Origin of the sequence: Lactobacillus johnsonii ATCC 33200, assembly GCF_000159355.1 — a bacterium.
GTDB lineage: Bacteria > Bacillota > Bacilli > Lactobacillales > Lactobacillaceae > Lactobacillus > Lactobacillus johnsonii.
Window position 1 is genome coordinate 328,029 of sequence record NZ_GG670121.1, and the last position, 57,000, is coordinate 385,028.

The window sequence follows — 57,000 nt, forward strand, 5'->3', positions numbered from 1 at the left end:
TCTAAGGTTTCTTCAAAACTTAAGCTATTTTCAACATACTTAGCATCCCAGTATTGATGAGTCTTCATTTTGCCATCTTTATATTCGAACCAGTGACCTGCTGGGAAGCGGTAAACACCCTTAAAGAAAGTCTCCTTTAAGTCGTTATACTGGTTCATTAAGTATGGCTTAACTGCTTCAGCATTTAATTCCTTTTTAAAGCCTGGGTAAGCTAAGAAGCTCTTCAATTCACTACCAACAATTAACTTACCATTTTGGTCTGAGTAGTACATTGGCTTAATTCCGAAGAAGTCACGAGCACCATATAAAGTCTTGGTATTGTCATCCCAAATTACAAAGGCAAACATACCACGAACTTTCTTCAATAAGCCATCCATTCCCCATTCTTCATAGCCATGAAGTAAAACTTCAGTATCAGCCTTAGTAGTAAAGGTATGACCTGCATCAATTAATTCTTTTCTTAATGGTTTAAAATTATAAATTTCCCCATTAAAAATAATTGCTCTACTTTTATCTTCATTAAAAATTGGTTGACTTCCACCACGAAGGTCAATAATTGACAAACGTCTAAAACCTAAAGCCACCTTATCATTAGTATATTTTCCATCGGAAGATGGACCACGGTGTTTAATTGTATCCATCATTCCTTGAATAGCACAGTCTTTATCCTTTAATTCAGGATCAAAAAACGCACAAATTCCACACATAAGTAACTTTCACCTCAAAATAAACAGTAGTCTTATTATAAGCTATTTACATTTCAAAAACTAAATTCGATAGAATCGTCTCTTAGAAGCAGCTCCATATCCAAATACCTGTAATAAATGCCTTTGAACATCAACATTTACTATATATCCAGCTGCTTCATTAGCATGATCCATCTGTCTATTCCAGCGCTTATTGTATTGCGTAGTAAGCGCATGGTTTGGGCCCATGAGAGCCGAGCAATTAAAAAATATATATTGTATACCGTTAATGCGATATTGGTCTTCAGTATGACGGTGTCCACATAAATATGCAACTATTTTTGCATTTTTTATCTTTGTGAAATCAAAGCTATTAGCTAGGGTAAATTCAGGAGGAACATCCCTTGAATTAAGGTAGCCTTTTTCATGTTGATTAAAGGCCACCATTAATTCATGTAGAGAACGCCCATTAAATTTCAAGGCATTTGTTCCCTTGCGAGTAATAGGATTTGCATGACTCATGAAAATAATTGTTTTACCATTTGAATTTTCAAGAATTTCGATAATTTCTTGCATCTGATCTTCACGAATCGCTAAAGCAAGTTTAGTATCGTATTTTTTCTTACCTTGCTCGTCTAGCTCATAAGGTAAATCAGATGTATTGACCGTAATGATTCTGACGTCATCTTTATCAAAATATGCAACCCCATGCTTGCGCGTAATATAGTGAATACCATCTTGCGCATACATACTTGGCCACATTATATCTTCAAATTCATTTTCCGGAAAACTAGCTCTCAGATCATGGTGCTCATCAAATTTATCATTTTCATCGTGATTACCTTTAATGACAGCAAAGTTAGTTTTTTTAGATCTAAACGTTCTAGACAAAGATATCAACTCTGCTTCGCCAACTAATCCTGGGTCGGATCCATCCATCCAATCACCTAAATGAGCCTTTAAATCTAAAACATCTTTATCTTCAAGATAATTAAACTCTTTAACATGACGAAGTCCGTTATGCCCATAAAAATCAATACTATCAGCATCTTTATAGTGCGTATCGGTTAAAACACCGATATTAACTGAGTTATAGCCATCTCGGCTATGCTTTTTCACATAATCTACTAACTGATCTAATTGATCTTCAACGATATAACGACGTCCTGTCTGTTTATTAACAAATGCAGTATAACGGTTTAGCCTTTTATCAAACTTCCGAACATAAGCTGGTGCTAGATCAGACGCATTAATCGAACGTAAAGCTTGGTGCAAGACATTGTCAGTGTCCTTATAAACAATGAGCTTATATTCTTCACCATGAGGAGTTCCTTCAGGCGCTCCAACGTTATACTCACCAACAGTCACATACTTTTGCATTCCATCGAATGGAATATTATTTTTCTTTCGCATCATCTTCCGGGTTACACCGGAAAATTTATCAATCATACCTTTGGTTTTCTTGATAATTTTCATGATACTCTTCCCCACTCATTACACAAAAAAAGGCCCTTACTTGGCCTTGGGGTTAATTATTTGCCAAAGCATTTGCGGCAAGACCCAATGATAAAACCGCATCTTTAGACAAAACCTTTTTCAAATCATTAGGAGCAATCGCTCTTACAGCGCCGATGACTTTCAAACTATATAAAAGCACATGTAAATCAGTAGCACGATCATAGCTACCATCTTGCAATGGATCCTCATGATTATAGGTTAAATTAATCTCGTCTTGATCTACATATCCATCTACGTGGTTAGTTAAAATACGATCACTTAGCTCACGCAATGGTTTATCTAAATGCAGTAAAGTTAATTTACCATCAGATTCACTATTGTAGTATTCATCTTGAGTCATATCAAAGTATTCTTCAATTGGTTTATCAAGAATATCCAAACTATTAATTTCATTATAAATTCTCTTGGTATTCAGGTCTTGTTGGCCGTTGATAATCTTTTCTTGTGATAAAGCCATATCGTCAGCCAATGTCATGGTAGTTAAATTATCCATATTGTCCTCCTTGAAATACAACTTCCATTATAACAAAAAAGTTCTTTTTTTCCTGTACTTATCCATATTATAGGTAGATATTACAAAAAACTTTATAATTTATCAAAATAAAAACATGTAGTTTAGATAAACTACATGTTTTACTAATTAATTAGACTAATTTCTTTCGAATCCAACCAGAAATCCAGTCAATAATGACAACCATGACAATAATACCAACTAAGATAACACCTACACGGTTCCATTGACGATACTGCAAAGCAATAATTAATGGATAACCAATACCACCAGCACCAACTAAACCTAGAATAGATGCTGAACGGATTGAAACGTCAAAACGGTATAAAGTGTTAGAAATTAAAGCGGGCATTAAGTTGGGCATCGTTGCAAACATAATAATGTTAAATTTAGAACCACCGGCTGCTGTAACGGCTTCATTAGCTCCTTCTTCAAGGTTTTCAATTGCTTCAGAGAACAATTTAGCAAGCATCCCCACTGAGTGGAAACCCAAAGCTAAAACACCGGCTGCCGAACCAGGTCCAACAGCTTTAATAAACATCAAAGCTAAAACAATTTCTGGGAAAGAACGTATAATTGCTAAAACAATTTTTCCAGAACGAGAAGTATACCATTTTTTATGGCGCGTGTTAGCTGCCCAAAAAGCGAAAGGTAATGAGATAACTGCGGAAATAAAAGTACCTAAGAAAGCAATACAGATTGTTTCCCACAATTGAGAAATTAAATCTTCACCGCTCCCGTTATATACATAAGACCAATCTGGATGGAAAATACCAGCTAAAATAGCACCGGCAATTTGACCAGCAGTTGCTTTTATTCCACCAAAGTTCATTCCTACAAATGACCAAATAATTAAAGCTACAGTAACAATTGCAATTACCCAGTGCTTAATTTTTTTCTTGGTATCAACTGGTTTAGGAGGTAGTTTTTTCATTGTAGTATCCATTATTTCATCAACGCCTCCCGAGATTTAGTAGAAACATAGTCGATAATAACTACGACAACGATAATAATCAAAATAATCAGACCAGTCTTAGCATAGTCAAAGACTTGTAGCGTTTGTTGCAAGTAAAGACCAATACCACCAGCACCAATATATCCAAGAACTGTTGAGGCTCTGACGTTAATTTCAAATGCATATAAAACATAAGAAATAAAGTAAGTAATAATTTGTGGCATCACAGCAAAGTGGATAATTTGAAGCTTGTTTGCACCAACAGCAGTTAAAGCTTCAATTGGACCTGGATCAATGGTTTCAATTGATTCATAAAACAATTTAACAACTACACCAAAAGTAAATACTGACAAGGCTAAAACACCGGCAACTGGTCCAATACCAACAATTGCAACAAAAATTGCACCCAAAAGTAAATCTGGAATAGTTCTAACAATGTTCATGATCACTCTTAAAATGCCAGTAACCGCCTTATTTTTAACAATATTTCTTGCAATTAAAAGTGAATATACAAATGCAATAGCTGAACCAATCACAGTTCCTAAGATAGCCATTTTAATTGTTTCAATTAAAAGCGGAACTGCTGTAGCAGCATATCCCCAGTCTGGGTGACACATTTGCACAAAAATATCGGTAAATTGGCTAAAGTTATTAAACAAAACGCTAATGTGCGTATTGGTTACATTTACCGAAAGAAAGAGACCTAAAACCATAATTACGACCCAAACAAGGTTCATAATTTTGAACTTCTTTTTAGGTAACTCAGCTAAATGCTGTTCCTTAGATTTAGGCATCTTCTTCCCCTTTCTTGCCATTTCCACCATTGTAAATATCGTCAAAGACAGCTTGAGAAGTTTCACTCATCTTACCATCGTAAACAATTTGACCTGCACGAACACCGATTACCCGATCTCCAAATTCTTTAGCAAGCTCTACGCTGTGAAGGTTAGCAACTACGGTCATCCCATATTCTTCATTAAGCATCTTCAAATCATGCATAACTCGACGTGAAGTTTGAGGATCAAGTGAAGCTGTTGGTTCATCAGCTAAAATAATTTTAGGATTTTGAGTAAGCACACGGGCAATAGCAACACGTTGTTGTTGTCCCCCAGAAAGTTGATCCGCACGAGTATAAACTTTATCTGCTAAATCAACACGCTGGAGCGCTTCGTATGCTTTTTGCTTGTCTTCCTTAGTAAATAGGTTAAAAGTTGTTTTCCAAGTTTGATAGTAACCTACTCGACCAGTTAAAACATTGCGTAAAACACTTGAACGTTTAACCAAGTTAAAGCTTTGGAAAATCATTCCAATATCACGGCGAATTTCGCGTAAGTCTTTACCCTTAGCAGAAGTAATTGACTTGCCATCAATTATGATATCTCCCTTTGAGATATCTTGTAGACGGTTAATTGAACGAAGTAGAGTAGATTTACCTGCACCAGATAGACCTACTACTACAACAAATTCTCCCTTATCAATATTTAAGTTAATATCCTTTAAACCAACTGTTCCGTTATCATAAATTTTACTAACATTTTTTAGTTGAATCATTGGCTGATTAGTAGCTGCCATTTAATTTAAAAATCTCCTTAACATTATTTAAATTGACTACAGTGCATAAAAAGATAATTGTCTTTTAGGGACAATTATCTCTTACTAAATAAGCTTTATTTAATTGACTATTTCTTGTCCTTGGCAATAATCTTGTCATATTTACGAACAATATCGAAGTTGCTGTCCTTAGACTTAGTGTAGCCTTCGTGACTATAAATTGATTCGATAATCTTCTTACCTTCTTTAGATTCACCAACTTCAATAAATGCCTTTGCAAGTTTCTTTTGGAAGGACTTAGACATATCACTTCTAACAGAAATAGTATCGTTAGGAATTGGCTTAGTGAAGTAAATTGGGACAACTTGGTCCATAATCTTAGGATTGTCCTTTTTAACAGTGTTACGAGCATCTTCAAAAACAAATGCTGCGTCAGTATCGCCATTTAATACGTTAAGAACTGCTTGGTCGTGTCCAGTAACAGTAACTAACTTACAATCCTTTGGAACGTTTAACCCTTTTTCTTCAAGTTCAGCAACTGGGAAAACATATCCTGCTGAAGAAGTTGGGTTTTGAACTGAAATACTCTTACCTTTTAAATCTTTCCAAGACTTAATCTTAGAACCCTTCTTAACAAGAATTTCGGCTCTGTAAGAGTTAACTAAGTTCTTAGTAGCTTGACCACCTGGTTGTTTTACACCGTAGCGTTGTGCTTGAAGTAAAACATTAGCTGCTCCTTGCTTGTGAGCTAATACATAACCATCTGGTGGCAAGAAACCAACATCAACCTTTTTAGATTTCATTGCTTCAACAACAGTATTGTAGTCAGTTGACATTGAAACATGAACTGGAATGCCAAGTTTCTTTGAAAGCATCTTTTCTAAAGGCTTAGCACGAGCTTCAAGCTTATTAGCAGCTTGACTAGGTACAAACTGAATAGTTAATGACTTAGGTGTATAACCATCCTTTGAACTGTTTGACTTGTTAGAACAAGCAGTTGCAACAACAGCAAGTAAAATTGCAAAAAGGCCAACCAAGACTTTTTTGAACTTTTTCATCGTTTCCTCCTAATGAAACACATTAAATGACAAATACAAAAAAAGACTCAATATGATAAGCTGACAAAAACAGCTAATCACATTGAGCCAGAAAAGTCGCTAAAAAAAGCAACGAAAGCGCCAACACCAATGAAGACTGATTCACCGAAGGAATCAGCCCAAGAACGAGCCACTGAATTTTGGTTACGATTTATAATGTTGTAATCGAAATTCGCCATTATCGTTCTTCCTTTCCCTAGTACTAACGTTCATTCTTAAGTATCATATCAAAAATATTCGTACTTGGGTACTATTATTTTAATGTAAGCGCTTGTAAATATTAATTTATTGAATTGGATCGATCCACTTTATAAAAAAAGCACTCTATCACTAATGATAGAGTGCTTTTTCATAATGTTTGTTTTTTTAAAAGTACTTTTTCTTGGGCTTTGCAACCTTGTTATTATCAAGATCAGTCTTAACAATTAACACATCGGATAAAGCATGTTGGTTAACATAAGCAGTAACACTACCCATTAACATTCTTTCAACTGCGTTCATACCAGTTGCACCCATAATAATTAAATCGTTGTGGTGATCTTTAATAAAATCAACAGCAATAATTCTCTTAGGGGAGCCATAACGAATATGGTAAGAAACATCAGTAAAATTAAAGTGTTCCTTAGCCCATTCTTTTAGACTCTTTAAATACTCTTCGGAATCCTGTGTCATTTGATAAATGGTATCTCCAGAAATCAAAGTATCCTGCATTTCCCCCATAAATTGACGAGTATCAATAACATTCAATACATCCAGATGAGCATTGTTATCAAGAGCAATCTTTACTGCTTTATCAAATGCACGCTCTGCAGTTTCAGAACCATCAACAGGAACTAAAATGTTGTCATAATCTTCTACCATAAGTAATCATCTCCGCATGGAATTTGCATCTTTACATTGTAATTTTACCATTAATTATACCAATTAATAAATTTGTTTTCTTTTTATAGATCTGCGAAAAATAAAATATCTGAGAAAAAATATGTTAAAGTAATAATACTGTATTTAAATAACTATAGTGAGGAAAAATACTAATGAGCGAAAATTATGAGACGAAATTAATCGGCATCCAAAATGGTCGCAATTTCCGCGAACTTGGAGGCTATAAGACTGTATCCGGTCAAACAATTAAATATAATAAATTGCTTAGAACTGGTAATTTAGCTGATCTTTCTTCATCAGACTTAGAATTATTGCAAAAACATGGCGTTAAGTATGACGTTGACTTTAGAACAGAAAAAGAAAAAAATGATCATCCTGATCGTGTTCCAGAAGGCGCTAAATATGTTTTTGACCCAGTTTTTAGTGATGATCTAACTAATGCATCTAAGGGGATCTTTGCTTTAGAAGAGAATGCCGAAAAAGATCCTGAATTTGGCTTTAAGCATATGTTCTTTGCCTATGAAGATATGATCAATGGACAGACTGCTCAAAAAGCTTACCGTAAATTCTTTGACCTTTTGCTTACAAATGATAAAGACAAAAATGCTCTTCTTTTCCACTGTACTGCCGGAAAAGATCGGACAGGATTTGGAGCTTTATTGATCTTATCAGCATTAGGTGTACCTTTTACTACTATCAAATATGACTATACTCTAACCAATATCACAACAAAAAGTTTTGTTGACGCCATGCTTAAGCAAGCAGCCGCTGACGGTTCTAGCAAGCGTGTATTGCAGTCTATTAAAGATATTCAGTCAGTCTATCCAGAATACTTAGACCATGCTGTACACGTTCTAAACCAGCAATACGGCGGCATCAACGAATACCTTCGTTCTACCATGAAGCTCTCAAGCAGTGATATCATGGATCTTAGGAGAATCTATCTTGAGGATTGATATAGATTATGGATATTCCAAAATATTTACAAATTGAAAATGAGCTAAAGCAAGAAATTATCTCTGGCAAATTTAAATATGGAGATAAATTTTATAGTGAAGCTCAATTAAAAGATAAGTTTAATGTTTCTTCAATTACTGTTATCCGAGCTGTGAAAGATCTCGTCAAGGCAGGATATTTAGTTCGCCATCAAGGAAAAGGCACTTTTATTTCACGATCAAGAAAAGATAAATTAGTTCGTCTTAGTGATAATGAAGTCTTCTCAAATAAACAAGAGGAAGATTCAGTTAAAGTTTTGAAACTTCAAGAAGAAAAGCAGAGCGAAATATTAAAAAAACTCGGCTTACCCAAATATGATAGTTACTACTATATTGAACGTTTACGGTTAATTGGTGACACACCATTTATGGTGCACCGTTCATTTATACCAGCTAAGTTTATTAACCGAGATTTAGCTAAAGATCCAAATAATTATCATAGTATCTATGAAGCCTTGCAAAGCGATAAGCAATTGTACCTATTTGATGAGCCTTTTACTGAAACAGACACAATTGTAAAAGCTGATAGCGACATTAGTAAGCAACTAAAAATAGCTAAAGATTATCCCGTTGTACGACAAGTCAAAAAAACTATTTTATCTACTACAGGTGAAGTAGTTGAACTAGTTATTGGCTATAAACGGTGTGATTACTTTTCACTTTCATTTTCAAGTACTGATTATCCGGAAATTTAATAATTTAATCTGGAGACAAAAAGAAGCTGCAAGGCAGCTTCTTTTTATTTTTCAATTTCAAAATTATTCTCTAAAAAATCATAAATTTCTTCATTTGAATCTGAATTAAATAATTCATTTAAATCATCAACTGAAGTTCCAGCTAGAAAGTCCATAATTTTAGCCAAAATAGTTGAATGCATATCTGGATCATTATTTAAAATCAAAAATAAGAACTTAACTTCCAATGCTTCACTTGGATTAACCATATTATTAAAAGTTGCTGAATTTCTAAGAGCAATCGGTACAATTAATTGTGCGCTAACATAGTCCCCTTCAGTATGAGGAACTGCAACATCTGGAAGTTCTCTAGATAAAGGTCTCATCGAAATCCCAGTGGGGTACTTATCTTCACGTTCAATAATATCGCCTAAAAAATCTTCTTTAACATAGCCTAAGTCATATAATTTTTGAGAAACGGTCTTGAATATCTCGTTTCGATCAGTTAAGTCTGTTACAAAGACAGCTTCTGGATCGAAAAGACTTTTTTTAGTATTCGTAGTAGGTTCCGCCTTTCCTAAGCAAAAATTTCTAGTTTCATTATATAAAACCGATTTCAAAAACACAAAAGTGGGTGTTTCTTTTGGGCAAATTTTGTTAAAGTTAGTTAATGTAAAAAATATTCCACCGATAAGAAAGAAAGGTTTTTCCATGACAAAACAAAAAACAGTTTATTTTGGTGCTGGTTGGTTTACTGAGACGCAAAACAAGGCTTACAAAGATGCAATGAGCGCTCTCAATGCTAATCCTACTATTGATTTAGAAAACAGCTATGTTCCTCTTCAAAATCAATATAAAGATATTCGTGTTGACGAACATCCCGAATACTTACATGATAAAGAATGGGCACAAGCAACTTATAATGGTGACTTAGTTGGTATTAAAACTAGTGACGTTATGCTTGGCGTTTACGTTCCTAAAGAAGAAGACGTTGGTTTAGGGATGGAATTAGGTTACGCTATGTCTCAAGGAAAGTATGTTTTACTTGTAATTCCTGATGAATTATATGGTGAATCAATCAACTTGATGAGTTGGGGCGTTGCTGACAACGTAATTAAAATGAGTGAATTAGCTACATTTGATTTCAACCGTCCAAGATACAACTTCTATGATGGTGCTGTATATTAATAAATAAAAAATCTGGTAGATGGTTTCTACCAGATTTTTCTTTTTCTAATCATTATTAGCAATTTCTTCAAAGTTAGAAGTTAAGTCATGGTTTGCAGTTGCATGAACCACGGTGTATTCTCCATTAGTTGTTTGATCAACAAGAGCTACTGGTTCTCCATGGTAAAAGCAAAAAAGATAAGTAATGTGCTGTTCAGCACTTCTCCCATTATAGTTAAAGATTGCAACTACATTATATGTGTCACTATTACTGTCTTCATCAGTAACATCTGGATTCCACTTAAGGCTAATACTATCCATATCTTCAGGATTACCACTATCTTTCTCGCTTGAACTCAATTTGAATTTCCCTTCTGATAAAAAACTTGGATATTCTTGACCAGCCGCAGTCGTTATACTTCCACTACCAGTATAATGCGAATATGGTTGGTGCATTTTATCACCAAAATCATCCATATAACTAATTAACCTATCCGTTTGGTCATTCGACCATAATTTAGTTTCTTTAGTATCTTTCTTTTTTTCAGTTGTAAATTTTTTTGCACTTGAAGAGGCAGCACTATCTTTTCCCTTAACAATTGTTAAATTATTATTCCAATTATTTACATTCTCTTCGGTATTTTCAGATTTAATTACTGGATAAATTTGTTCTAAAACATTTCTATTACTATAATTCGATTTATTTCCGACATAAGTTATCTCTGTTTTATCTTTAGAAATCAAATATCCTACTCGGTCATTTACAGCATATAAGGTACTACCATTTGTAGCACTAATTTCATAGTCGCCAAATTTATGGCTACGATAGCTCTTAATTGTTAAATGACCACTTCTTAATTCATCCGCTGCTTCTCCCCATTTTTTACCATATTTTTTATCTGCGTAAAGAATTGCCCAAGCAGCCAGTTGTTTTGTTGGCATCTTTTTTATTTCAGCAGTAGTTAGTCTGCCATTACCACCAGTTATTTTGCTTTCTGCTGAAGAGCGGCCATGTTGATAAATTCCCCAACCTCCAGCAACGAGCACTACAATAGCAATAATTACTCCGATAATGATATTTCTTGTTTTAAAAATTCTCTTCGAATTACGAATTTCACTTCTTTTGACTTGTGGTCTTTGCTTAATAGAATTTATTTTTTCCAGTTCTTGTTTACTGTTACCATCAACAGGAGCACCACATGTTGAGCAAAATTGATCATCAGGTTTTAAGGGTGCTCCACATTTTGAACAAAATTTTTTCATTTTTTCCCTTCTTTAATCTTTACTAGTATTTATCCTACTTATACTTCATACGTATTAGCTTATCCTAAAACTTCCTAAAGATTAAGCATCAATAAAAAAGAAATGGCTCACGTAAGTTTTACCAACGTGAGCCATTCTTTATTTCTTTAATGTATTTATTTCTTCATGCTAGCAAGCATTTGATTAATATCTACAATACCTGCCTTACCCGCATTCACAGAATCTGCATCATTACCAATCATTTGACTATTTAGCCAATCAATTACCATAGCCAGATTCATCCCGGCAATTAGGTGAATATCTTGACCACTCATAATCAAGCGACTAACTGTGTTAGCTGGTGTGCCACCCATTAAATCAGCAAATACTGTTAAATCTTCTTCAGGAATACCGTTAATGGTATCTTGAAATTTCTTTTCAAAATCTTCTGGTCCTTCTTCTGGAAGTAAACATACTACATGAATATGTTCTTGAGGCCCCATAATCAATTCTGCACTTTTTTTAACTTCTTCAGCCATCTTACCATGACTGATTAGCACTAATTCTTTTGTCATAATACTTTTCCTTTAATTTACTGCTAAATCTTAGCAAGAACACCAACACCGCCAAGAATAACTGAAAGAACTAAAACAATTAAGATAGCCTTAGTTGAGGTCATCTTCTTCTTTCCAAGTAACCAGTAAACAAAGCCAACAATCAAAGCAGGCAATAGTTTAGGAATGATCATATCTAAGTTGTTTTGGATGTCCATGGTAACTTTACCGATTTGTGGTACCCAGGCAAACTTAACGTTAACCATCGTAGCTACTAAAGCACCAACCATAAATACACCAAGTACTGTAGCAGCATCAGTTAAAGCATTCAAACGGTCTCTCATATCAGTAACAAGAGTTACTCCTTTATCATAAGCAAACCGTAGTTGCTTCCATCTGAAGAAACAGATAGCAATTTGAGCAGCAATCCAGATAAATACACCAACTGGGTTTCCTTGAGAAGCCATAGAAGCAGCCAAGGCACCGAAGATTGTCGGAATCAATGCAGCAAAGATTGAGTCACCAATTGCGGCGAAAGGTCCCATTAATCCAACCTTCAAACCAGTAACAGTATCTTTACCTTCAACACCTTCATTTTCTTCAATAGCTAAGTCAATACCGGTAATAATGGTATTGAAGAAGTTAGAAGTGTTAAAGAACTGAACATGCGTCTTCATCATTTCTTGTAATTCTGGAGTATTATCACCATAAATCTTACGAAGTTGTGGCAAGATTAAGAATAAATACCCAGTATTCTGCATTCTTTCATAGTTCCAACCTAGTTGGAAACCGAATAGAGAACGTCTGTTAATTTGATTAAAGTCTTTATCTGTTAATTTATAAGTTGGTTTAGAGTTCATCATCGGTGATTTCCCCCTCTGAAGCTACATTAGTGGATTCTGTAGTAGTTGTGGCTTCTTTTGTTCCGCCTTTACCACTGCCACCTTTGCCACTAATTTCATCTTTGTAGTGTAAGATTGCAAATGCTAATCCAATCAAAGCCATTGCAAGCATTGGTAGGCCATTGAAAGTTGCAGTAAATGATTTATTTGCTGCTTGAAGACCTGTACCCAAAGTTTGAATGCTTGTAAACAAAACTGAGAATAAAGTAGTAAATGTGAATCCCATAATTAAGTAAGCAATGTGCTTCTTAACTGGTAAGTAACGAAGCAAAATAGCAAAACCAACTGCAGGAAGGACAGCACCAGCTACTGTTAAACCAGTACCTAACCACTTTAAGTTTCCGTTCAATGAGTTAGCAATTGTTTGAACTAAGCCGCGTCCAAATGCTAAAGCAATAAAGACAGGGATTGCACGAGATAAAGCCCATGGAATCGCACCGTAAAGGAAGTTTCTCTCGATTCCCTTATAATTGTTTTCTTCAATTAAGTGATCAATTCTGTGAGCAAAATAAGTGTTAGCAAATCTTGCCAAAACGTCCAATTGAACCATGATTGCAGCTACAGGAACCGCAATTGAAGAAATAGCTACTTGTGGGCTCATTCCTTTAATACTTACAGAAAATGCTGTTGCTAAAACTGTACCAGTAGTTGCATCAATCTTAGAAGCACCACCGAAAGTACCAACACCTAAAACTGTAAGTTGCATGGCACCACCAATAATTAAACCGGTTTTTAAGTCACCCATGATTAAACCAGCAATCAAGCCAGCTCCAACTGGTGTATTCAATGATGAATAAATTTGTAATTCATCAAGAATTTCATATCCAGCATAGAGGGTAAGTAGTAATATTTGCCACCAAGCCATAATTAAACCTCCTATTTAATCTTTTCATTCATTAATTTCATAAAGTCATGAGAATCATCGCTTGGAGTTAACTGAGCTGTGATTTTCACACCCTTATCTGCTATTTTCTTAAAGTCTTCAACGTCTTTCTCTTCAACATTGATTTGCTTAGTCACTTGCTTAGTAGTATCAGTTTGGGACATGGTACCTACATTCAAGGTATCAAGTTTAAGACCTAAGTTAATTAAATCTAAGAAGGCTGCTGGCTTTTTAGCGACAATAAATACTCGCTGGTTACCATAACGATCATGAATTAAGTGATCAGCTGCAACCTTTGCTGGCAAAACACTAAGACGAGTAGTAAGAGGTGTAGCCATTCTTAAACCACTTTTTTGAATATCGCTTTTTGCTGCTTCTTCATCAACAACAATAATACGATCAGCTTGAAGTTTTGGAGTCCAAAGATTAGCTACTTGACCATGGACAAGTCGTCCATCAATTCTAGCTCCCACAATATTCATAAAGATTCCTCCATCTTTTGTAAATACTTTGTAAACGCTTTCTACAATTTAAATCTTAGTATATTAAGTTTTGTTAGTCAACTGGTTGTAACCACTTTTTTTAAGATTTTCTAAAGTTACTTGCAAAAGTATAAACTTTTAAGCTTTGTAACGTGATTCACCGTTTAAATAAGTTTCACTTACAGTCATATCATGGTTTAATACAACAAAATCAGCTGGATGATCTGGCTTAATCACACCACACTTATCAAGTAAATTACAGCTCTTAGCCGGCACATAACTAGCCATCATAACTGCATCTTCAGGTGTTGCAACATTCCAATCAACTACATTCTTAACTGCATCCTTTAAGAGCAAAATACTACCTGCCAAATTATTAGTTTCTTTTAGACGTGCCATTCCATCCTTAACATAAACTGGCAATTCACCCAAAACATAGTCCCCATCTGGCATTAAACCTGCTTGCATGCAGTCTGTAATCAAGGCAATATGTTCTGGTCCCCGTGCGTTTACTAAAGCACGAACAGCCGGTTCTTCAACATGGTGACCATCGCAGATTAATTCATCGGTTGTTAAACGTGAAGAAAAAGCAGCACCAATAATATTAGGTGAGTGTTGTGACAAACTATTCATCCCATTAAATGTGTGGGTAAATACACTAGCACCAGCTTCAACACAACCAATAGCGTCTTCAAAATTAGAATCTGAGTGACCTAAGGCAACAACCAAGCCCATTTTTACTGCCTCACGTACAAACTGACGAGCATTTTTTCTTTCAGGTGCCATTGAAATCTTAATTAGCATGTCATCTGAAGCTTTACGCCATTTTTTCAAAAGCATAATTGATGGATCAGTCATGTACTTTGGATTTTCTGCTCCACCATGCTTCGGAGTAAAGAAAGGTCCTTCAAAATGCAAACCTTGAATTTTAGCACCAGTTTCTTCACCCTTATGTGCAGCAAACTTTTCACAAGTTTCTGTTAATTCTTTGTCACTAGCAGTAATAGTTGTTGGTAGCCAGCTAGTTACACCAGCTTGCAATAAGCCATTTGAGATCTTGTCAATGCCTTCCCAGTCACTCTTCATCGTATCTTCATCAAGCAAACCATGAATATGTGTATCTACATAACCAGGGGCAATCCATTGATCGCCATATTCTTTAATTAAGCCATGGCTCGGCTTTTCATCTTCTCGATAATATAAACCAAAGTTGCCATCATCTTGAACTTCAAGATAACCGCCCTTTTCAGTTATATTTTCTAAAAAGAATTTTCCTGCATGGATGTAATATGACATAATAGTTAACTCCTTAAATTAATTTATATTTTGATCTGAAACTGTTTTCAAAATTTGAATTTTATTTGATGAATTTGTGAATTGTTACTCCCTTAACCACACGGTTAACAGTACCTGTTGGGGATGGAGTATCTGGGGTATTTCCTACTTTGATTGAAGTAAGCAATGCAATTGTTTGTCCAAACATAATATCCGGTAAGGCTAAATATGCATCAGGCACTTCTTTTCCAGCAAAGGCAAAGAATTTCCCATCAAAATCTTGACCCTTTTTAAGCTGACCTACTCCCATTACTAACGGAACAATTTGATCGGCCTTAATCTCATCTAAAATATCCAAATCATATTTTCTGGTGTAGGTATTGTTAGAAACAAAGTCAAAAACAATCGTCTTCTTATCTAAAAATGATTTTGGACCATGTCTCAATCCCATCGAAGTATCAAATAAGGCTGCTACTTTTCCAGCTGTTAATTCCAAAATTTTAAGTCGTGCTTCTTCAGCTAATCCACCTAAAGCACCACTACCAATATAAGTAATTCGATCAAAATCAGTATCAACTAACTTTTGAATTTCATCTTCACGGTCAATTACACTTTGGCCCATTTCAGCAATTTCATTAACAATTGCTTCTTTTTCAGCATCACTTCTAGTATCAAAAACTAATAAAGTAGCTAAACTCATACATGAAAACGAACCAGTCATTGCAAAACCTTGGTCTAATGATTTAGCAGGCATTAAAAGAACTAAGCCATTTGGATCATCTTTTAAGTCTTGAGCCAAATGTCCTTCTGGAGCACAGGTAATAGCAATTTGATATAAATTAGTAACTAATTGCTTAGCAAGTTCAACAGTTGCAACTGACTCAGGGGAATTACCGCTACGAGCAAAAGAAACCAAAATTGTTGGTGTATCTGCTTCAAGATAATCTTCCGGTGTTGAAACAATTTTAGTTGTATCAATTGCTTCAAAGTCGTATTTACTACGGTCTCCATGCTTTCTCAAATAAGGCATTACCGTATTGCCTACGTAAGCGCTAGTTCCTGCACCGGTAAAAATCACTTTTACCTTATCGAATTTTTTAGTAATTTTAGCTAAAAAATCATCGATTTCTGTTTTCTTTTCTTTATATATCTTAAAAGTTTCTTTCCATAAAGAAGGCTGTTGTTGAATTTCTCTAGTAGTAATATCTGCACCCATCTTTTTTAATTCTGCATCGGTTTTAGTAAACATGAGCCTATTCCTTTCAATAATTAAACTAAATGATTGTATTGACGTGATCGATAAATGAATCTATCTCCTCTAGCAAGAGAAATAGTGAACTCGATCGGTACATTTTTATCATTGATTGCCCGTCTAAAAATCTTCAAACTTGCATCCCCAGGCTTAACACCCAAGATTTTGCTATCTTTTTCGTCCAAGTTAACTGCTTGTACATCTTCAAAAGCAAGAATACTTTGTTCATTATATTTTTGCTTCATCACTGTATATAAGTTGTCCTCTAGGTCTGACATTTTTAGATCAGGGAAATTTCTTTCAGGTAAATAAGTTTCTCCATACATTAGTGGTACTCCATCAGCTAGACGTAACCTAACTAATTTATATGCCTTCTCACCAGTTTTTAAATTAAGCTGATTTGCAACATCTTCTTCAGGTGTCACAAGTTCTAATGTGCGGTTTTGTGTTGTTGGCTTGTGACCTGCTTCAGACATCTGCTCACTAAAAGAATACATACTTCCCAAGTTGGTTTGATCTAGATAAATTGTCGAAACAAATGTACCTTTCCCATGCAATCGATAAATAATGCCGCGCTCTCCTAAATCATTTAATGCCAATCGAATCGTATTTCGACTAACACCATACTCTTTCAAAAGTTGTCGTTCACTCGGTAATCGATCATTTGGCTTCATTTCATTCTTAATTTTCTTTTCGAGATCTGAAATAACTTGCTGATAAAGTGGTTTTTTCATCTTCTAACCCCATCCAATCTTTGACTGGTTAGTACCACCTTCTACAGAATATTCCAGAAAGCGCTTTATGTCAAATCTAAAAAAACACGAAACTAATTTTTTCGTTATAATATGAACTATACGTAAATGAAAAATTTAATTTAAAGAAGAAAACTAATTATGTCTGAAATTACTAACAAACAACAACCTCAACATTTAAGTCGTTTAGTCCACGTGGCTAAGGGTACTCGCTACTATGATTTGCAATTTGCAGATGGAACAAGAGCGCGTCTATACATTATTGCTAAAGGTATCTTTCGTTTAATCGTTGATCCAGCAGCAGAATTTAAGCCTTTAACTCCATCATTAACCATCGCAGCAAGTAACTTTAGTTTGCGTCCATTTGAAGATTCCCAGCTTTTAGTAACCGATGAGACTTTCACCATTAAAAGCGGTCAGTTTTCACTTCGCTTACAAAAGAATCCAGCTATCTTCAGTATTTTTGATGATCAATTACATCGCTACCGCATGATGCAAAGTAGTCCAATTGAACTGGGGAGCGATTATTCTAGCGAATTCTTACGTCAGAACAAAAACGAATTCTACTACGGTGGCGGGATGCAAAATGGAAGCTTCAGCCACAAAGGAAAAATTATCGAGATTAAAAATACTAATTTAACTGGTCCCGGTGCTGTTGCTTGTCCAGAAGGATTTTTCTGGTCAAATGCTGGTTTTGCAGAGTTGAGAAACACATGGAAAGATGGTATCTACAACTTTAAGAGTGATGACGGGACTACAGCAGTTATTACCCATCAAACTCCTATTTTTGATAATTTCTATCTTTTAGGAGATTCTCCGGCGGAAATATTGCGTCAGTACTATAAAATTACGGGTTCTCCTCTTTTCTTGCCGAAATATGCACTCGGTCTAGGTTATCTTGGTAATTACCTTGATACTTGTTGGACAGCAGCTAAACCTCAAGAAAATAGTGCAATTAAATTTGAAGACGGCAATACTTATAAAATTGCGCGTAGCAATGATGATATTGCGGCCAAGTCCTCTCTTAATGGAGAAGAACAGTACCAATTTTCTGCTCGGGCAATGATTGAAAGGTACAATTCATATCATCTTCCACTTAGTTGGTTTGTTCCTAACTATGAAAGCAAACAAGACTTAAATGACGATGAAATGAATAATTTAGTTGATTTTGCAAAAGATCAAAATGTAAAAATAGGATTCTATGGATCCTTGCCTACTGATGCATCAGCTAATTTTTTAAAGTTCAAGACTGATCCTGCTAATTTCCCTAATGAAAAAATAATGCAGGACTTTGCTATTGCTAGTGAACCTCTAATTGATAAAAATCAAACCAATCGTCCTTGGGCAATGGCAAGTAATGGCTGGAGTGCTATTCAAACTTTGGCTACTACTGCAAATGAAGGTGTTGGTGGTGAATGGGAACAAATTGCTACTGAAATTGCTAGCTTTTTAAGTATGTCTCTTTCTGGGCAGCCAAATGTAGGAAGTGCTATTGATGGAAAAGAAGGCGGCGGTAATGCACAAGTAAATATCCGTGACTTACAATGGAAAGTCTTTACTCCACTTCTTTATTCAATTGATAATTATGGTAATATCCAAAAAACACCATTTGCATTTAATGCAAAAATGACTAGAATTACTCGCGCCTATCTTAAACTTAGAGAAAAAATCATTCCATATCTCTATACTCTTACGCGCGCGGCTCAAGATGGAATGCCAATTGTTAGACCGCTCTTCTTAGCTTTCCCTCATGAACGAGTTAACTATACTAACCAAGTTAAACATGAATTTATGCTAGGAAATAACCTACTAATCGCTCCAATCACTAACGGGCGAGAAGATCCAAGTGGCGCTTCCCTAAAGGATAACCTCTACTTACCTGATCATCGAACAATGTGGATTGACCTCTTCACTGGCAAAAAACTAATTGGTGGTCGAATTTACGATAAGTTGCATTACCCACTCTGGCATCTTCCTGTATATGTACGCGGCGGTGCAATTTTACAAGAGTCATTAAGAAGTGCCCTTGTTTACCCACAAAGTAAGAGTTCAGCTATTTTATACGAAGATGATAATCAAACTAATGATTATGAAAAGGGCCATGCAGCTACCACGCAAATCACTAGCTCTGTTAGCGGATCAAATCTTCATATTACGGTCTACCCAACTGAAGGCAGCTACACGGGTCTTGAAGAAAAACAAATTACTAATTTAACTATTATGTCTGATCGTTATCCTGGTAAAGTTTCTCTTAAACTAAACGATCAATTTGTTCCACTAACTGAATATAACGATCTTGATAGCTTTAACAAAGCTGAAGAAGGTATCTTCTACCAGCAAGACTATATGCCATGCAAAGAGTTTGGTTACTTTACTGGTCAATTGCAGCCAGCTCTTAGAGTGAGGACGCCTGCTGTTGATATTCATGACAATAAGTTCGAACTGATGATTGAAAACTTTAGTTATGGTAGCGAAGTAGAACAACACGCTATTATTGACTCAGCAATGGCTTCTCCAAGAAGTGCAGCAATTTTAACTGACCGCTTAACTTCAAAGAGCATTACTATTACCTGGACTAATCCAACTAATTTCGCAGATAAAAATATAATGGCCGATATCGAAGTTAACGGAATTGTTCATACTAATATTGACGGTAATACTTTTACTTTCCATGAGCTTGAACCTAATACACGCTACCGCTTCAGAATTAGAAATAAGTTCGGTAATAAAGTATCCGATTGGTCAGAGTACTTTGGCACCCATACAAAGCGTGATCAAATGGATTATGCCATTTCAAATGTTACAGTTTCTAGTACGGGAGAAAGCGAAGAGGATTTACCAGTCGAAAACTTAACTGATCTTAAATTAGCTAGTGAGTGGCTTTCTAAAGATCAAATTACTAAAGATAGTCCTCTAGACTTAACTTTTAATTTCAACCATATTTATAAACTCAGCCGGATGGTTTATGTTCCTCGTTCACGTGATCGCATCGGTCATGTTTTACGTGTTCAAGTTGCTATTTCCAAAGACGGAGAAAACTTCAGCGACTTTAGTAAAGAAATTAATTGGCCAAATGATGCTAAAAACAAGGTAATTGGCTTAAGAGATGTAGTTGCTAAATCAATTAAACTTAGAATTTTGGCAACTTCCGATAATTTAGCCTCTGGAAAAGAAGTTCTATTCTTTATGGCAAAAGAATAAAATTAAAAAGTCCGAAAAGATGAAATGATTGTACATTTCCTTTTCGGACTTTTTCTATATATATTTTTTGTTTCACGTGAAACTAAACGTAAATTTTTCTATCTTTCAACCATTCAAGGCTCAATTCAAACCAATGAGCAAGATGCGCATCAGCCTTACGTTCTTTAGTAGCTAACTCAGGAGTAGCAAGAGAAAAACCATGTCCACCCTTATTAAACAAATGTGCTTCAAAGCGAACCCTATTTTTTCTTAGAGCAGTTATATATTCAATCGTATTATCAATTAAGACAACCGGATCATCTACTGCCTGAAAAATAAAAGTAGGAGGGGTTTGGGGAGTAACTCCGACCGCTGTATCAAGTAAATCTTTTGCACTTGGCATTTTTTCCTTAGCATCAGGCGGTAAAGGAAAACCAATATCTTTAATATTAATTAACGGATAACCTAAAATAGTCGCAGTTGGTAATACTTTATCATGCTCAAAATGATATTCAGACTGCCACTTTTGACTTTCTGCCATTACATTCATCGAACTAACAACATGGCCGCCAGCTGAAAAACCAATTGTCGTAATTTTATCCTTAGCAAGACCTAACTTCTCACTATTTTCTCTAAAGTATGCAACAGCAGTTAAACCAGATAAAGCAGCATCAGGATAAATTCTGCCAGGATCGGTAGTTAAATTATATGAAACTATTGCCGCATCAAATCCATGAGCTGCATAAGCTAGTGCAACTGGTTCTCCCTCTCTCAATGACAAATGGTTAAAACTACCACCTGGAAAGACCAACATTAGTGGTCTTTTCTTTAGGAGGAGTTGCGGATTATCTTGCAAACTATAATAAGTAACGTTAAATTCACGTCCATTAAAATTTGTTAACGTCAAATTCTCTATTTTCATCTTACTGTGCTTCTATTTATCTCTACTTTTATTTTCTTTATTCGTTAAAGTGTGTGCTAAGAATATTGTAGTTAATGGTACCGTTAAAAGCACGCCAATGAACGAATATACAATAATCAAAAACTCATCCACAAAAAGTTTATCATTTAAAATTTCAAATAAGGAATAATTTAGTCTTACATACCAAATAAATATTGGTAAAAAACTACCAAATAAACCAAATAAAATTGTATTCATGGCTGTTCCTAGTACATCCGCTCCAACTTCATTCCCACTTCTAATTAATTGCTTTTGTGTAATGTTAGGATCATGTCGCTTTAACTCAAGCAAGCCCGCACTCATTGCAACACTAGCTTCTGCAATTGCTCCTAGCATTGAAAAGATTGCAACTAAAATTGCGATTTGAGAAAAACTAATTCCTACATTTAATGATAAACCAATTAATTCTTCCCCTGCCTGGTCTCCAAAGCCTTGAGTTTGCGCTAAATTTTCAAATAAGATAATTATCAACATCACAATTAAACTCACACACAGAGCAGTTAAAAACGCATTTTTAGCCACGGTATAATCATGTGTTCCTAAATAAATAATCGTTAATAACTTTAAAGGAATAAATATTGCTCCAACCAATACTATATTTACTCCCCAGGAAATAAGTAGTGCAACTAAAATCAGTAAACAGGCATTGATAACGACGCTTAGATAACTCTTAAAGCCAGTTTTTCCTCCAACTATAATCATTAATACTAGAAGAATTAATAAAAGAGCAGTTAAAGTTGTCATTTTTCTACCACCTCTGCTTTTTTGTTTTTTAAAAAGACAGCACTAGATAGAGTAGCAAAAATCACTGTTAGTACAATTCCGATTGCCGAGCTTAAACTCTGGATGACTCCTAAGGAAAGGGTGTATTTAAAGGTATAGACTAAAGTATTATTATCTCTCAAATACAAAATTGTCATAGGTAAGGCTTCAGCCATAAAAATTAAAACTAGTACATTTATCAGTGGCCCCATAATCTCTTGGCCTAGAGTTCGTCCGCTAATAAATAGATCTTTAAATGTTAGGTCTGACTTATGTTTTGCTAATGCATAAATACTAGAAACAATATCAGTAGCCTCATCCATTACTGCTCCTAGAACTCCTAGAATTGTCTGAGATAAAAATAAAGCTCGAGGATCTTGAGTAGCATAATCTACTGCTTCATAATCAATTCCCCGCTCATGAGTTAATTTCATAACTAAATAAAAGATGCCAAAAGAGACAAAAACTCCTAACAAAGTAGCAGTTAAAGTCACCAGCATTTTTTGATTAAAGCCTTGTACTATTACCAGAGAAATAAAAGTAAACAGAATTGCTGCAATACTATAAATTAAGAAAATTCTTGTTCCATTTTCCTTTACATCACTTTTAATTACAAAATAAAAAATTATACTATTTAAGATCATTGAAATTAAAAGTAAGCTAGCCTGTTTTCCTGTAATTAAAACAATTACACTAATCGTCAAAAACATGCTTAAAACAACAACCCAGTCACGTTTTGGTTCAACTAATTTAGGTTTGCCTTTAATAAATGAAACAATTACACGTTGATGAGGTCGATACTTTTGTGAAACAGCTTGAGACGGCGAATAAGTATTAGTAACTAAAAATGTCTTTCCCTTATATTTTCCAGACAAAATTTTTAAATGTAGATTTTGTTGCCGTACCTCGTCTTTGTTTTCATAGTTGTCTTTTGTCTTATCGACTAATGTATCTGTTATTTGCCTATCAGTAATGACCGCAATTGGCTTACTTGCAAAAGCAGTTGAGAAATAGGTAATTAGAGTAAAAAATATTCCCACAACTACCACTGCTAAACTAAGCCAAATTTTTGCATTCTTTTTCACTTTTTTGCCTTCCCTAAATAATTTAATGGTGAGTATGCTACTATAGTAGCATTAAAAGTTTTTACTAATTATTAAAAAATAGTAATTTATCTGAGGTAGATTTAATGGAACTTATGATTTCAACTTTTACCCTAGCAATTGCTGCAGCAATTAGTATTATCATTGCCCAAGCAATTGATAAGGTATCTGTTAACTATGTGAGCATGATCATTGGGATAATTATTGGTCTAATTCCCTTATTAAACAGCCAAGTTGCTAGCTTTGATTCAGAAACTTTTATGGAATTGATCGTAGCTCCACTTTTATTTTTTGAAGGTCAAAAAACTAGAATTCATAATATTAGTAGAAGAATTAAGGAAATCATCGGATTAACTGTAATTATGGTTCTTCTGGCCTTAATAATCAGTGGATTCAGTATTTATTTATTCACTAGCATTAGTCTTCCACTAGCCTTTATCATTTGTAGTATCAGTACTCCAACGGACGCAACGGCAAGTGAAGCCGTGACTAATGGTTTACGAATGCCTAGACGGGTAACTTCCTCCCTAAAAGCTGAGTCACTTTTTAATGATGCTTCGGGAATCATTTTACTTAATATGAGCTTGCTTTGGTTTGCCAATGGTTACATCAATTATGGACAAACCATTAATGACTTCTTTGTTTCCTCATTAGGTGGAGCAGTATTAGGTTTTGCAGTTGCTTGGATAATCATTATTTTTCGTCAAAGTCTCATCAGATCACGATTTAATTCTTTAAATGCACAGAATTTAATTTATATCCTTACCCCGCTAGCACTTTATGCGTTAGCAGAAGATTTACATGTTTCCGAAATTATTGCAGTTGTGGTTGCTGGCTTATTACATAATGCAGAATCTCAGCAAAGTTTACTTCTTAATTCAAGACAAATCCATATGGGACGAGACTTGCAAAATCTTATTTCAGATATTTTCAACAGTATGGTTTTTATCATTTTGGGACTAATGATGGTCAGAATATCCCGGAATAAATTATTTAATGGTGACTTAGCCAAGTGGATTCTTGTTGGCTTCATTGTTTATCTCGCAAATTTACTTGTTCGTTATGTCTATGGACGTTTAGTTATTCGCTATGATCGACGAGAAAGTACTGTATTTTCACTTGGAGGTATTCATGGTGCTGTTACTCTTGCTCTAGCCTTAACAATTAGTGCTAACTTTTTAGGAACTAAAAACTACAATCTAGTTATTATGTCTGAAGCAGTTTTAATTATTTTGAGCATGCTTGTACCCACGATTATATTTCAATTTATCCTTCCACATGAAGTTAGTGATGAAGAAGCACACATTGTTATGGAGAAGATCCGTAATGAAATGGTTAAACGAGCTCTAATTTCAGTCCATAAAATGTACCTACCTAAAAGAGTTAAGCGTCATGTTATCTATACCTTACTCAATCAAAAAAGAGTTGTTAAAACACGAGAATACATGCGTGTGTTGCTAAAAACAATTGATCAGCCTAATCTAACTAAATCAGAACAGTATTTACAACGTTTAGCATTTTTTAGAGCATTTACTATTGAGCGTGAATATTTAGAAATGATTGGACAAAAAGAGAGTAAATATAGAACGTATATCTTAAGTCTGTATAACGACGTATTACTAGCTGAATCATTAATTATTTAATCTGACGATGAATAAAAAAATAGGATGCCGCATTTCGGCATCCTATTTTACTTGAAAAAGCGATCCCACCAATGGTGTTTTTTCTTAGGGCGAATTTGCATTTGGGCTAAAGTACGGTGAATATTTTCTTCCACCTGTTGTTTACGCCTTTTTTCTTCGTTCTCTCTAGCTTTTCTTAAAATTTCTTCATGAGCTTCTTGCTCACTTTTTTGTTCTTCAGTAATCTCTTTGGCAGCTTCCTGATCTTTATTATTAGCTTCTTGTTTTTCTTTAGAACCATCCGATTCTGGTTCAGCTAATTGGTGTGAACGATCAATTAATTTTTTATTTTGAGCTTCAACACGTGCTACCTGCTTCTGCAAATCCTCAATTGCTTTGTTCTGACTTGCAATAGTATTTTGTAGCATCGTTAAAAGTCTTACTACTTGATCAGCATCAACAGTGGCAGTATTAGTAGCAACTGATTTTTGCATTTTTGCTGCTTTTTTAACTTCTTCAGTTTTCTTATCGCTTACTGCAAAGATTTGTCTAGCTGCTTCTTGCAAGGTTAAATCAGCATTTTTAGACAATGCTCTAAAAGCTTTTAAATCTTCAATATCCTTTGCCGAGTACAAGCGAGACTTTTGCTTGGTTCTTTCATAGTAATCTTTATTTCCAGTAACCTTTTCCACGATTAAAGAATACTTTCTTAACGTTGCTACGCTAATATGAAGTTCTTCCGCCGTTTTTGCTGGGGCCTCAAGTTCTTCAAAATTATGGTCGCTTGCCATCCTAAATTCTCCCTTTACTTAAACTAAGTTTAATCATGTTTATGTAACAAAGTCTTCTTATGATCGTAGCGTTCCATTGCGTAATCAATTAATTTAGTAATTAAGTCAGTGTATGGAATTCCAATTTCTTCAAATAACTTAGGATACATACTAATATTAGTGAAACCAGGAAGAGCATTTACTTCTGTTAGAACAACTTCATTATCTTCACTACGAAGCATCGAATCGATACGAGCCAAGCCGCTACATTCAGTTGCTTGGAACACCTTTAAGGCATTCTTTCTAACTGTTTCAACAATTCCCTCAGGAAGCTTAGCAGGAATTTCTAAAGTTGATGTTGAGTCATCATCATACTTATTTTCATAGGTATAGAATGAATCTTTTGCGTTAATAATTTGACCAACACCAGCAACGATTGGTTTATCATTGCCTAAAACAGCAGTTTCTACTTCAGTACCATGAACAGTTTCTTCAACTAAAACCTTATCATCGTATTTAAAGGCTTCCGCTAAAGCAACCTTATATTCTTTTTCGTTAGTAACATGACTTACACCAACTGAAGAGCCTTGGTTTGATGGTTTAACAAATAAATCTGAACCCAATTGGCTAGCTACGTATTCATAGTCTAACTTCTCGTTATCTGGATCGTTATATTCAAAACGCTTAACTGCAATCCATTTTGCTACAGGAACACCAGCACGTTGAGCGAGGATCTTAGTCATTTCCTTATCCATCGTTACAGCTGCTGCTAAAACATCGTCTCCAACAAATGGTTTATCTAAAACTCTAAATAGTCCTTGTAAACAACCATCTTCACCTAAGTTTCCGTGTACAATTGGGAAAAATACGTCAATTTCAGGACGATCTTTTAACTCAATAATATTAGAAATATTAGCTACTTTATGAGGATTAGCCACTTCCATTTTAGGATTATCTAATACTTTGCGAGAATCTGCATCATCAGCTAAGTATCCATCGTTAGTAATCCACATTGGATAAACATCAAATTTATTAGTATCAATTTCTTCATAAATGTTGTGGGCAGACATGATAGAAACTTCATATTCTGAAGAATTTCCACCGAAGATCAAACCTATCTTAATTTTGTTAGTCATATTTTTATCTCCTTTTTGTCCTCGAAACCTTATTATAAACAATCGTGACGCTATAATGCATCAATTTCGAAAAAAAGTCTAAAAAGAATGCAATTTTTTTATAATTACGTTATATATATTACTAGCATGCTACTATATGATTCGCTAAAAGGAGTAATTATGACTTTTACCAAAAAAGCAGCCACTTTTTTAGCAACTATTGTGTTAAGTACAACTACTTCTACCGTTATAGTTACTAACGCACAGGCTGCAACCTTTACTAAAGATGAAATTCAAGAAGTTCATCAAATTCAAAATCAATATAAAAATTTACCTAAAGATAATTTTAATGCAGATACTCTTTATGCCAGCACTCCTCATCTCACGGCTCCCTTTTCACCCGGCTCTGTTACAAATTCTTATATCACTTCTCAATTAGATTATATTAATTTTTACCGAGCTTTATTTGATTTACCAAGTATTTCAACAAATAAAACCGATAATGATAACGCTCAAATCACGGCAAGCGTTATGGCTGCAATCAAAGCTAACCCATTCACTAACCAACATGGCTTCCCTAGTGAAACCAAACCTGATTATATTAATGATACGTATTGGACAATTGCCAAAAACGTCTCTGCAAGTTCAAACCTTAACTTTAATGTAAGTAATCAATCTGCTGGGGACGTAATCACAGATTTATTAACTGATACCTATAATCTTGATGGTTCAGACACGGGACACCGCGCATGGCTTTTATCTAGTCGACTTACAACTACAGGTATTGGCGCCGCTTATGGGGAAAATAATTATCGCTATTCTGTTCAACAAGTTGCCTATCCAAGTGATGGCTATAAAGCAGCTGCAAAAAGTACAGTTGCTTATCCAAATAGTGGCGTTTTTCCAATCGAATTACTTCAGGGAAATAATATTGCTTGGTCACTCTACTTATCTGACAAAACCATTTCTGGTATTCCCAAAATTACAATTACTGATCTCGATACCGGTCAAACAAGTCAAGCAACAAAAGTTAATAACTTTAGTAACAAAGGATACGGTTATTTCGACACTATTCTGACCTATTTTCCTGGAGATATTAAGTTAGTCTCAGGACATGAATATAACGTAAATATTTCTAATGTCTATCAGTACAGCTTTAAGCTTTTTAATCAAGTAGCGGCCAATCAACCAAAATTAGAAGTTTCGGAAGATAGCACTAAGACTAAAAACAAGGTTAAAAATTCATCTACTATCTCATCGTCTCAAAATATTAAAGAGGCTACTGATGAAACAACCCGCAATATCTTAAAACAAGCTGATGATCCTTCTTCAAATACAACTATTAAATCTGCTCTCTTACTTCAGGCAGAAGAGTTACGTGATTCTTTAAATAAAAATCGTCGCATGAACCCGATAATTTTTGGTCGTTCTTATCAAGACGGTTACTCTTACTACAATTTAGGTGAAGATCAATGGTTCCATAATTTCTATGTTTACAGTAATCCAGACCTAACTGCCGGCGTAGTAAATATTGATAATAGTTCTCTTGATACTCATATTTACACTAGCCCTTATCCTAGTTTACAAAAAACAACTTCTAATCACGTTACCCCTGGAAAAAGCTATGCTTATTGTCAATCTATTACAACCAACCATACAACTTGGTATTATCTTGGTAAAAAGCAATGGATTAGGCAATTTAATTAATAAACTAATACTTTAAAAGATCTTATAAAATAACTAATTTGTAATTTAAGAATATTCTTTTGGTACAATCCAAACATATTATATTATTTAAGAATAATTATTGGTTTCAACTTGATTTAAAGCTTAATTACTGTAAAAATAAGTATTGAGAAATGGTTGAGGACCCTTACAAGAGCCATTATGGCTGTTGCATATTACAATTATTTTATACCCTAACTACTTTACACTTACTTGAATACAATTAAGATCATCCAATCCGGCGCCATTTCCCAAAAAAAGGTCTCAGGTTAAAACCTGAGACCTTTTTTGTGTGCTTATTAAAATTTTATTCAGCGCTAGTAATTTGCCAAGTAATAGTACTAATTACAAATAAAACTACACCAACAATTACTAATTCCAAGAAAATGCCACTAGCTACTTCTAAAAAATAACCAATATTTAAAATAAAGCTTTCAACATCAAAAATTGTTGGAATAAATGCTAGTAATCCAAAGATCACAATCATACAAATTGCTGCTCTCATCCCTCCAGCAGCAACCATCTGAATTAAACGTCGAGTTGAAACAATTTCGTGCAATCTTTTAATTTGCTGATAAGCTAAGATACCTACAAAAATAATTATCAAAATGCTCAAAACTAACAACACTATTTCAACGTTTGCCATTAAGGTGGCATTTGCTAAGCCAAAACTCGTTATAATTGCATATAGACCACTATTTTTATTCTTCCTGAGCTTTTCTTGTACTGATTTGGCTTCCATGGAAGAATTATCATCTATTTTTGTTAATATAATTTTTCTAATTTGACCAGCTAAACTTGAATTTTCAGCTCTAAATAGATGGATGCCCAAGGTATAATCAATCATCGCATCTGCAATTGGTCTTGTTTGTTCAACGGTAAGAAGATTATTAGTGCTATTATTACTACTTCTATCAGCACCAATTGCCGCAGCGAAATTATCAAATTTCTGATTAATATATCGTTCAGCTACTACTCCGTTGCTTTCCTTTGCAATTTGACTCTTCATAAAAATTGGATTCATAAAAGTTACTAAGCTAAAAAATAAAACCACAATTGTAAAGATTGCAATTCCAAAGGATCTTTTATCATGCACAGTTTGAGCTTGATCAATTCTACGTAACTCACTGCGTGTGCGTACTGCCATTTCCTAGACCTTCCTTAAAAATTAATTGTCAAACATCTCATTAATTGTTTGGATCAAAGTAGCTAGTTCATATTTTTGTAAAGCAGATTTTGCCTCATCAATTGTTTGATCTATCTTAGACTCATCCATTGATAGAAATGTTGACATAAAAGTTTTTACCATTATATCAGAAATTTGATCTGCATCTAAATCCAATTCAGCACGTTTTATGTATAAACTTCCGCCAGCTGTGACAATAAAGTTTAAGCCAATCTGAACCTGACGGTCACTTCCAAGATCATGCTTAACCCCTTCATTTCTAAGCCAATCGTCAAGAATTTGACTCCAGCAATCTAAGGAATCACTATCACTTAAAATACTTTTAACTACACGCTCTACTCCTTCATCTTGAATACCTTGTTCTAAAATTAAATAAATAAAAATTTTCATTTTAGAATATGTATTTAATTCTTTAAAATCAGTCGCATTTAAACTCTTTAACACAGCGGTCATAAAGTTGGTAACAATTTCTGTAATTAACAAATTTTTATGTGGGTAGTAAGATTGGAGCAATGATTTAGAAATCCCGACTTATCTGCAATCATTTGCAGCGATACATTCTCCATCCCTCTCTTTTTCAGAAGGATAAAAGTATTGCGTAATATTTCATGCCGTCTTACTAAATTTTTTTGTCTTGCCATATCTTTTTCCTCGTACTATTTATTCTATTCCTATACAGTATAGCGTTTTCATAGTGTTAATTACAATTATTATACCAAGTACTATTACTAATAACGAATTAGGATTTATTTTTTTAAATTAATCCTATATAAAAAACTGACGCTTTGTCCGTCAGTTTCTTCTCACTATTTACTTTTTCTTCTCTCTAAAAGAGTATAGCTTAAGGCTAAAGCTAAAATAAAAATAATTGAAATAATCAATGGTAGTCTAGTTGCTGGAATTAAAGCTAATATTACTAAAATTACTAAATAAAAAATTATTGTAATCCAGCTCGTTATCGGAAAACCGGGCATTCTAAACTTGCCAAGTTGTCCCTTATTTTCTGCTCGATACTTCAAGTGAGTCCACATAATGATTATCCAAACCATAATAAAGTTAATTGTTGAAACACTAGAAATAATATCAAAAACTTGAGCCGGCATAATATAGTTAAGAATTACTACAATGAATAGAATCAAAGATGAAAATGTTAAGGCCTTATTCGGAACAGCCTTTTTACTTAACTTGCCGAATCTCTTAGGTGCATTATTGCCTCGAGATAAAGCATATAAAGATCTACTAGTTGAAAAAATTGCACTATTTGTTGCCGACATTGCTGCTGTTAAAACAACAAAGTTTAAAATTCCGGCAGCGGCTGGAATACCAATTGCTCCAAAAACTTGTACAAACGGACTTGTTGTAGTAACAATCTTATTCCATGGATAAACTGCCATAATAGCAATCATCGAGCCAACATAAAATAATCCAATTCTAACTGGCAAAGTATTTATTGCCTTGGGGATATCTTTGTCAGGATTAGCTGTTTCACCAGCTGTCAGTCCAACAATTTCAATTCCTACAAAAGCAAAAACTACCATCTGGAATGACTTCAGAAAGCCCCAGGATCCTGTTGGAAAAAAGCCACCATAGTTTACCAAATTACTTAGAGAAACGGTTCTAGAATCGATTTTAGTATGCATAATTAAAAGAATTAGTCCGGTAATGATCAAAGCTAAGATAGCTAAAACTTTAATCATTGAAAACCAACTCTCAAGCTCTCCAAATAGACCCACATTAACCATGTTAACTAACATTAACAAAATGATAATCACTAATGGTCCGACCCATTGAGGCAGATTTTTAAACCAATATTTTAAATAGATTCCCGTTGCAGTTAAGTCAGCCATCGCTAAACTAAGCCAGCATAGCCAGTAAGTCCATCCCGCAACAAATTCCATTCTATTTCCAAGATATTTTTTTACTGATTCAATAAATGAATGTTGCTCAGGATCAGCTAAAATTAATTCTCCTAAAGCTCTCATCATAAAAAAGCTAATAATACCAACGATCAAATAAGATAAGATAATTGATGGACCAGCACTTTGAATAGCTGTACCAGACCCTAAAAATAATCCAGTTCCGATCGCTCCACCAATTGCAATCATTGTTACATGACGGCTCTTAAGTGACCTTTTTAGCTTCTCCTTTTCATCCAATTTTATAGTCCTCCCTTAAAGACAAAAATGCCTCTAGTATTTAACATATACTAGAGACATTTCTTTTTATGAAATTAAAATTCTTGTATAGTCAATTAATTGGCTATTTTATTTGTTTGTATTATAACTTGCATGAGAAAATTGTCAAATTATGTCTGGAAGGCTAGTCATGATTTTAAGGATATATTTAATTAGATTTTACTCTTAATTAAATATAAATGTTCAAACACAAAAAGACTGGTCTCAGCTATAAACCAAGATCAATCTTTTCTTAAATATTAAATTTTAATTTGAATTAGCCTTGAATTCTGTTTTGTTCATCAAAAATTTGGTGAATGGACTTATCGTTGTAAATGTAATCAATACCTTTAGCAAGTAAACGTGCTACAGATAAACGAACCATTCTATCTGGGTACTTCTTGTGCTTAATAGTATCAGTTACTACGATTTGTTCTACTGGCAATTCGTTCAATACATCGATCGCATTTTGAGAAAGTAGTGCGTGAGTTGCAGCAACATAAACCTTCTTAGCACCGGCAGCTAAGACTGATCTAGTTGAAGAAGCAACTCTAGAACCAGTATCAATCAAGTCATCAACGATAATGACTGTCTTGTCTTTAACGTCTCCAATCATATCATGAGCTTCTGCGTCATAACGTGCACCGCGTTGATCAACAATAGCAATTGGAGCATCGAAGTATGAACCAAAAGTACGTGCAAGTTTTGCACCAGAGTGATCAGGAGAAACAACTACTACATCATCATTTTCCTTACTTGCAATACCATTATCTAAGAAGTATTGAGCTAAAATTGGCATCGCATGTAAGTGATCAACTGGGATATTGTAGAAACCTTGAATTTGAGATGCATGTAAATCAACTGCAATTAAATCATCAATATCAGTCAATTGAAGCAAGTTAGCCAATAATTTTGCAGTAATTGGTTCACGTGAACGATTCTTAGTATCTTGACGAGAATATGCCATATAAGGAATTACTACGTTAACAGAGTGAGCAGATGCACGATGTAAAGCATCCAATACAATCATTAATTCCATGAAGTTTTCATTCACAGGATCTTGAATAGATTGAATTACGTAGACATCACAACCTCTAACACTTTCTGTAATGTTTACTTGAATTTCTCCATCACTAAAGTGTTGAACAGCAGTTTCAAGTAATGGCTTATCTAAAGCAGCCGCAATTCTTTCTGCTAGAGCTTGGTTTCCACCAAGTCCGATTAATTTCATTGGGTGCAACATTTCGTGCAATTCTTCTTTTTTCATTAATTTGCCCTTCCTTGTAAAATTAACAGCTATTCTTATTATAACGAAAAATTCCTATTTTGCTCTACTTTTCAGCTGTAGATTATAAATGATTATTTTCAGCTGCCTTAATTTGATCTAAACGACCAACAACATAAGTATAAAAATCTTCTGCATCTTGTGGGTTTGTATTTTCAAAAGCACGTAAAATAATGGCTAGCTCGTCTTTCCCCATTTGATGTAAGGTGGCAGTTTGATAAAGCATGGGATTATCTCCCTTAGGTACTAATTTTAGAAAGCCGTTAATTAATAGATGTGCTTTTTTATAAACTACTGCTTGCAGACTATGAATATCTAACACTACTTCACGCTTACCTAAAAATAAAGGTCCTGTATGCTTCACAGTAATCTTATCTCCCTCTACTACCATTTCTCCATTCATTCCCTGCACTACTATTTCTTTCATAATCCTTATCCTCTGCCTCGTTAATTTATACTTTATATATTAATTCTATCTGATTTAAGTACAAAAAGAAAAAGAGGACTAGTAAACTAGTCCTCTTTACAAAAAGCTTTAATTAAATCTAATAATTTTAAGCTATGAACAACATAACTGTAGTGAGTTTGACGCGGCATTAAGACTAAGCGACAATTAGGTAATAATTGACTATACCAACGAACATGTTCGACTTTAACCCAATCTCTTTCTCCAACTACACATAGAGTAGGAGTTTTTATTCGCTTTAGTGTTTCAACAGGGATATGACTTTCTCTTAAAGCAACCTTACTATCTCGATCCCCTTTAAAAAATCCACGAATTGTATTAGCAGCAATATGTTTTGCGTTCACACCATTTCCATTAACATAAGTACCTGCAACTATTACTTTAGAAACTAATTCTGGAGCTTGCGCAGCTAAAGAAAGGGCTACTAAACCACCGGAGCCAAAACCTAAGATATATGGTTTATCTAACTTAAGTGCGTTAATAAAGGCCCGTAAGTCTTCTACTTCTGTTTGATAGTGTTCACTAGCCTCTCCTTCACTTAGTCCATGACCACGCATGTCAGGAACTACCACAGTATAATATAAAGAAAGAGGCGCAACTAGCTTATCAAAGATCCCACCGTCTTGATGATGTCCATGCAATAAAATTAAGGGATGTCCTTTACCTAATTTTTGATAGTAAATTTTTACCCCATTAACTTTTACTTTCATATTGATTCCTTTAGTTGTAAGTTCTTATAAATCTTGATGGTCAAAATCGCTTAAAGATGCCTTTTTAGCGATATTTTTACTTTCCTTTTGAGCCTCACGCTCTGCCATCAAACTTTTAATAATTTGGCGCCAAACCCGATAATTTGCTCTAAAATTATCAGGTATTTTCTTTGGATTAAGGTCGTGAACCATGCTATCTGCTCGCTGCCAATAATGATAATAAGGCGTTGAGCTATAGTAAAAGCCATTAGTCAAAGACACATATTTAACATTGAAAATCTGATCTTCCATGAATGCCAGATCTTCTACAAATCGCAAGTGATACTTTTTAATGATGCTAATTTTGTATCCCTTATTCCAGGTATAACCCTTAACAGGGGACCCAAATACACTAGTCATCTTTAAATAAGCCTCTCTTTTGTCAATTAGCCCACCACTTTGCTTGTTTCCTACAGGATGACTCTCATGACGTTTTTCTGAATCAATCCAAAAACCACAAGAAACAATATCAACATCTGGATGCTCACCAAAGGCTCTGATAAAGTAGGCAGTATAGCCTGAATCTACCCAATCATCCCCATCATGAAAAGTAAAATATGGTGTAGTTACGTGAGTCATTCCAACATTTCTAGCGTCAGAAAGCCCTCCATTTTTCTTATTAATAATATCAAAATAAAGAAACCGATCCCGGTATGACTCGGCTATTTCACGAGTTCTATCCTTTGATCCGTCATTAACAATTAGTAATTTAAAATTTCTATCTTTTTGTTTAGCTAAAGCGTCAAGTGCCCGACCTAAATACTTTTCCATATTGTAGACGGGCATAATTACCGTTAACATTGGCTGGCGTAACACGGCGTCTGCCTCCTTTTGCTTATGATTATAACATCTTAATACTTATTTACATAATTCAGTTAACTATTTAGGTTATAATATAGCCATCAAATGAGTATATTTCATAAGGAGAAAATTTTATTATGAAAAAAATACTGACTACACTTGTTGCTATCTTATCAAGTGGAATCTTAGGGCTAAGTGCCATTACTAATACTAAAACTGCTAAAGCCGATGATAATGACACTCCTGTTGTAACATTAGGTACATCCCTGACTGCCTCTCAAAAACAAGGCACGATTGATACCTTAACCCAATCATTAAATGACGCTAATTATACTACCATTACCATTACTGGATCCGATCTTGTAAAATACCTTAATCCGTCTGGTTATGACTTTACTGATAACTCCGGCGTTTGGTCTAGTGCCATGGTTCAAAAGACTAGCTCTGGTAGTGGTATTAATGTTCATATTTTACCTTATAACGGTCATAATAACATTACAACTATTACAGCTAACCAATATAAAAATGCAGCCCTAACTGCCGGAATATCTGATGCAGATATTTATGTAACTTCTGCTACTCCCATTGATGGATCAGGTGCTTTAGCCGGTGTTTATGCAGCCTATGCCAAAAATGGTGATTCTTTGAACCAAAAGCAAATTAATGCGGCACAAACTGAAATGAACACTTTGAGCAAAATTACTAGCCAAAATAAAGGTAAAGACGGCTACTCGGATGCTCAATTAAATAATGCAGTTGCTGGTGCTAAAAAAGAAATGGCTAAGCAAGGTCAAAATATTTCTGATAGCCAAGTTAGAGATATTGTTAACAATCAAATTAACATTAACCACCTTGGTGACACTATTACTAACAATCAAAAAGAACAAATTATCAATGTTCTAATCAAAGTTAAAAATTCCGGTGCCTTAAAGGATAAGAATTTCCAACAACAAGCTAGCCAATTAACTGATCAAATTCAATCAGGGGCTAAAAACATTTTTTTAAAATTTAATACTCCAGAAACTAGAAATTGGTTCCAAAAACTAATCGATTCTATCGTTAGCTGGTTCAGAGGTATCTTTGGCGGTGCAATTATCTTAAACTAAAATCTAAGAAAAAAAAGACGACTACTTTGTAGTCGTCTCCGTCGTCAAAACTAGTACCTGCGTGCGTCCTAGTCTTTCACTTATTATTATAGCAACTACTAAAAAAAGTGCATCAAAAAAAGTCTGCAAAATTGCAGACTTTTTTTTGATTTAGCAAGCGGATTTTTTAATAATTAGTTTGTTTCAGTTGACTCAGTAGTTTCAGTCGAATTTTCAGTACTATCATCAGATTCTCCATCTTCAAACTCTGGTTCTTCGTCTTCAACTACATCTTCGCCACTATTATTGTTTTTATCTATAAGCTTCTTGGTTACAGCAGCTGCTGCACCAATACCAACTACTTTAAAGAACTTTTTCATAATATCACCTCATTTAAATTGGTTTATGCGCTTTCACTTATTATTATAGTCTCTCTTAGTGATATTAAGAATTTTTGAACTTTCTATTTCATTTGATCCATATATTTATTGAGCTCGTGATCAACGAAATTATTTCCTTGATTGTCAGCATGTCCCTTGGTCCAGCTAAATTCACTGTCAGAAAAGTGTCCCAATAAACTATCTAATTTCTTCCATTCAGAAGCATTAATCAAAGGTCCATTTGATCTCTTCCAGCCACGCTTCTTCCAGCCCTCAATCCAGTGTTTATTGATTCCGTTTAAAACATATTGTGAATCTAAAACAAACAATAAGTGCTTGTTATTGAATTTTAGCTCAATTAATTTTTCCAGTGCATTGATTAGTCCGAGTAGCTCCATTTTATTATTTGTGGCACCAAATTCTCCCCCAGAACCATATGTACGTCTATTATCCCATTCAATTAAATAAGCCCAAGCTGCTTTATCGGTCTCATTGACATGACCGCCTTTATGAACACCAGTATTTCGAGATCCTCCATCAGTGTAAATAGTGGCAAAATAGTCAGCCGAAGTCTTAGAGTTGTCTTGAGATGCTCCACTAGCTGACTTAATTTTTTTAATTGCATTACTTAAAGAATCTTCTTTAACAATATCAGGTTGTGTTTCCTTATTCCAATCTAGATATTCAGTTGCATCAGTGATTTTTTCAAAAGATTTATATTCTGCACCAGAGAATCCATCTACTTGCTTTTTAGCATCTTCCCATGTTCGATAAACACCTGGTGTGCGGCCATTTTTTACTGCGTAGTATTTCATAATTATTCCTTTCTTCATTTGCTCTAACCTATAAAATGTTAGAATAATTTTAACGCTAAAATTACAAAGAAAGAAGGGAGGAAATAGAGTGTTTTTTATCCAGAAAAAATATAGTGAAGAAGTCGAAAAAAATAATAAGCATAAAAACAAAGAACCTAGCATTGCTCGAATGACTGTTTTAGGTTTAATGGCTACTTTTACCCCTACTCGCTGGCTCCTACGGATGCACAAAAGAAAAGTTGAAGACAGCTCTACTACTGAAGAAGTAGATTCAACAATGGAGCAGATACCTGTTTTTTATGTGCATGGTTTTCGCGGAGGAGATTATACGACAAATAAAATGGTCCAAGCTGCCTGTGAGGCAAAAGGCACTGATAAGTTTCTTAAAGCTACAATTGATCCATTTGGTAATTTCATCTTAGAAGGAACTTGGACAGCAGATAAGCAGCCCATTGTGCAACTTATTTTTAAGGATCGAATTGCTGGTGTTTATGCTAGTTCTTATTATCTTCGAGCAGCACTTTCTTATTTAAGTAAAAGATATCATTTTAAAAAATATAGTGCTGTCGCCCATTCCTTAGGAGCTCCTTCAGTAATCAAAGCGGAAATGAAAACTAGCTTAAGAAAGAATTTTCCACATCTAGATCACTGTGCCTTGATTGCAGGACCTTTTGATGGAGTAATGTATTTGGGTGATTTGCCTAACGTCAATCGTCTTAATGAAAAAGGGCGACCCATTTTAATGAGTCTGTCTTATATGGGGATGCTTTTTAATCAGAGACGTTTTAACCCCAATATTTCAGTTTTAAATATTTATGGAAATATTTTAGATGAAACTAATACGGATCGGTTTATTTCTGTTGTTTCTGCTAAATCGATTCGCTACATTCTCGCTCCTGTTGCTCATACCTTTCAAGAAGTAGAAGTGCGGGGAGATGCCGCTGAGCACAGTGTTTTACACGATAATCCTTTTGTAATTAATATTATTAACAAATTTTTGAAGTTAAGTGATTAATTTTATAAAGAGAGAAAATAATTATGTACTATATTCCATTTTTTTATGACCCATATTTTTGGATGATTATTCTAGGTGTAGCAATTTCAGGCTGGGCCTCAATGAATGTTAATTCAACTTTTAATCGTTATGATCAAGTTCGAAATCAAGGAAACTATACTGGTAAAGCCGCTGCCCGTTATATTCTTGATCAAGCTGGTCTATACGAAGTAGAAATTCGTGAAGTTGCTGGCAAGTTGACTGATAACTACAATCCCACCAATAAAGTTCTAAGTCTTTCACAATCAGTCTATAATTCCTCTTCAATTGCGGCGGTTGGCGTTGCAGCGCACGAAGTTGGCCATGCCTTGCAAGACGCTAGTGATTATGCCCCAATGAGAATGCGTTCTGCATTAGTGCCAATTGTTTCTCTTGGTTCCAATTTATCAATGCCACTAATTCTTTTAGGATTAGTCTTAGGAATGAACCAAACCCTAATTAAAATTGGTATTTGGTGCTTTGCCTTAGTTCTGCTTTTCCAAGTAGTAACATTACCGGTTGAATTTAATGCTTCTCATCGTGCTTTGCGGATGCTAAATAATGGGGCTATTTTATCCCCACAAGAAATGCCAATGGCCCGTAAAGTCTTATTTGCAGCAGCTTTAACATATGTCGCAGCCGTTTTAACAAGCATGTTACAATTGTTTAGACTTCTACTCATTTTTGGAGGCCATAACAACGATAATAATTAATTAGTTGGGAGGAATACCTATTTTTTCGAATGAATTTTGGGCACTTCTTTGGGCTGTCAACACAATCTTAGCCTTCTATGTTGTATTCCACCGAAAAAGATCTGTCGCTACCTCTTGGGCATGGTTAATTATTTTACTAATTTTTCCAATTTTAGGCTTTATTTTATATGGTTTTATTGGACGTGGATTATCACAAGAAAATCTTTTTGCCATTAACAATCAAAAACATATTGGTTTAAACAAAGTAAATAAGATGATCCCACGTGTTCCTAAATCCACTGGATCAACAGACACTTCTAAAGAAGCCAAAATTTTAATTGATTACTTTAACTTTAAACACGATTCCCCCCTTTCTAAAAACAACAAAATTAGTTTTTATACTGATGGCGAAAAGAAGTTTGAAGCTCTTTTTAAAGACATCGAACAAGCTCAAGAAACAGTTAATGTTGAATATTATTCCTTCATGAATGATGATTTAGGTAATAAATTTCTTAATTTATTAATCAAAAAAGCTCGCGAAGGTGTTAAGGTAAGACTTATATATGATCCTTGGGGTTCTCCTGGAGCTTCAAAGACTTGGTTTAAACCTTTAACTGATTTGGGCGGTGAAGTTGTAGCCTTTATCACAGCTCAAAACATGATTAAAAAGTATCGGATGAATTATCACCTTCACCGTAAAATTGTCGTTATAGATGGGCGAATATCTTGGACGGGCGGCTTTAATGTCGGCGACCAATATGTCAGCAAAAGCAAAAAATTTGGTTACTGGCGTGACACTCATCTTAGAATAGTGGGCTCTGCCTCTCTCCTCCTGCAAGAGCGTTTTGTAATGGATTGGAATGCTTCAATTACTGATAAAAATCAGACAATTTCATTTAATGAAAAACTATTTCCAAAAATTGAAGAAAATCAGCTAACAGAAGATGATGTTGCAACTCAAATTGTTTCAGATGGTCCTGATACTTCTACGCCATATTTACGTAATGGCATGATTAGAATGATGATGATGGCTAGAAAAACACTCTGGATTCAAACACCCTATCTTGTTCCAGACGATTCAATGATTGCCACTTGGGTTATTGCGGCTCATTCAGGCGTTGACGTGCGTATCATGATTCCTTCAATGCCTGATCATCCCTTTATTTACCGCGCTACACAGTGGTACGCAAATTACCTGCTCCATGAAGGAATAAAGATCTACGTTTATGACAATGGTTTTATTCACGCAAAAACCGTCATGGTTGATGATCGCTTTGCTGCAGTTGGATCAATGAATCAAGACTTTCGGTCATATAGCTTAAACTTTGAGACTGATGCAGTCTTCTACGATAAAAATATTACCCGGGAATTAAATCATATTTTTGAAAAAGATTTAGCTAAATGTACAGAATTGACTTTAGAAATTACCGATAACTGGTCGCGTTATCTTCGATTTAAACAAGCTTTTTCTAGATTACTTTCTCCCATTCTATAAAATAAAAAGGATAGATCCTCCCTACTCGCAATATGAGTACTTAGAGATCTACCCTTTTTTATTAACTTTACATCATTGATTGGACTTCTATTCCAACATTTGAGCCGAGATATTTTCTGATATTAACAATCACATCACTAACCTGCTGTGAGAATCTAAGATAGTAAGCCTGACGATTATTAGTTTGAAAGATGGCCATTACAGTTGGCTTTTTAGGATTGGGAACTGTAATTAATGTAACGTGAGCAATATCGCTATACTTAACTGTTCGCTTAAAATATCCACTTACAACTAGACGCTTCTTAGCTAGCCCACTAACACCATCAATTATGCTCATTAGTAAAAATGTAGCAATAAAAACATTCATAAGAACTGTTGGATCAGTGAAATAATCTAAATAAAAACCGATTAGTAAAAAAATTAGAGCCCAGATAACTGAGGAACTTCTAAAGCGGGCCTTATAATCAATGTTTGCTTGCCAATACCAGCTATAAAAAATATAGCCAATCAGCAAAATATCAAAAGAAATATATAAAAGTGACATAATTTTCCTTCTAAAAGTATTTATTAACGTTAAAAATCTTACTTTAATTATAACAAATACCACTTTTTCTCTCAGCATTCTATAATTGACTTAGCTGAAAATTAATAATAGTAGGAGGTTTTAATTATGAATGTAGATAAGCAAATTGCTGCACTTCAAGCTGATCTTAATGCAGCTCATCATATTACCTACTTAACGGGTGCAGGCGTTTCAACTCCGTCGCATATCCCTGACTATCGTTCAAAAAATGGAATTTACAATGGGATTTCGGAAAGCCCAGAACAAATTTTAAGTGAAGAAACTCTTTTTCATCAACCAGCTAAATTCCATCACTTCGTAATGGGAAATATGTATTTTCCAGATGCAAAACCTAATATTATTCATCAAAAAATTGCTGCTAGTTGCAATAAAAATGGAACTTTAATTACTCAAAATGTAGATGGTTTAGATAAAAAAGCTGGCAATAAACACGTCATAGAATTTCACGGTGATCTTTATAATATCTACTGTACTAAATGTCATGAAAAAATTTCATATGACAACTACAAAAAATCATATCTTCATGAAAAAGATCAGGGAATTATTCGTCCCGGGATTGTTTTATACGGTGAACCAATTAACGAAAAAATTCTCACAAAATCTGTTGAAAAGATTCATGATAGCGATTTAGTTATTATTGCTGGAACAAGTTTTGTTGTTTATCCTTTTGCCCAACTTCTCGCCTATCGGCAAGCTAATGCCAAAATTTGGGTAGTCAACAACACTCCCGTACCAGCTCCCAAAGACGTTTCCACAATTATTTCTAATGCTGAAAAAGTATTTGACAAATTATATATATAACTACTATTATTTTAACTAACATTTTATTTAATTTGTTTCCCTCCTCCTTATGTTATTTTTTGTTGTACAATATAAGGTACAGTTAATATATCAATTAAAAGAAAGGTTAGGATTAAATGCCACTTGCCCAAGCAAAAGTTTTCTATTATGATTTTGTTGAAATTAAACCATGGATCTATAAACTAGTCTTTAGCAACTTGGGATTAGCATTTGTTGGATCAAAGAATAGTAACATTGAAGCATCCATTTTGGTATTCTATCCTAATCATATTTTGATTCAAGACTCAAAAAAACTTGCTCCTTATGTTCAACAATTAAAAGAATACTTTGCTGGCAAGCGCCGTTCTTTTACTGTTCCAATTGATTATTCAAGTTTTGGGACGCCATTTCAAAATAAGATTGTAAAAACGATTGAAAATATTCCATATGGGACTACTATTTCCTATCGTGACTTAGCAGCTTCCATCAATGGTTCTACTTCAGTTCGATCAGTTGCCCATGCAGTAGCTTTAAACCCATCTTTAATTTTTATCCCAAGTCATCGTGTCGTTTTAGCTCCAGATAAGGTAGGAAGTTATAGAATGGGAGAGAAAGAAAAACAACGTTTAATAAATCTCGAAGAAGGCTATTTAAATGCAGCTAATTAAACTTTATCAACCTTTTTTTGATACTAATAATTGGGCTCACGTCTTAACTAGTGGTCAAGATTGGATGATGATTTTTACCCTAATTTTGATGGAATGCTTACTTTCCGTTGATAATGCCGTTGTCTTAGCCGCTCAAACACAGGTATTGCCTACTAAAGATGAACAAAGAAAATCCCTAGTTTATGGTTTATGGGGAGCCTATTTATTTCGTTTCATTGTAATCGGAATTGGTACTTACTTAATTAATTTCTGGGAAATTAAGTTATTAGGGGGCTTATATTTACTTTACTTAGTTTACAAGTACTTCTATGACGTTCGGCACCCTGAACTAGTTGCTAAAAAAGAAGAGGCTAAGAAAGAAAATCATAAGAAAAAGAACTCCAAAAAAAGAAAGCACCATCTTTCCTTATTTTGGAGAACTGTAATCTCAATTGAGTCAATGGATATTGTTTTCTCAATTGATTCGGTTTTAGCTGCCTTAGCCATGTCAAATAATCCAGTAGTAGTTCTGGTTGGTGGAATGATTGGAATTTTATGCATGCGTGGCGTAGCCGAAATTATTATTAAGTTAATGGAAATTATTCCAGAGCTTCAAACTATGGCCTATGTCTTAATCTCAATTATTGCGATTAAATTGCTTATTTCATTACCACCATTAAACTTCAAATTACCTGATGCAATCTTTGCTGGTATTGTATTTGGCACGGTTATTTTAACAATTATTTTTCACTATGTACGACAAAATGTACATGGCAAGAAAATGCCTTAACTTAATTGTTGATCAATAAATTCCTTAAGTACAACTGCTTGGTTGTACTTTTTATTTTTAGCTCCATATAGGAAAAGAACATTTTCTTTGGCTAGTTTTTCTTTTACGTCTTTAATAAAAGCTGCTGTTGCTGGATTAGCTTTCAATTGCGCTATATACTTAGACTTGAATTCAGGATATTTATTATCTTCGTGATTGAACCATTTTCTCAATTCATTAGTCGGCCCAATTTCTTTATCCCATTCATCCAAATGAGCCTTTACCTTGCTCATTCCTCTAGGCCATAATCGATCTACTAAAATTCGATAACCAGCTGGTTGTTCATGGTCATATATTCTAACTACCTTTATTTCATTCATGGTTACATTCCTCACTCTCTGCTAGTATTTTCCTTCAAATATGAGTGTACAACTTTTTTAGAAAGAAAAATTGATATGAATTACACAGAATTTTTCACTAATCGTTCTACAAGTGAAATCAGTAAAGACCTACTAGGTAGATCCTTGTCTTACAATAACGGAAAAGAAATTTTATCTGGTACTATTGTTGAAGCAGAAGCTTATGTCGGTGTAAAAGACCGAGCTGCTCATTCTTATGGTGGCAGACGTAGTCCTGCAAATGAGGGCTTATATCGTCCGGGTGGCAGTTTATATATCTATTCCCAAAGGCAATATTTTTTCTTTGACGTTTCTTGTCAAGAAGAAGGTGAACCGCAAGGAGTATTAATCAGAGCTATCGATCCTCTAACAGGAATTGACACGATGATTAAAAACCGTAGCGGTAAAACGGGGCCGCTTTTGACTAATGGACCTGGAAAAATGATGCAAGCCTTAGGGATTACTAGTCGTAAATGGGATTTGGTTGATTTGGCTGATTCGCCTTTTGATATTGATATCGATCACAAACGCGAAATAGAAGAAATTGTTGCCCTTCCAAGAGTAGGAATTAATCAATCAGATCCTGAATGGGCTCAGAAGAAATTAAGATTCATCGTTAGCGGTAATCCTTATGTTTCAGACATTAAGAAAAAAGACATCAAAAAAAATCACGGATTTATTTGACAAAAGATTAAAAATCGTTTAATCTTTTCATCAGTTAAATAAATCCCCAATGCAATAGAGGTTGCGATAATCACAGAATCTACTTGAGTACGCGAATACAGTGAGAGTATATTTTAGGATTACCGCCGAAACAAATTTTCTTTCGTGAAGTTAATTTGTTGGGATGTAAGAGAATATCTTACATACTGTCCTGGTCGTCCCCAGGGAGCGCTATATGATTTGGTTTAATTACTGATGATTTTCAAACCTCGTTGTTTTTGGCAAACAACGAGGCTTTTTATTTACGCTTTTATTGTATTGGCTTTATTTGAAATAATTTTTGGAGGTATTTCAAAGTGAAGTCAAAAATAAGATGGTTTGGTGCTTTATTAGCCCTAATTTTAAGTTTAGTTATCGGTTTTAGCTTTAATTCTACTCAAACCGAAGCGGCTAAAAAAGAAGCACCCCTAAAAATCGGTATGGAAGCTAACTATCCACCATACAATTGGACTCAAACAACTGATGCAAATGGTGCGGTTCCAATTGATGGATCTAAGCAATATGCAAACGGATATGATGTCCAAATTGCAAAAATCATTGGTAAAAAGCTTCATCGTAAAGTAGTAGTAGAAAAAACCGAATGGGATGGCTTATTACCAGCCTTAACTTCTGGAAAGATTGATTTAATTATCGCTGGTATGTCTCCTACTGCTGAACGTAGAAAGGCTATCAATTTCTCTGAACCTTATAGAAAAAGTACTTTCGTAGTAATTACCAACAAAGATGGGAAATTTGCTCAAGCAAAAGGCTTAAATGACTTTAAGGGAGCTAAATTAACTGCTCAACAAGGTACTCTTCACTACGACTTAATCAAGCAATTACATGGTGCTAAGCGTGAACCTGCAATGAGAAGCTTTTCTGCAATGCGTCAAAGTTTACAATCAGGTACTATTGACGGTTATGTTGCTGAAGATATTGAATATCAAAGTTACAAGACTGTTAACCCTAACATTGTTGCCGTTAACCTTAACAAGATGCAAGGATTTAAAGTTGATCATGATGACTCAATTACTTCAATTGGTGTTAAGAAAGGTAACACTGAATTATTAGATCAAGTTAACAGTATCTTAAAAGGTATTTCTAATAAAAAGCGTGACCAATTAATGGCCCAAGCTGTTAAGGAACAACCTCAAACAGGTGGCAGTAAGAAAGAAAATTGGTTTATGTCAATTATGCGTCGCTATGGTTCAATGATCCTTGGCGGTGTTGGAATGACTCTTCTTTTAGCCCTAGTTGGTACTATTGCTGGTTTCTTCATTGGTTTACTTGTTGGTATTGTTAGAACTATCCCAACTCCTAAGTCTACTGGTAAAAGATGGGGCTTAAAAATTGTTAACTGGCTTTTAGCAGTTTATATCGAAGTATTCCGTGGAACTCCTATGATGGTTCAAGCAGCTGTTATTTACTACGGAATTGCTCAACTATGGCACCTTAACTTAAACCGTACCGTAGCTGCCTTAGTTATTGTTTCAATTAACACAGGTGCTTACCTAGCTGAAGTTATTCGCGGTGGTATTAATGCAACTCCTAAGGGACAATTTGAAGCAGCTTCTGCTCTTGGTATGACCCACTCTCAACAGATGTGGCACATTATTTTACCTCAAGCAATTAGAAACTCTCTACCATCAATTACTAATGAATTTATTGTTAACATTAAGGATACTTCAGTATTAAGTATTATTTCAGTTTCAGAATTGTTCTTTGTTGGTACAACCGTTGCCAGTCAAACCTTCGAATTCTTCCAAACTTACTTCATTATTTCAATGATCTACTTAATCTTGACATTCTCAATTACTAGAGTATTTAATTTTATTGAAAGAAAACTTGAAGGTCCAAAGAACTACAACTTAATGGCTAACCAATTACAAGTAGAAGATCCAAAGGAGACTGGATTTGAACATGAACAATAATAACGAAGAAAACATTTTACAAGTACAACATTTACAAAAGAAATATGGTGATCATACAGTATTAAAAGATATTTCTTTTAATATTAACAAAGGAGAAGTAATGACCATTATTGGTCCATCTGGTGGCGGTAAATCAACCATGTTAAGATGTATTAATCTTCTTGAAGAACCAAGTAGTGGAAAAATTCTCTTCCATGGAGAAAACATTCTTGATCCTCATTTTAATCGTAATACCTTCCGGTCTAAGGTCGGAATGGTATTTCAGCAATTTAACTTGTTTAACAATAAGAATGTCCTCCAAAACTGCATGATTGGCCAAGAAATGGTTCTTGGTCGCTCCAAAGAAGAAGCTAAAAAAGTTGCTATTGAAAACTTGAAGAAAGTTGGAATGGATCCATTTCTTACTGCAAAACCTCAACAGTTATCTGGTGGTCAACAACAACGTGTAGCAATTGCTCGGGCAATTTCTATGGATCCAGAAGTTCTGCTCTTTGATGAACCTACTAGTGCCCTTGACCCAGAAATGGTTGGTGAAGTACTTAACACCATGCAACTACTAGCTAAGACTGGACTAACAATGGTGATTGTTACTCACGAAATGGGATTCGCTCGTGATGTATCTGATCAAGTTGTCTTCATGAGTGATGGGGTTATTACTGAACAAGGAACACCACAACAGATCTTTAACGATCCCCAAGAAGAAAAGACTAAGAAGTTCCTACGTAACTTCAGAAATAATGAACTTTAAGCAAAATAATACAGAATTTGCTTTTACCCTATAAATTTAAAAAGGCTGATACTCTTTGTTATAAGCATTGAGATATCAGCCTTTTTATTGGTATATTATTATCTACCTATTTATTTTCAGCTTTAGCCTTTTAGCAAAGCATAAATTATTGAAATCATGATTTCTACGATCCATACTATTCCCGAAAAGAGCGAAAAGTTCCAATATACTAATTGAAACTTTATTAAATGTAAAAGAAAGGAAAATACATAATGTTTGATTTTGTATTTTGGGTTTTAGTAATCTGGTTTATTATAAATGTTATTTGGATGTGGTTTGTATTAAACAAACAATCATATCAAAAATCCTTTGCCTGGATTAATGTAGCAGCAGTGATTATTGGTTTTTGGGTTTACTAAGGTACTGGTGCTCACTCCGGTGGATTAACTGATTGTTTCTTATGGCTAAATTGGCTTAACGTAGTTTTAGCTTGTCTTCAATTCTACTTCAGCTACCGGAAACTTAATAGTACTAATTAAGCTCTCAAAAAATACTTTAATCATCTAGAAAGGCTAGTATTCCACTATCAGTGTTATACTAGCCTTTTGTATTTATTAGAATTAAATAATTTCGCTATTTTCTCGCTCTTTTTCTAATTTCCAACCAATATCAAAGTATGTTTTGCGTTCATTACGCAAGGCACCATAGTCACTTTGCAAACTATCAATCGCGTCCTGTAATTTTTTATTTTGCTTCCGAATTGCATTTAATTCCGGATCATTCACAATTCCTTTTAAATGAACCTTGCCAGCCAAGTCTCTTTTAGCAGCTTGAAACTCTTCCTTCAAATTAGCTAAAGCATCTTCATACTTAACTAACTTTTTATTTACGATAGTTAATTGATCGTTCAATTTAACAAATAATTGATATGGCATATTCGATTTAATCTTATTGCATTCACTACACGATAAAATTAAATTATCAAAGGAATTATCATGTGATAAAGAAACGGGATCTTTGTGATCTACACTCGTTCCCCGTCGGCCGCAATACTGACAGCGATAATTATACTTATGCCGAATTCGTTCTCGATCTACAAAGTCAACTTCATTTAAAGAAAAGTCAACTTCAATCCCCATCTTTTTCATATTTACTGCAAAATCAACATTATTCTCAGGAACATAGTCTATTTCATTATCTTCACTCTTAATAATTGCTAAATTAAACTCACGACGTGAAATTTGTTGCAAAGCAACTTCATTGCCATCATAATCTTGAATGAGCGACTCATACTGTCGTCTATTATTATTGTCTACAAGATAATGCTTTAAAGAATCCGGCTTAATCTGACCATTATTTTTTTTTCCTACAAAGCTATAAAGCATTACCTGGGAAATACTTTCAACTACCGGATTTTCATAGTTCTCTGCATCCAAATTTCTTGTTAAACAAATATCACAAATACTTGTCAACTTAGGGTTCATTAACCCTTCTTGCTTAAAATGAAGACTATCAAGTCGTAAACCACAGGATGCACACTGTAATTTCAACCTATTCTTCCCCCATTAACAAAATACTAAATGCAATTCTTTGCATTTTATCTTTACCGGCAAAATCGCCCTTAAATAAATCTGGCAAAATTTTCTTAATAAAATATTGAACACAAGTTAAATCATCAAACTTTTTAATAGTTTCAAGACTTTCTTTAAACATCTGCATGAACACAGGATTTGGATTTCCTAATTCAATTTCACCATAAGCTTCATAAAGTAAATCCAACTTATCACAAATAGATAAGATCTTACCTTCTAAAGTATCATCTTTTCCTTCAGATAGGCGTTTTGTATAAATTTTTTGAAATTCTTTTGGAATTTCATCCTTAATAAATTTAGCAGTCATGGTTTCTTCAACATCACCAATCATCTTACGTAATTGTGGAGTTGCATACTTAACCGGTGTCTTGATATCACCAATAAAACGTTCAGTATAATCATGGTTAAGACTCTTTTCATAAAGAGCTTTCCAATTTACTTTTTGCTTACCAATGACTTCTTCGATATCTCCCATCATTTGAGCAAGTTCTGCTGTTCTAAAGCTATGATCAGCTACAGAATGGTGTTGATATTTAAAATATCCTGGTGCACGGTCAATCGACTCTAAACTATTAAAACCTTGAATATACGCATTTAATCCCATAAAAACTTACCCCTTCCAGAAATATAAAAATGTCTAAAATTTCTACTATCATAGCAAAACCACTCTACTCTTGCAAATCAAAAATAGAGAAAGATTTAACACCTTAATCTTTCTCTATTTCTCTAATCCCGTCAACTCATTTGTATTTAAAGCAGCTAAAACAATCAATGTTGCATCGTAGTAATTATTAGCAGGAAGCGGTCTTGAAAAAATATACTTTTCATGTTCTACCAAAGTACCATATCCTTCATTTTGATACTTACTTGCGGCTACAAAGATCGGTGCACTAAAGCTCGCAGACTCATATGGATATAGGGGTTTTCCACTCAAGGTAAACCCACTCGATATTTCTTCTTTTTGCTTAAAAAACTTCAGCATTTTCTTTACGATATTATTGGCTTCTTTATCATTACTTGCTGCTAAGAGCATCGGAACTCTGCAGGCATTGGCGCTGTAATTACCATCATCTTTGGTTGCTACATCATTAGCCTTAGCAGGAGACGCCTGTTTTTGCCTTGAAATCCAAGCAAAATCCGGAACTAGTCCTGTTTTATGTTGGCTGCTAAGCTGTTGTAAATAAGTCAGCATCTGTGATTTTATTTCTATCCAGCTGTGGTCTCCAGTTGCTTGATAAAATTCTTCAAATGCTTCTGGCATTACATCCGATGTTCTCATTACATTATAAAAATGTGATTTCTTATTTGCCCAATTTCCTACAGTAATTATTTTAGCCGAACGATTGCTTTCTAACTTTTTGATATCACTGATTAGTTTAAAAGCTTGAGCTTTATATCCATGTCCTGGCCAAACTTTATCAGCTTCAAGCAATGCTTGGGCAATCATCATGTCGCCGTCACTTGCGCTCACTGGATTATCCTGTAAGCTTCCCTTTTTATTTTCTTGTCTCCAGCTCATTAAGTTTGAATTAGACAATCGATGCCTTAAATAATAATTATCCAATTTTTGAAAATCAGTTTGGCTTCCTAAGTGCTTCTGTCCTGCCTTTACAGCTAGTAACATTCCATATCCCTGTGCTTCAGACAAGGCAAACGGTGTCTTATTTTTTCCAGCTGCGTTAACATACTGCTCATTTTCACTTTGATTTTTTATATAATCCTCTCGCCAAACCTGATAGTATCTTTTTTCTATCGTGCGATCATTGCTCATCCTTACATATACAATAATTCCTAAATAAGCTACTATCACACCTAAAATCAAGATTAAATTTTTAACTCTCATGCCCTATCCCTAATCTGCAAATCTCTTTGTTTTTACCCATTTACTACTGTCTCGTTTAAAAATTTTATCCCCGATAACTGAACAAACTGCTTGGATAGAAATAGCAATAAATAACTGTGAATAGGTAAAATACGAACCCAATGCTAACCAAATTTGATCACTAGTGGCTTGTCCATACTGTGTAGCTAAAGCCAGATTGATTTGAGTTACATATAAAAGAATCATCAGTAACCAATTAATTAATAAAAGTTGCATCAGTAAGAGATTGGAATCCATTGCGAAAATAATTGGTATCTTAGGATTTAAAAATCTTGCTACTACACATCCTAAATCTACGAAGAAGATAATATCGGAAAGAACAACCGCTAAGTTAAACCAAAAGAAAATACAGGTTAAATAAAATGTTTCTAATTTAACCCGCCAATTACTCCTATCAAATAAATGCTTAAAATTATTTATCACAACTTGATAGTTACCTTTTGCCCAGCGCAATCGTTGATAATAATAATCACGTAAGTGCTCAGGCTCTTGTTCAAACGCTTCTGAATTATAAGCCAAAGCAATCAAGTATCCATCTTCCATAATCCGAAAAGAAATTTCTGTATCCTCAGTTAAAGCACCCTGTTGCCAACCACCAATACTTCTTACATACTCGGTATTAATGATGAAATTTGTTCCTGGAATTCGTCCAATTTTAAATAAATTCCAGACCCAAACATGTTGAATACGTTGAGAGACAATAACTTCTTGATTGATACATCTAGTTAAAAAGTTTTGCTTTGCATTACGTGTTTTATTTCTTCCAAAGGTGGCCATGTAGCGACTTGGATTTTCTAAAACTTTTTTAACTAAAAAATATAAGGCATTTTGTTCTGGTAATGCATCTGCATCATAGACACAGATATATTCTCCTTGAGCTATTTCTAAGGCATCATTCAAAACCCCAGCTTTTCCTCCCGAACCCTGTCTTTCAATAATCTGTACGTTTCGATACCTATATTCAGGCATATCAACTGCCTTCCGCATCTCCGCAGCTGTCTTATCTTGACAATTATCCGCATATAAAAGTACTTCTATTTTTGAAGCAGGATAGTTTAAATCAAGGATTCCTTTTGTCGTTTTAGCAATTACAAGCTCTTCATTATGGGCTGGTACTACAATCGTAATCGTAGGATAGCGTTTTAGAGGGGTAATAGAAACAATCTTTTTACTATGTTCAATCCAAAAACGAATCGCACCATAAAGCGTTACTAGTGACGCTAAAAGAGAAAACCAAATAGATACTAAAGTTGAAAATGCTAAAACATTATTTAACATGATGATTCTTTCCTAAATGAAGGACTGTATGTTCAGTTTGATGATAAATCGTCCAAACACTATAAATCATAGCAAAAAGTGCAATTAAAAATATTAATGTAACTAAAATCGCCAAAATAAAGAAAACGTCTATCATGCTTCTGCTCCCTTTAAATATTCAACAACTAAATCTGTTTCAAGTTTTCGTTTTAAATGTTTAAGAATTGCATCAAGATCTGGGTATAATATCAAATCTTCCTCAACAATATGCTGAGTAGCCATTTTAAATGCTGGGTGATAGTCTTCATATTTTAAAGCTCGAAGTTCTGCTTTTAATTCATCATTCAAAACCATCAAAGTTCCAGGTGCAACTGTATTAGAAATAATTAAAAATTCACCATTTCCCAGGTAATATAAATTCTCTTCAACTAATCTGCTCTTTTTAAGCACTTTAGCTATTTGTTTCAAAATTTGACTGTGCTCTTCTAAATTGAACTGAGCAAACTGTTGCTCATGCTCCCATTTAATGATGGTAAAGTCATCCCACAAAGGTAAATAACTTTTCTCTCTTAATATTCTACTTATCTTCTGGTATAGCTTCTGTGCGTTATAGGTCGTTTGCAGTTTTACATTTTGATCGTAGTGGGTAATATAGCGATAAACACTAGCTTCATTTTTCTTATAGATACTCCACCTAAAAATGCATTCTCTCAACTGACTCGCTAGATAGGCTTCTATTGGAAACGAAAGCAATAACATTGTCTTAGCATAAATATCTAATCTCACATAGCCAAGGGTTAAGCCACTGATTCCCAATGCAGTTAAAATTAAAATAAGCCACGTACTAACAATATTTGACAAAATTAGGCCAACAAGTGCGCCTAATACCAGAAGCATCGCAACTCCCCAAAAAACATTATCTGCTACTCCTAAAAAAAGAGACAGCAAAATAAGGGCGAAAATTGCTTTTAATTCTAGCCCTTTTATCGAAATGTTATTCATTTTAAAATTTATATCCTATGCTTTATTACTTTGTCCTCTATAAGGCTATTTATATAGTAATATAATTTCAAATATAATTTCAAATATAATGAAATGTTATTATATTAATTTCGATTTATATAATGATACAAAAAAAGGAGAGACGCTAAATAGCGTCTCTCCTTTTTTTGAGTAGTAAATTTAATTACTTGTTTTCGTCTTTAGCAGCTTTGTTTAAGAAAGCAACTACTTCAGCAGCTCTCTTAACACGAGCCTTAGAATTCTTCTTGTTCTTAGGTCTTAAGTTTGGTGTAACACCTGTGTTGTAGTTTTCACCTTTACGCATAGATCTATACTTCCTCTCAAATAAAATTTTCGAAAATCTTTTATTATCATACCACGAAGAAGCACGTCACTTCAATACCTAGCAGATCTTTCCACCTAATTTTTTCATCTCATCTGCAGATAATTTTTCACCTTTAAATTCAGAAATGGTAACTCCGCCATCAATAATCCCTTCATTTGAAGATAAAGATAGAACAGCATCACGAGCGTTAAGGACTAATCCATCCTCTAAAAATGCTAATTCTTTATCAGATGTATACATATCTAAGTCCATATTATTTTTAATTTTAATAGAAAAATCCGGATCCTCATGATCTAATAAAACAAGCTGAAAATTAGCACCGATTGTACAAGTCCCACCTAATTTAGAATAACCATTTGAGCCATCATTTAAGGCTAATAAAACAACTTGTCCCGGTTTAATCTTCTTTTCTAAAGCCTTTTTAGCACCATCTTTTATTTTTAGTTCAATATTTTTCGAATCAAGCATAGTCTATTCCTCCTATGTTATCTACTAACTTAAATATAGCACTTTTCTTTCTTCTTCACCTAATAAAATGCTCAAAATAATATTAATAGGAAAGTTTAATCCGAAAAAAGCGTTGCGAACTTACGCTAAAGAGTTCAAAATAGTAGTGTTGATTTAATTTTAAGAGGGGACATTAATGACCGTCATCAAAAATATTGCTAAAGACCGTATTTTACAAATTACGGTTGTCATAACGATCATAAGCTTATTCTTCGCCCGACCACGGATTGAAGATATTAACTTCCACACACTATACTCAATTTTAGCGATGCTAACTATTATCCAAATTTTTTCTTACTTACACGTTTTGGATGTATTAGCTTATAAACTCACAGCTAGCGCTAGAAGTACAAGAAGATTAACTGCAATTTTTACAATCTTATCAATTGTATCCGCAATGTTCTTAACTAATGATATAACTGTTTTAACTCTTATACCATTGTATTTAACAATTGCTAAACGCCACAATTTACCTGAAATACTGCCTGTCACCTTAATTGGGATGGGAGCAAATATTGGAGCTGCTTTTACCCCATGGGGTAATCCTCACAATATTTTTGTAGTTAATCGCTATAACGTTTCACCACTTAAATTTTTTAGTTGGTCACTTCCATTATTGCTGGTCAGTTTAATTATCGTTTTATTGTTCATCTTTTTTGTTAAAGATAAACCGATTCCTACAGTACCTTTAGAAGATATTAGGATTAGTGTCAGACCGATGGTTTTGACTATTGCTGTTTCAATTTTCTTCTTCTTTGGTGTTTTTAATATTGTTCCAGCATATGTTCCAGCAATTGTTGCCGTAATTTTGGCTCTTATTATTAATCCTTCAATTATGTTACATGTGGATTATGCTTTACTCTTAACTTTCACATGCTTCTTTATTTTTATTAGTGATATCCAGCAGATACCATTTATCGTTACACTTATTTCAAAGACCATGTTCTCTGAACATTCTGTCTTCTTAACTTCAATCATTTCAAGTCAGTTTATTTCTAATGTTCCTTCAACCATCCTAATTGGTAAATTTACTAATTATGCTGAAGCCTTATTCTTGGGTTCAAATATTGGAGGATTTGGTTCACTTGTTGGATCAATGGCTAACATGCTTGTTTTCAAAAGTTTCGTTGAAAACGGAACAGTATCAAAGCGCAAATTCTTCTGGGTATTTTCAGTTCTCGAATTTACTGGTTTAATTATTTTGACAATCCTTGGCTGGATCGTCTTAGACTTTGTTATTTAGATATCGTAAAAAAGCACAAAACTGTGCTTTTTTACGTTCTAATTTTCTGTTATTTGGTACAATATTCCTAACATTTTTAGCTTAATATTTAAGATATAGAGAAAGGATTCAGTTTATGAGTTTAACCTGGATTATTATCATTATTTTAATTTTATTGGTAGCTATTTATATTGGCATCTATAACGGCTTACAAAAAGCTAAGGTGCATGCCGATGAAGCTTGGAGCCAAATTGATGTTCAATTGAAGCGTCGTAATGACTTAATTCCTAACTTAGTTGAAACAGTTAAGGGTTATGCTAAGCACGAAAGCGGCACTTTAGAAAAAGTAGTTTCATTAAGAAACCAATTAGTAAACCTTCCAGCTTCTGATCACGAAGAAGCTAATAAACTTTCTAATCAAATTACTGATTCGTTGAAGAGTATTTTTGCTTTAGCTGAAAATTATCCTGACTTAAAAGCCAACCAAAACTTCTTAGCACTTCAAGAAGAACTTACTAATACTGAAAATAAGATTGCCTACTCACGTCAACTTTATAACTCAACAGTTGCTATGTTTAATGAGAAGTTACTAACTTTCCCATCTAACTTAGTAGCTAAGATGCATGGCTTTAAGAAAATGGACTATCTTCAAACACCAACTGAAGAAAAGGCAGTTCCTCAAGTCAAATTTTAGGTTAATTAATGCTCTATCAACAAATAGCACGCAATAAGCGTAAAACAGCATTTTTGCTTGTTATATTCGTTATTATTCTAGCTCTTGTTTGTGGTGGGTTAGGATACTTAATTAATGGCGAACCATTTTCCGGAATTGCTATTGCTCTTATTGGTAGTTTAATTTATCTTTTTATTGTTCTTCAAAATCCTGGAAACCTAGTGATGAGTATGAATCATGGGCGAGAGATTCATGAAGAAGACGATCCAGAACTTTGGCACATTGTTGAAGATATGGCTCTGGCTGGACAGGTTCCGATGCCAAGAGTCTTTATTATCGATGATCCGAGCCCGAATGCTTTTGCGACTGGACGAGATCCTAAGCATAGCTACGTTGCCGTTACAACTGGCTTACGAGAACGATTAAATAGAATTAGCCATGAAATTTCTCATATTAGAAATTATGATATCTTAGTTTCAACTATTGGAGTTGCACTAGCAGCAGTAATTTCTTTTATTTCTAACTTCGCCTCTCGCATTTGGTGGTGGGGTGGCAATTCAGACCGCGATGACCGAGACTCAAGTCCTTTAGAAGCAAATTTTAAGGTAGTAGCAATTGTTTTTACCCTAATTTTAGGACCACTTGCCCAAATGGCTCTGTCTCGTAATCGAGAATACCTGGCTGATGCGGGCTCAGTAGAACTTACTAGGAATCCACAAGGCCTAATTTCAGCTTTAGAGAAGATTTCTAACAGTGAGCCAATGAAAGATCCAGATCCATCAAGTGCTGGGCTCTACATTGAAAATCCACTTCATAATCGTGGGTTAAGCTCACTCTTTGATACTCACCCGCCTACTGCGGATCGAATTAAGAGATTAAAAAATAGGTATATAAAAAGGGATGCACTTGCATCCCTTTTTATATACCTATTTCAAATTAATATGAGCTTCTCTAAATAATCTCTTTCTCATTTCTGCTGGTGTCATTCCATAATAATGCTTAAATTTTTTATAGAAAAATGACTTACTTGAATAACCAATAGTTTCGATTATTTCTTTTAACGATACATTTGGCTTAGCGAGCAGTCTTCTAGCCTCTCTCATACGCCGATCGTCAACATGTTCAACAAAGCTCTTACCAGTTTTTTCTTTTACCATTGTAGAGAAGTAATTTCGATTAAATCCAAAATATTCAGCCGCTTCTGC

General features: G+C 34.4%; 62 protein-coding genes, 1 pseudogene and 1 riboswitch (2 of these 64 running past the window's edge). Of the genes and pseudogenes, 20 read left to right on the forward strand and 43 right to left on the reverse strand.

Annotated features, from left to right (window positions below):
• The 9 genes from asnB to HMPREF0528_RS06700 all read right to left on the reverse strand — a co-directional run.
• Window positions 1-707 carry the 5' portion of an asparagine synthase (glutamine-hydrolyzing) gene (asnB, locus tag HMPREF0528_RS06665; RefSeq protein WP_004896094.1) on the reverse strand. Its footprint begins 1,243 nt before the window's first position, so 707 of the gene's 1,950 nt are visible here — the first part of the coding sequence; the start codon lies at window positions 705-707; the stop codon falls past the left edge of the window.
• A 60-nt stretch (window positions 708-767) separates the two neighbouring features.
• Window positions 768-2,162 (reverse strand): metallophosphoesterase family protein, encoded by a 1,395-nt coding sequence (locus HMPREF0528_RS06670; protein ID WP_004896095.1) that lies wholly within the window; start codon window positions 2,160-2,162, stop codon window positions 768-770.
• A 52-nt stretch (window positions 2,163-2,214) separates the two neighbouring features.
• Window positions 2,215-2,697, reverse strand: a complete 483-nt coding sequence (locus HMPREF0528_RS06675; RefSeq protein WP_004896098.1) for a hypothetical protein — start codon at window positions 2,695-2,697, stop codon at window positions 2,215-2,217.
• Window positions 2,698-2,848: 151 nt separating this feature from the next.
• Window positions 2,849-3,661 carry a phosphonate ABC transporter, permease protein PhnE gene (phnE, locus tag HMPREF0528_RS06680; protein WP_004896101.1) on the reverse strand — a complete coding sequence of 271 codons (813 nt, stop codon included), beginning with the start codon at window positions 3,659-3,661 and terminating at the stop codon, window positions 2,849-2,851.
• Window positions 3,661-4,464 (reverse strand): phosphonate ABC transporter, permease protein PhnE, encoded by an 804-nt coding sequence (phnE, locus tag HMPREF0528_RS06685; protein ID WP_004896102.1) that lies wholly within the window; start codon window positions 4,462-4,464, stop codon window positions 3,661-3,663. Before phnE (HMPREF0528_RS06685) ends, phnE (HMPREF0528_RS06680) begins: the two co-directional genes overlap by 1 nt.
• Entirely contained in the window at window positions 4,457-5,242 is a 786-nt protein-coding gene (gene phnC, locus HMPREF0528_RS06690; protein WP_004896104.1) for a phosphonate ABC transporter ATP-binding protein, read from the reverse strand. The genes phnE (HMPREF0528_RS06685) and phnC overlap by 8 nt, the downstream gene beginning before the upstream one ends.
• 107 nt (window positions 5,243-5,349) lie before the next feature.
• Window positions 5,350-6,279, reverse strand: coding sequence for a phosphate/phosphite/phosphonate ABC transporter substrate-binding protein (locus HMPREF0528_RS06695; RefSeq protein ID WP_004896107.1), 930 nt, complete (start codon window positions 6,277-6,279; stop codon window positions 5,350-5,352).
• A gap of 77 nt (window positions 6,280-6,356) precedes the next feature.
• Window positions 6,357-6,497, reverse strand: a complete 141-nt coding sequence (locus HMPREF0528_RS09255; protein ID WP_004896109.1) for a hypothetical protein — start codon at window positions 6,495-6,497, stop codon at window positions 6,357-6,359.
• Window positions 6,498-6,684: 187 nt separating this feature from the next.
• On the reverse strand, window positions 6,685-7,179 hold the full coding sequence (locus HMPREF0528_RS06700; RefSeq protein ID WP_004896111.1) for a universal stress protein: 495 nt from the start codon (window positions 7,177-7,179) through the stop codon (window positions 6,685-6,687).
• Between the two features lie 173 nt (window positions 7,180-7,352).
• Between HMPREF0528_RS06700 and HMPREF0528_RS06705 the strand changes: the two genes are divergently transcribed.
• Window positions 7,353-8,156 carry a tyrosine-protein phosphatase gene (locus tag HMPREF0528_RS06705; RefSeq protein ID WP_004896112.1) on the forward strand — a complete coding sequence of 268 codons (804 nt, stop codon included), beginning with the start codon at window positions 7,353-7,355 and terminating at the stop codon, window positions 8,154-8,156.
• A gap of 8 nt (window positions 8,157-8,164) precedes the next feature.
• Entirely contained in the window at window positions 8,165-8,890 is a 726-nt protein-coding gene (locus HMPREF0528_RS06710) for a GntR family transcriptional regulator (RefSeq protein ID WP_004896114.1), read from the forward strand.
• A gap of 44 nt (window positions 8,891-8,934) precedes the next feature.
• Here HMPREF0528_RS06710 and HMPREF0528_RS06715 read toward each other — a convergent pair whose 3' ends face one another.
• Window positions 8,935-9,495 carry a PTS sugar transporter subunit IIA gene (locus HMPREF0528_RS06715; protein WP_127795724.1) on the reverse strand — a complete coding sequence of 187 codons (561 nt, stop codon included), beginning with the start codon at window positions 9,493-9,495 and terminating at the stop codon, window positions 8,935-8,937.
• Between the two features lie 85 nt (window positions 9,496-9,580).
• Here HMPREF0528_RS06715 and HMPREF0528_RS06720 point away from each other — a divergent pair, with 85 nt between their 5' ends.
• Entirely contained in the window at window positions 9,581-10,057 is a 477-nt protein-coding gene (locus HMPREF0528_RS06720; protein WP_004896117.1) for a nucleoside 2-deoxyribosyltransferase, read from the forward strand.
• 45 nt (window positions 10,058-10,102) lie between these two features.
• On the opposite strand, the gene HMPREF0528_RS06725 is transcribed toward HMPREF0528_RS06720, so the two are convergent.
• The 8 genes from HMPREF0528_RS06725 to HMPREF0528_RS06760 all read right to left on the reverse strand — a co-directional run bounded on the left by HMPREF0528_RS06725 (window position 10,103) and on the right by HMPREF0528_RS06760 (window position 17,360).
• Window positions 10,103-11,299, reverse strand: a complete 1,197-nt coding sequence (locus HMPREF0528_RS06725; RefSeq protein ID WP_004896118.1) for a zinc ribbon domain-containing protein — start codon at window positions 11,297-11,299, stop codon at window positions 10,103-10,105.
• Between the two features lie 155 nt (window positions 11,300-11,454).
• The gene (locus HMPREF0528_RS06730; RefSeq protein ID WP_004896119.1) at window positions 11,455-11,853 is read right to left on the reverse strand and encodes a PTS sugar transporter subunit IIA; all 399 of its coding nucleotides are present in this window, start codon (window positions 11,851-11,853) and stop codon (window positions 11,455-11,457) included.
• Window positions 11,854-11,876: 23 nt separating this feature from the next.
• A complete protein-coding gene (locus HMPREF0528_RS06735) occupies window positions 11,877-12,695 on the reverse strand; it encodes a PTS system mannose/fructose/sorbose family transporter subunit IID (protein WP_004896120.1) in 819 nt (272 codons plus the stop codon).
• The gene (locus HMPREF0528_RS06740) at window positions 12,682-13,599 is read right to left on the reverse strand and encodes a PTS mannose/fructose/sorbose/N-acetylgalactosamine transporter subunit IIC (protein ID WP_004896121.1); all 918 of its coding nucleotides are present in this window, start codon (window positions 13,597-13,599) and stop codon (window positions 12,682-12,684) included. The genes HMPREF0528_RS06735 and HMPREF0528_RS06740 overlap by 14 nt, the downstream gene beginning before the upstream one ends.
• An 11-nt stretch (window positions 13,600-13,610) precedes the next feature.
• Window positions 13,611-14,099, reverse strand: a complete 489-nt coding sequence (locus HMPREF0528_RS06745; RefSeq protein ID WP_004896122.1) for a PTS sugar transporter subunit IIB — start codon at window positions 14,097-14,099, stop codon at window positions 13,611-13,613.
• A 138-nt stretch (window positions 14,100-14,237) separates the two neighbouring features.
• Window positions 14,238-15,395: an N-acetylglucosamine-6-phosphate deacetylase gene (nagA, locus tag HMPREF0528_RS06750; RefSeq protein WP_004896124.1), complete on the reverse strand. Its 1,158-nt coding sequence runs from the start codon at window positions 15,393-15,395 to the stop codon at window positions 14,238-14,240.
• Between the two features lie 61 nt (window positions 15,396-15,456).
• Complete coding sequence (locus HMPREF0528_RS06755) at window positions 15,457-16,623, reverse strand: SIS domain-containing protein (protein ID WP_004896125.1); 1,167 nt, start codon at window positions 16,621-16,623, stop codon at window positions 15,457-15,459.
• 20 nt (window positions 16,624-16,643) lie between these two features.
• Window positions 16,644-17,360 (reverse strand): GntR family transcriptional regulator, encoded by a 717-nt coding sequence (locus tag HMPREF0528_RS06760; protein ID WP_004896126.1) that lies wholly within the window; start codon window positions 17,358-17,360, stop codon window positions 16,644-16,646.
• Between the two features lie 159 nt (window positions 17,361-17,519).
• Between HMPREF0528_RS06760 and HMPREF0528_RS06765 the strand changes: the two genes are divergently transcribed.
• Window positions 17,520-20,579: a glycoside hydrolase family 31 family protein gene (locus HMPREF0528_RS06765; protein ID WP_004896127.1), complete on the forward strand. Its 3,060-nt coding sequence runs from the start codon at window positions 17,520-17,522 to the stop codon at window positions 20,577-20,579.
• Window positions 20,580-20,661: 82 nt separating this feature from the next.
• Here the strand turns inward: HMPREF0528_RS06765 and HMPREF0528_RS06770 are convergent, their stop codons facing one another.
• The 3 genes from HMPREF0528_RS06770 to HMPREF0528_RS06780 are packed head-to-tail and all read right to left on the reverse strand — an operon-like array spanning window position 20,662 to window position 23,366.
• Complete coding sequence (locus HMPREF0528_RS06770) at window positions 20,662-21,480, reverse strand: alpha/beta hydrolase (RefSeq protein WP_004896128.1); 819 nt, start codon at window positions 21,478-21,480, stop codon at window positions 20,662-20,664.
• Window positions 21,481-21,492: 12 nt separating this feature from the next.
• Window positions 21,493-22,263 carry a YibE/F family protein gene (locus tag HMPREF0528_RS06775; protein WP_004896129.1) on the reverse strand — a complete coding sequence of 257 codons (771 nt, stop codon included), beginning with the start codon at window positions 22,261-22,263 and terminating at the stop codon, window positions 21,493-21,495.
• On the reverse strand, window positions 22,260-23,366 hold the full coding sequence (locus HMPREF0528_RS06780) for a YibE/F family protein (RefSeq protein ID WP_004896131.1): 1,107 nt from the start codon (window positions 23,364-23,366) through the stop codon (window positions 22,260-22,262). The genes HMPREF0528_RS06775 and HMPREF0528_RS06780 overlap by 4 nt, the downstream gene beginning before the upstream one ends.
• A 104-nt stretch (window positions 23,367-23,470) precedes the next feature.
• Between HMPREF0528_RS06780 and HMPREF0528_RS06785 the strand changes: the two genes are divergently transcribed.
• Entirely contained in the window at window positions 23,471-25,027 is a 1,557-nt protein-coding gene (locus HMPREF0528_RS06785; protein WP_004896133.1) for a cation:proton antiporter, read from the forward strand.
• A 47-nt stretch (window positions 25,028-25,074) separates the two neighbouring features.
• Here the strand turns inward: HMPREF0528_RS06785 and HMPREF0528_RS06790 are convergent, their stop codons facing one another.
• Entirely contained in the window at window positions 25,075-25,797 is a 723-nt protein-coding gene (locus HMPREF0528_RS06790) for a coiled-coil domain-containing protein (RefSeq protein ID WP_004896135.1), read from the reverse strand.
• Between the two features lie 29 nt (window positions 25,798-25,826).
• Entirely contained in the window at window positions 25,827-26,912 is a 1,086-nt protein-coding gene (locus HMPREF0528_RS06795; protein WP_034525294.1) for a D-alanine--D-alanine ligase family protein, read from the reverse strand.
• A gap of 159 nt (window positions 26,913-27,071) precedes the next feature.
• Here HMPREF0528_RS06795 and HMPREF0528_RS06800 point away from each other — a divergent pair, with 159 nt between their 5' ends.
• Complete coding sequence (locus HMPREF0528_RS06800) at window positions 27,072-28,598, forward strand: CAP domain-containing protein (protein ID WP_034525295.1); 1,527 nt, start codon at window positions 27,072-27,074, stop codon at window positions 28,596-28,598.
• Between the two features lie 325 nt (window positions 28,599-28,923).
• Here the strand turns inward: HMPREF0528_RS06800 and HMPREF0528_RS06805 are convergent, their stop codons facing one another.
• The 7 genes from HMPREF0528_RS06805 to HMPREF0528_RS06835 all read right to left on the reverse strand — a co-directional run bounded on the left by HMPREF0528_RS06805 (window position 28,924) and on the right by HMPREF0528_RS06835 (window position 35,292).
• Window positions 28,924-29,763, reverse strand: coding sequence for a hypothetical protein (locus HMPREF0528_RS06805; protein WP_004896142.1), 840 nt, complete (start codon window positions 29,761-29,763; stop codon window positions 28,924-28,926).
• 21 nt (window positions 29,764-29,784) lie between these two features.
• On the reverse strand, window positions 29,785-30,255 hold the full coding sequence (locus HMPREF0528_RS06810; protein WP_004896143.1) for a hypothetical protein: 471 nt from the start codon (window positions 30,253-30,255) through the stop codon (window positions 29,785-29,787).
• 353 nt (window positions 30,256-30,608) lie between these two features.
• Window positions 30,609-31,958, reverse strand: a complete 1,350-nt coding sequence (locus tag HMPREF0528_RS06815) for an amino acid permease (protein ID WP_004896144.1) — start codon at window positions 31,956-31,958, stop codon at window positions 30,609-30,611.
• A 295-nt stretch (window positions 31,959-32,253) separates the two neighbouring features.
• A complete protein-coding gene (locus HMPREF0528_RS06820; RefSeq protein WP_004896145.1) occupies window positions 32,254-33,243 on the reverse strand; it encodes a ribose-phosphate diphosphokinase in 990 nt (329 codons plus the stop codon).
• 82 nt (window positions 33,244-33,325) lie between these two features.
• Window positions 33,326-33,688 carry a hypothetical protein gene (locus tag HMPREF0528_RS06825; RefSeq protein WP_004896146.1) on the reverse strand — a complete coding sequence of 121 codons (363 nt, stop codon included), beginning with the start codon at window positions 33,686-33,688 and terminating at the stop codon, window positions 33,326-33,328.
• A gap of 86 nt (window positions 33,689-33,774) precedes the next feature.
• Window positions 33,775-34,437 carry an alpha/beta fold hydrolase gene (locus tag HMPREF0528_RS06830; RefSeq protein ID WP_004896148.1) on the reverse strand — a complete coding sequence of 221 codons (663 nt, stop codon included), beginning with the start codon at window positions 34,435-34,437 and terminating at the stop codon, window positions 33,775-33,777.
• A gap of 24 nt (window positions 34,438-34,461) precedes the next feature.
• Window positions 34,462-35,292, reverse strand: a complete 831-nt coding sequence (locus tag HMPREF0528_RS06835) for a glycosyltransferase family 2 protein (RefSeq protein WP_004896150.1) — start codon at window positions 35,290-35,292, stop codon at window positions 34,462-34,464.
• A 122-nt stretch (window positions 35,293-35,414) separates the two neighbouring features.
• On the opposite strand from HMPREF0528_RS06835, the gene HMPREF0528_RS06840 reads away from it, so the two are divergent.
• A complete protein-coding gene (locus HMPREF0528_RS06840; RefSeq protein WP_004896152.1) occupies window positions 35,415-36,383 on the forward strand; it encodes a DUF1002 domain-containing protein in 969 nt (322 codons plus the stop codon).
• 173 nt (window positions 36,384-36,556) lie between these two features.
• Here the strand turns inward: HMPREF0528_RS06840 and HMPREF0528_RS06845 are convergent, their stop codons facing one another.
• Complete coding sequence (locus tag HMPREF0528_RS06845) at window positions 36,557-36,742, reverse strand: hypothetical protein (protein ID WP_004896154.1); 186 nt, start codon at window positions 36,740-36,742, stop codon at window positions 36,557-36,559.
• A gap of 83 nt (window positions 36,743-36,825) precedes the next feature.
• Window positions 36,826-37,557 (reverse strand): ribonuclease H family protein, encoded by a 732-nt coding sequence (locus HMPREF0528_RS06850; protein ID WP_034525296.1) that lies wholly within the window; start codon window positions 37,555-37,557, stop codon window positions 36,826-36,828.
• Between the two features lie 88 nt (window positions 37,558-37,645).
• Here HMPREF0528_RS06850 and HMPREF0528_RS06855 point away from each other — a divergent pair, with 88 nt between their 5' ends.
• From HMPREF0528_RS06855 to cls, 3 genes are read left to right on the forward strand one after another with little or no spacing between them, the layout of a single operon-like run.
• Complete coding sequence (locus HMPREF0528_RS06855) at window positions 37,646-38,572, forward strand: alpha/beta hydrolase (protein WP_004896157.1); 927 nt, start codon at window positions 37,646-37,648, stop codon at window positions 38,570-38,572.
• A 23-nt stretch (window positions 38,573-38,595) separates the two neighbouring features.
• Entirely contained in the window at window positions 38,596-39,303 is a 708-nt protein-coding gene (locus HMPREF0528_RS06860) for a zinc metallopeptidase (RefSeq protein ID WP_004896160.1), read from the forward strand.
• A 4-nt stretch (window positions 39,304-39,307) separates the two neighbouring features.
• Window positions 39,308-40,777 carry a cardiolipin synthase gene (cls, locus tag HMPREF0528_RS06865; RefSeq protein ID WP_004896161.1) on the forward strand — a complete coding sequence of 490 codons (1,470 nt, stop codon included), beginning with the start codon at window positions 39,308-39,310 and terminating at the stop codon, window positions 40,775-40,777.
• Window positions 40,778-40,844: 67 nt separating this feature from the next.
• On the opposite strand, the gene HMPREF0528_RS06870 is transcribed toward cls, so the two are convergent.
• Window positions 40,845-41,321: a hypothetical protein gene (locus tag HMPREF0528_RS06870; protein ID WP_004898523.1), complete on the reverse strand. Its 477-nt coding sequence runs from the start codon at window positions 41,319-41,321 to the stop codon at window positions 40,845-40,847.
• A gap of 126 nt (window positions 41,322-41,447) precedes the next feature.
• Between HMPREF0528_RS06870 and HMPREF0528_RS06875 the strand changes: the two genes are divergently transcribed.
• The 3 genes from HMPREF0528_RS06875 to HMPREF0528_RS06885 all read left to right on the forward strand — a co-directional run bounded on the left by HMPREF0528_RS06875 (window position 41,448) and on the right by HMPREF0528_RS06885 (window position 43,577).
• The gene (locus HMPREF0528_RS06875) at window positions 41,448-42,161 is read left to right on the forward strand and encodes an NAD-dependent protein deacylase (protein WP_004896167.1); all 714 of its coding nucleotides are present in this window, start codon (window positions 41,448-41,450) and stop codon (window positions 42,159-42,161) included.
• A 116-nt stretch (window positions 42,162-42,277) separates the two neighbouring features.
• Entirely contained in the window at window positions 42,278-42,808 is a 531-nt protein-coding gene (locus tag HMPREF0528_RS06880; protein WP_004896173.1) for a methylated-DNA--[protein]-cysteine S-methyltransferase, read from the forward strand.
• Window positions 42,795-43,577 (forward strand): TerC family protein, encoded by a 783-nt coding sequence (locus HMPREF0528_RS06885; RefSeq protein ID WP_004896174.1) that lies wholly within the window; start codon window positions 42,795-42,797, stop codon window positions 43,575-43,577. The genes HMPREF0528_RS06880 and HMPREF0528_RS06885 overlap by 14 nt, the downstream gene beginning before the upstream one ends.
• Here the strand turns inward: HMPREF0528_RS06885 and HMPREF0528_RS06890 are convergent.
• Window positions 43,574-43,936, reverse strand: a complete 363-nt coding sequence (locus HMPREF0528_RS06890; protein ID WP_004896175.1) for a DUF488 domain-containing protein — start codon at window positions 43,934-43,936, stop codon at window positions 43,574-43,576. The two genes, HMPREF0528_RS06885 and HMPREF0528_RS06890, sit on opposite strands and share 4 nt — an antisense overlap.
• A gap of 75 nt (window positions 43,937-44,011) precedes the next feature.
• On the opposite strand from HMPREF0528_RS06890, the gene HMPREF0528_RS06895 reads away from it, so the two are divergent.
• From HMPREF0528_RS06895 to HMPREF0528_RS09625, 4 genes and pseudogenes are all read left to right on the forward strand, one after another.
• A complete protein-coding gene (locus tag HMPREF0528_RS06895) occupies window positions 44,012-44,638 on the forward strand; it encodes a DNA-3-methyladenine glycosylase (RefSeq protein ID WP_034525297.1) in 627 nt (208 codons plus the stop codon).
• A 47-nt stretch (window positions 44,639-44,685) separates the two neighbouring features.
• A riboswitch (Lysine riboswitch) is annotated at window positions 44,686-44,859 on the forward strand.
• A 114-nt stretch (window positions 44,860-44,973) separates the two neighbouring features.
• The gene (locus HMPREF0528_RS06900; protein ID WP_004896177.1) at window positions 44,974-46,587 is read left to right on the forward strand and encodes an ABC transporter permease subunit; all 1,614 of its coding nucleotides are present in this window, start codon (window positions 44,974-44,976) and stop codon (window positions 46,585-46,587) included.
• Window positions 46,577-47,335 (forward strand): amino acid ABC transporter ATP-binding protein, encoded by a 759-nt coding sequence (locus HMPREF0528_RS06905; RefSeq protein WP_004896178.1) that lies wholly within the window; start codon window positions 46,577-46,579, stop codon window positions 47,333-47,335. Before HMPREF0528_RS06900 ends, HMPREF0528_RS06905 begins: the two co-directional genes overlap by 11 nt.
• 251 nt (window positions 47,336-47,586) lie before the next feature.
• A pseudogene (locus HMPREF0528_RS09625) lies at window positions 47,587-47,853 on the forward strand (hypothetical protein).
• Between the two features lie 81 nt (window positions 47,854-47,934).
• Here HMPREF0528_RS09625 and HMPREF0528_RS06915 read toward each other — a convergent pair.
• The 8 genes from HMPREF0528_RS06915 to HMPREF0528_RS06940 form a co-directional block, all read right to left on the reverse strand.
• A complete protein-coding gene (locus tag HMPREF0528_RS06915) occupies window positions 47,935-48,864 on the reverse strand; it encodes an HNH endonuclease signature motif containing protein (protein WP_034525299.1) in 930 nt (309 codons plus the stop codon).
• A 1-nt stretch (window position 48,865) separates the two neighbouring features.
• Window positions 48,866-49,510, reverse strand: a complete 645-nt coding sequence (locus HMPREF0528_RS06920; protein ID WP_004896187.1) for a YfbR-like 5'-deoxynucleotidase — start codon at window positions 49,508-49,510, stop codon at window positions 48,866-48,868.
• Between the two features lie 114 nt (window positions 49,511-49,624).
• Window positions 49,625-50,749: a glycosyl hydrolase family 8 gene (locus HMPREF0528_RS06925; RefSeq protein ID WP_004896188.1), complete on the reverse strand. Its 1,125-nt coding sequence runs from the start codon at window positions 50,747-50,749 to the stop codon at window positions 49,625-49,627.
• A gap of 9 nt (window positions 50,750-50,758) precedes the next feature.
• Entirely contained in the window at window positions 50,759-52,066 is a 1,308-nt protein-coding gene (locus tag HMPREF0528_RS06930) for a glycosyltransferase family 2 protein (RefSeq protein WP_004896189.1), read from the reverse strand.
• Complete coding sequence (locus HMPREF0528_RS09265) at window positions 52,056-52,202, reverse strand: hypothetical protein (protein WP_004896191.1); 147 nt, start codon at window positions 52,200-52,202, stop codon at window positions 52,056-52,058. Before HMPREF0528_RS09265 ends, HMPREF0528_RS06930 begins: the two co-directional genes overlap by 11 nt.
• Window positions 52,199-53,047: a hypothetical protein gene (locus HMPREF0528_RS06935; RefSeq protein WP_004896193.1), complete on the reverse strand. Its 849-nt coding sequence runs from the start codon at window positions 53,045-53,047 to the stop codon at window positions 52,199-52,201. Before HMPREF0528_RS06935 ends, HMPREF0528_RS09265 begins: the two co-directional genes overlap by 4 nt.
• A gap of 184 nt (window positions 53,048-53,231) precedes the next feature.
• Window positions 53,232-53,372, reverse strand: a complete 141-nt coding sequence (locus tag HMPREF0528_RS09220) for a hypothetical protein (protein WP_003649666.1) — start codon at window positions 53,370-53,372, stop codon at window positions 53,232-53,234.
• A gap of 78 nt (window positions 53,373-53,450) precedes the next feature.
• Window positions 53,451-53,861, reverse strand: a complete 411-nt coding sequence (locus HMPREF0528_RS06940) for an iron-sulfur cluster biosynthesis family protein (protein WP_004896198.1) — start codon at window positions 53,859-53,861, stop codon at window positions 53,451-53,453.
• 175 nt (window positions 53,862-54,036) lie between these two features.
• Here HMPREF0528_RS06940 and HMPREF0528_RS06945 point away from each other — a divergent pair, with 175 nt between their 5' ends.
• The 3 genes from HMPREF0528_RS06945 (at window position 54,037) to htpX (ending at window position 56,754) form a co-directional block, all read left to right on the forward strand.
• Window positions 54,037-55,143, forward strand: a complete 1,107-nt coding sequence (locus HMPREF0528_RS06945) for an SLC13 family permease (RefSeq protein ID WP_004896200.1) — start codon at window positions 54,037-54,039, stop codon at window positions 55,141-55,143.
• A gap of 115 nt (window positions 55,144-55,258) precedes the next feature.
• A complete protein-coding gene (locus HMPREF0528_RS06950) occupies window positions 55,259-55,816 on the forward strand; it encodes a LemA family protein (RefSeq protein ID WP_004896202.1) in 558 nt (185 codons plus the stop codon).
• Window positions 55,817-55,824: 8 nt separating this feature from the next.
• A complete protein-coding gene (gene htpX / locus HMPREF0528_RS06955; RefSeq protein ID WP_004896204.1) occupies window positions 55,825-56,754 on the forward strand; it encodes a zinc metalloprotease HtpX in 930 nt (309 codons plus the stop codon).
• Here the strand turns inward: htpX and HMPREF0528_RS06960 are convergent.
• Window positions 56,722-57,000, reverse strand: partial view of a helix-turn-helix domain-containing protein gene (locus tag HMPREF0528_RS06960; RefSeq protein ID WP_004896207.1) — the final stretch only. Its footprint extends 648 nt past the window's final position; only the last 279 of its 927 coding nucleotides appear in the window; the start codon falls outside the window, past its right edge; the stop codon is at window positions 56,722-56,724. The two genes, htpX and HMPREF0528_RS06960, sit on opposite strands and share 33 nt — an antisense overlap.

Excerpts from the sequence above, each read along its gene's own strand:
- HMPREF0528_RS06670 (WP_004896095.1), bottom strand. The coding sequence starts at position 2,162 with ATGAAAATTATCAAGAAAACCAAAGGTATGATTGATAAATTTTCCGGT.
- HMPREF0528_RS06675 (WP_004896098.1), bottom strand. The coding sequence starts at position 2,697 with ATGGATAATTTAACTACCATGACATTGGCTGACGATATGGCTTTATCA.
- phnE (WP_004896101.1), bottom strand. The coding sequence starts at position 3,661 with ATGGATACTACAATGAAAAAACTACCTCCTAAACCAGTTGATACCAAG.
- phnE (WP_004896102.1), bottom strand. The coding sequence starts at position 4,464 with ATGCCTAAATCTAAGGAACAGCATTTAGCTGAGTTACCTAAAAAGAAG.
- phnC (WP_004896104.1), bottom strand. The coding sequence starts at position 5,242 with ATGGCAGCTACTAATCAGCCAATGATTCAACTAAAAAATGTTAGTAAA.
- HMPREF0528_RS06695 (WP_004896107.1), bottom strand. The coding sequence starts at position 6,279 with ATGAAAAAGTTCAAAAAAGTCTTGGTTGGCCTTTTTGCAATTTTACTT.
- HMPREF0528_RS09255 (WP_004896109.1), bottom strand. The coding sequence starts at position 6,497 with ATGGCGAATTTCGATTACAACATTATAAATCGTAACCAAAATTCAGTG.
- HMPREF0528_RS06700 (WP_004896111.1), bottom strand. The coding sequence starts at position 7,179 with ATGGTAGAAGATTATGACAACATTTTAGTTCCTGTTGATGGTTCTGAA.
- HMPREF0528_RS06705 (WP_004896112.1), top strand. The coding sequence starts at position 7,353 with ATGAGCGAAAATTATGAGACGAAATTAATCGGCATCCAAAATGGTCGC.
- HMPREF0528_RS06710 (WP_004896114.1), top strand. The coding sequence starts at position 8,165 with ATGGATATTCCAAAATATTTACAAATTGAAAATGAGCTAAAGCAAGAA.
- HMPREF0528_RS06720 (WP_004896117.1), top strand. The coding sequence starts at position 9,581 with ATGACAAAACAAAAAACAGTTTATTTTGGTGCTGGTTGGTTTACTGAG.
- HMPREF0528_RS06725 (WP_004896118.1), bottom strand. The coding sequence starts at position 11,299 with ATGAAAAAATTTTGTTCAAAATGTGGAGCACCCTTAAAACCTGATGAT.
- HMPREF0528_RS06730 (WP_004896119.1), bottom strand. The coding sequence starts at position 11,853 with ATGACAAAAGAATTAGTGCTAATCAGTCATGGTAAGATGGCTGAAGAA.
- HMPREF0528_RS06735 (WP_004896120.1), bottom strand. The coding sequence starts at position 12,695 with ATGATGAACTCTAAACCAACTTATAAATTAACAGATAAAGACTTTAAT.
- HMPREF0528_RS06740 (WP_004896121.1), bottom strand. The coding sequence starts at position 13,599 with ATGGCTTGGTGGCAAATATTACTACTTACCCTCTATGCTGGATATGAA.
- HMPREF0528_RS06745 (WP_004896122.1), bottom strand. The coding sequence starts at position 14,099 with ATGAATATTGTGGGAGCTAGAATTGATGGACGACTTGTCCATGGTCAA.
- nagA (WP_004896124.1), bottom strand. The coding sequence starts at position 15,395 with ATGTCATATTACATCCATGCAGGAAAATTCTTTTTAGAAAATATAACT.
- HMPREF0528_RS06755 (WP_004896125.1), bottom strand. The coding sequence starts at position 16,623 with ATGTTTACTAAAACCGATGCAGAATTAAAAAAGATGGGTGCAGATATT.
- HMPREF0528_RS06760 (WP_004896126.1), bottom strand. The coding sequence starts at position 17,360 with ATGAAAAAACCACTTTATCAGCAAGTTATTTCAGATCTCGAAAAGAAA.
- HMPREF0528_RS06765 (WP_004896127.1), top strand. The coding sequence starts at position 17,520 with ATGTCTGAAATTACTAACAAACAACAACCTCAACATTTAAGTCGTTTA.
- HMPREF0528_RS06770 (WP_004896128.1), bottom strand. The coding sequence starts at position 21,480 with ATGAAAATAGAGAATTTGACGTTAACAAATTTTAATGGACGTGAATTT.
- HMPREF0528_RS06775 (WP_004896129.1), bottom strand. The coding sequence starts at position 22,263 with ATGACAACTTTAACTGCTCTTTTATTAATTCTTCTAGTATTAATGATT.
- HMPREF0528_RS06785 (WP_004896133.1), top strand. The coding sequence starts at position 23,471 with ATGGAACTTATGATTTCAACTTTTACCCTAGCAATTGCTGCAGCAATT.
- HMPREF0528_RS06790 (WP_004896135.1), bottom strand. The coding sequence starts at position 25,797 with ATGGCAAGCGACCATAATTTTGAAGAACTTGAGGCCCCAGCAAAAACG.
- HMPREF0528_RS06795 (WP_034525294.1), bottom strand. The coding sequence starts at position 26,912 with ATGACTAACAAAATTAAGATAGGTTTGATCTTCGGTGGAAATTCTTCA.
- HMPREF0528_RS06800 (WP_034525295.1), top strand. The coding sequence starts at position 27,072 with ATGACTTTTACCAAAAAAGCAGCCACTTTTTTAGCAACTATTGTGTTA.
- HMPREF0528_RS06805 (WP_004896142.1), bottom strand. The coding sequence starts at position 29,763 with ATGGCAGTACGCACACGCAGTGAGTTACGTAGAATTGATCAAGCTCAA.
- HMPREF0528_RS06810 (WP_004896143.1), bottom strand. The coding sequence starts at position 30,255 with ATGACCGCTGTGTTAAAGAGTTTAAATGCGACTGATTTTAAAGAATTA.
- HMPREF0528_RS06820 (WP_004896145.1), bottom strand. The coding sequence starts at position 33,243 with ATGAAAAAAGAAGAATTGCACGAAATGTTGCACCCAATGAAATTAATC.
- HMPREF0528_RS06825 (WP_004896146.1), bottom strand. The coding sequence starts at position 33,688 with ATGAAAGAAATAGTAGTGCAGGGAATGAATGGAGAAATGGTAGTAGAG.
- HMPREF0528_RS06830 (WP_004896148.1), bottom strand. The coding sequence starts at position 34,437 with ATGAAAGTAAAAGTTAATGGGGTAAAAATTTACTATCAAAAATTAGGT.
- HMPREF0528_RS06840 (WP_004896152.1), top strand. The coding sequence starts at position 35,415 with ATGAAAAAAATACTGACTACACTTGTTGCTATCTTATCAAGTGGAATC.
- HMPREF0528_RS06845 (WP_004896154.1), bottom strand. The coding sequence starts at position 36,742 with ATGAAAAAGTTCTTTAAAGTAGTTGGTATTGGTGCAGCAGCTGCTGTA.
- HMPREF0528_RS06850 (WP_034525296.1), bottom strand. The coding sequence starts at position 37,557 with ATGAAATACTACGCAGTAAAAAATGGCCGCACACCAGGTGTTTATCGA.
- HMPREF0528_RS06860 (WP_004896160.1), top strand. The coding sequence starts at position 38,596 with ATGTACTATATTCCATTTTTTTATGACCCATATTTTTGGATGATTATT.
- HMPREF0528_RS06870 (WP_004898523.1), bottom strand. The coding sequence starts at position 41,321 with ATGTCACTTTTATATATTTCTTTTGATATTTTGCTGATTGGCTATATT.
- HMPREF0528_RS06875 (WP_004896167.1), top strand. The coding sequence starts at position 41,448 with ATGAATGTAGATAAGCAAATTGCTGCACTTCAAGCTGATCTTAATGCA.
- HMPREF0528_RS06880 (WP_004896173.1), top strand. The coding sequence starts at position 42,278 with ATGCCACTTGCCCAAGCAAAAGTTTTCTATTATGATTTTGTTGAAATT.
- HMPREF0528_RS06885 (WP_004896174.1), top strand. The coding sequence starts at position 42,795 with ATGCAGCTAATTAAACTTTATCAACCTTTTTTTGATACTAATAATTGG.
- HMPREF0528_RS06890 (WP_004896175.1), bottom strand. The coding sequence starts at position 43,936 with ATGAATGAAATAAAGGTAGTTAGAATATATGACCATGAACAACCAGCT.
- HMPREF0528_RS06895 (WP_034525297.1), top strand. The coding sequence starts at position 44,012 with ATGAATTACACAGAATTTTTCACTAATCGTTCTACAAGTGAAATCAGT.
- HMPREF0528_RS06905 (WP_004896178.1), top strand. The coding sequence starts at position 46,577 with ATGAACAATAATAACGAAGAAAACATTTTACAAGTACAACATTTACAA.
- HMPREF0528_RS06920 (WP_004896187.1), bottom strand. The coding sequence starts at position 49,510 with ATGGGATTAAATGCGTATATTCAAGGTTTTAATAGTTTAGAGTCGATT.
- HMPREF0528_RS06925 (WP_004896188.1), bottom strand. The coding sequence starts at position 50,749 with ATGAGAGTTAAAAATTTAATCTTGATTTTAGGTGTGATAGTAGCTTAT.
- HMPREF0528_RS06930 (WP_004896189.1), bottom strand. The coding sequence starts at position 52,066 with ATGTTAAATAATGTTTTAGCATTTTCAACTTTAGTATCTATTTGGTTT.
- HMPREF0528_RS09265 (WP_004896191.1), bottom strand. The coding sequence starts at position 52,202 with ATGATAGACGTTTTCTTTATTTTGGCGATTTTAGTTACATTAATATTT.
- HMPREF0528_RS06935 (WP_004896193.1), bottom strand. The coding sequence starts at position 53,047 with ATGAATAACATTTCGATAAAAGGGCTAGAATTAAAAGCAATTTTCGCC.
- HMPREF0528_RS09220 (WP_003649666.1), bottom strand. The coding sequence starts at position 53,372 with ATGCGTAAAGGTGAAAACTACAACACAGGTGTTACACCAAACTTAAGA.
- HMPREF0528_RS06940 (WP_004896198.1), bottom strand. The coding sequence starts at position 53,861 with ATGCTTGATTCGAAAAATATTGAACTAAAAATAAAAGATGGTGCTAAA.
- HMPREF0528_RS06945 (WP_004896200.1), top strand. The coding sequence starts at position 54,037 with ATGACCGTCATCAAAAATATTGCTAAAGACCGTATTTTACAAATTACG.
- HMPREF0528_RS06950 (WP_004896202.1), top strand. The coding sequence starts at position 55,259 with ATGAGTTTAACCTGGATTATTATCATTATTTTAATTTTATTGGTAGCT.
- htpX (WP_004896204.1), top strand. The coding sequence starts at position 55,825 with ATGCTCTATCAACAAATAGCACGCAATAAGCGTAAAACAGCATTTTTG.